Raw genomic sequence first — 57671 nt, forward strand, 5'->3', positions numbered from 1 at the left:
CGATCTCCGATACTCACTCGTTGTTCAGTTTTCAAAGATCAAGCTCGTTGTTAGTGTCGATGTTGTCGTCACCAGCAATTCTTATAATATATCACATCCAGCCGATCAATGCAAGCTCTTTTTTTAACTTCTTTTTGAGCCAGGCGTTGATGTTTCGCGGCCAGAAATAGAATATATCATGAATCGAGATTCATTGCAAGCATTTTTTCAACCATAAGTTTAGAATGATATACACCGCAAATGGACAGAATAACCGAATATCTAAACGTTTGCTTGGAAGCCTCAAGCCTACGTCATCTAACCTTCTAGGGGGATTTGTTATGGACACTCATGAATTCGTGGAGAAATTCCAGGAGAATCAGCGTAAAGCGCTAAAGAACAGAAAACGCGGTAAAGGAACTCCTGGAGCAAGACTGGCCAATAAACAGCATAGCTCTAACAAATAACAGTGACAAGCATGCCACAAGTGGAAACGGCTTTGCCGTCTTTTAAAGGACGGTACCGTTTCGGCGCGAAATAGAAGGATAATATACATTCTTCTATTTTAAAACAAAGCAGGGATGTCTGCGCGGCCAGTTACGGCTCTGCGGACATCCCTTTTGCATTCTATTCTATAGAAGCAGTAGTAATTATTTGCTTAGTTTCGTTACGCCTACAGCCACTTTCTCGATTTGTGCTTTGCTAAGAGCTTTGTCAGCGGAGCTGATGGTTACAAAACGGTCTGCGAGCTTGAAGGTCAGCATTGGCGTATCCGAAGGAGTGTACCATTTCGCTTCTGTTCCATTGGAGAGCTTCACTGTAGTGCTGTCGTAACCATCGGAATAGTCACGCGGCGAGACATTTACACGCATTTTATTAAACAGGAAGCTTACGCCGTCATCGCCGCCCGCAACCTTCTGGAAGGCATCTCCGCTGACCATCTGTGTCGGGGCATAGGCTGTCTCAAAACCTTGGAAGTTCGCAAACGCCTTAGCAATCTGCTCCTTCTGCGCTGCACTGTACTGTACCGCCGTCAGCTTCACAGATGAACCATTATCAGGCGCTGTGGCCCCTGTTCCAGTCCCAAGGATAACTTCATTCGTGGAGGCATTGAATGTCACCGGCACCTTCAGTGCATCTGCCATCGCCCGGACCGGAAGATACGTCGTATCCTTATAAGTGATTGGCGCCATCGTTTTGCCGTTGTTATCGACTGGGGTATAGGCCGCTCCGTTCACTTTGAACCCGATTCCGTGATTAAGATAAGCGCTGATCTTCTGCATATTCGTTCCTGCGTAGACCCCTGCTGAACCTGTAACGGCCATTCCGAATACCATCGTTGCTATGATCATTTTTTTGCTTTTCATTGAATATCGTCTCCCTTAGTTGTGATGTTGTTGTGTGTGTTCCTATAGACTTATTAAACCATTAACTTGTTTCTAACTTGTATCCGGATTGTAAAGAAGTAATTCAAATGCTCACCCCATACACCTCTGTGTACAAAACATCTCTGAAATGGAGGAACTCCTTCATCGTCACCGGCTCCGGGTAGGTCATAATGCGCAGCGGAAGATCGGCTTGCCCCGTACGCAACGGCGGCTGCATATAGTCATAGGGATTCAGGTAAAAGCCCAGCCGCTCATAGAATCCGATTCTTCTCTGCTCCAGCTCCCCGTCCGGCGGCTCTACCTCAAGCAGCACCGGCTTGTCCGAACGCATAAGGTAGCTGCTCATCAGCTTGCGGCCGATCCCTCCGCTCCGGCGCTGGGGATTCACGGCAATATGCTCGATGAACCGCAGTTCGGGTAACTCCCATGCCGCCAAAAAAGCCAGTATCTGCCCCTCCGTATCCTTGCTGGTATACAGATGATAATTCGGCTGATCCAGCAAAGCCTGCTGCCCGCTGCGGGTTCTAAGCTCACTTACCGGAAACGAAGCTTCCATAATAGCGAATATTTCATTGAATTCTGATTCACTAATGCTTTCTTCATTAATAGATGTCTCATTGATCACTGTATTCTCGTCCATTGCAATGGCCTGCTTTCTGCCGCTTCGCTGCATGAAGGGCTCTAATGTATGGTTCCCTTATCCGGTTAAAAATACCTTCAGGGATTCTGTACGCATCAAGATGCTTCAAAATAAAGACTGTCACAGAACATTCTCCGCTTCCCTATGAGCCGATTAGCATCTGGTACTAGGAGAACGTGCTATACTGTAGTCAACAGATACATCATCACACTTATATAGGAGAGGTTCATTTGGATAATCAACGTTGGATCGCACCTGAATTCTACAATCTCACTTCGGAAATGGAGCAGCATCCTGAAGATAAGCTTGCAATTAAATGGTTACATGAAAATGGGAGCCTGGAGCAAATCACCTATGGTGCGCTCATGGCTCAGGCTAACCATCTCGCCGGCGGACTGGCCGGTCTCGGACTTACGCAAGGCGACCGGGTCCTGGTCATGGTCCCCCGCCGCATCATCGCCTATGCGATATATCTGGCCTGCCTGAAGCTGGGACTGGCTGTTATTCCTTCGTCTGAAATGCTGCGGGCGAAGGATCTCTCGTACCGGCTGCGCCATTCCGAAGCGCGGGCTGTTATTGTCTGGTCTGAGGTTACCGGAGAAGTGAACAAAATCTCCGACGATCTGCCCGCACTGGACTATCGCTTGTCCGTCTCCAGCGGTGAGGCTGAGGCTGAAGAAGGCTGGATTGACCTGGAAGGTCTAATGGAAGGACAAGCTGATTCTTACCCTACGGTTGCCAGCCGCCGCGATGATATCGCCATTCTGGCCTATACCTCCGGAACCACCGGCAATCCCAAAGCAGTAGTTCACACGCATGGCTGGGGATATGCCCATCTGCGGATCACTTCCTCCCTCTGGTTCGATATCCGTGAATCAGATACGGTCTGGGCTACAGCCGCACCGGGCTGGCAGAAGTGGATCTGGAGTCCATTCCTGACGGTACTCGGCAACGGGGCCACTGGCTTCGTCTATAACGGAGCCTTCCATCCGGAGCGCTACCTGCAGCTGCTGCAAGACGAGAAGATTCAGGTATTATGCTGCACTCCGACTGAATACCGCCTGATGGCGAAGACTGAGGGCCTGGCAGAATACGATCTGTCCAATCTGCGCTGCGCCGTATCCGCCGGTGAACCGCTGAATCAGGAAGTCATTCATACATTCCAGCAACACTTCAATATTACAATCCGTGACGGCTATGGACAAACAGAGAGCACACTCATCATCGCAGCGCTGAAGGATGAACCGATCCGGGTCGGCTCCATGGGCAAATCGATTGCTCCGGGCATTGTCGAGGTGATCGACGAGGACGGACATCCGCTGCCGGCCGGAGTGGTCGGTGATATCGCCGTACATCTGAGCATGCCTGCTCTGTTCCAGAACTACTATAAAGATCCCGAGCGCAAAGCGAACTGCTCACATGGAGAGTATTTCGTCACCGGCGACCGGGCGCGCAAGGATGAGGACGGCTATTTCTGGTTCGAGGGGCGCGGCGATGACATCATCATCAGCTCGGGCTACACGATCGGGCCGTTCGAGGTCGAAGAGGCGCTAATGAAGCATACCCTCGTTAAGGAATGTGCCGTGGTCGCAAGCCCGGATGAGATCCGCGGGTCGGTCGTTAAGGCTTTTATCGTACTCAAGGACGGCCATGCCGGAACACCGGAGCTGACCAAAGAGCTGCAAGCCCATGTCAAGGAGCAGACCGCTCCCTACAAGTATCCGCGCAAAATCGAATACATTACGGATCTGCCGAAGACCACTTCCGGGAAGATCCGCAGAATCGAGCTGCGTGAGCAGGAGAAGAAGGCTAACCAGTAGCAGAAGCTCTTCAGTCAAGGGAGTACTGCAAGCAGGTAGCTCTCCCCACCAGCTTAGAACCTTAAAATCCCCGTTCCTACAGTGATGCAGGACGGGGATTTTTGTGTTTTTGGACGCCTAAGCGTGCAGTGCGTACCTTACTCGGACCAATATTCCGCCTCCGGGTTGAGCGCTGTGCCTACTTCGCCTTCTTTTACCAGATCGCAGTCCAGGTAGCCTTCCTCATCCAGAAAGTAGACCTCCTGCTTATAGAATTCGCACAGTGTCTCCAGGAACTTCTCCGGCGAATCGTACATTACCACCAAATCGCCGTAGTCGTGCAGCAGATCGCAGATCCGCTCCCCCCCTTCTTCAGAGCGGTAATAGCAGATATAATCACTTCCATAGTTGGTCAGCAGCGGCAACACGGTTCCACCGCCGGTATATCCCTTCTCCTGCAGAATCCCTGACAGTATCTTCACTTCATGGCCGTATTCCCCGATATGAATCAGCCGGTAGCCCGGAATGAACTCCAGCAGACTGGGATCTTCCTCGGCGCCGCCCGTTCCAAGAACCGTATCATATACTGCCCGCAGAAGCGCAGGAACTTCGGGTGTAAACTCTAATATCGCCTCACTGCCCCCTGCCGGAGCCTTCCCCAGACTGGCGGTGTACCCGGGACGCAGCTGCGTGGACAGCTTAAGGAATTCCTGAAATGTAACCGTAAGCATGTAATCATCCTTTCTCACAAAAATATAGCGGAGCGATAAGGAACGCCCCTATCTCTCCGCTTGGTGCTGTCATGCTAATTAACTATGTTATTTGAGACTGGTTACTTGGCAGCCGAAGCCCACATCTTCTCCAGCCACTGATCGAAATCCGCGCCCTTCTCGCCTTCATAGGCATCGTAGATATCAACCCGCATCTTCTTCAGCTTCTCTTTGAACTCTTCGTAAGAATGGTCCTTGGGCAGACTCTTCTTAATGCGTAGAATAATCTTGGATACCCCTTTGAACAGTTCAGCTTTGTTCTTCGATGGAACCTTGACCTCTTCGCCAAAAGCCACCAGCTTGTTATATGCAGCTTCTTGCACGGTATATACAGGATCGCTGATCATCAGGCGATTAAGGATATCGATAATTTGTTTGTGCTTGTAGCGGCCCAGCTCTTCTACCGCTTCAAGACGCGCTCTCCAGTCTGCGGAACGGCCGGCGGCTTTCTTCAGTTCGTCATAGTTCTCTGGCAGCTCTTGGATTACTTCTTCATTATTCAAGCGTTACAATCCCCTTCTTGGTTAAATCTGATATATAGAACGTTACCTAGTGCAATTCTACCGTACTGCGCTGCTTGATTTCAATCTTTTGTCCAAACATTCATGGAAAAAGACTTGGACTCACGGATTTTGACTAACGGAAGCCGTATGCGTATAGTATGTACCAAATCATCCGCCAGTAGATAGAGGAGGCTCATTATAGATGAAAGCCATTGCCTTAGAAGTGTCCGACTCGTCCGGGAGCTTAAAAGAAATAGATATTCCTCTACCTGTTCCGGGTGAACATGAGGTGCTGATTGAGATGTATGCGACCTCGGTTAATCCGGCAGACTGCAGAATACTGGATGAAGCAAGGAATGTCAGCGGGGAACGCCCTGCTGCCTGTCCATTCATTCCAGGCATTGTTGTAGCCGGAATCATTGCGGACACCGGCGCAGCGGTGAGCCGCTTCAAGCCTGGCGACGAGGTATTCGGTCTGAAGCCTGCTGCCGAGAGCGGAGGTTACGCGGAATACACGTGTGCCAAGGAGGATCAGCTTGCACTTAAGCCCCCGGGGTTATCCTTCGCAGCAGCCGGGGTGTTACCTGCTGCCGGGCTTGCCGCCTGGCAGGCGCTGGCTGCCGCCAAGGTCTCCAGCCGGGACCGTGTGCTGGTGCAGGACGGTACTGGCGGAACCGGCAGCTTCGCGGTACAGCTGGCCAAGCTCCGGGGCGCTACGGTGATTACTACCATCAGCGGCGGTGATGAGCTGGATGTTGCCTGGGGCCTCGGGGCCGATCAGGCGATTCACAGCGGCGGGCAGGATTTTGCCGCGATTCTGGGGCAGAGCATCGATGTGGTGATTGATACCGCAGGAGGCAGTGTGCTAAACAGAAGCTTCGCAGTACTGGCTCCGGGCGGAAGGCTGATCTCCACTGCTGAACAGCCTGATCCTGCCTCGGCAGCACAGCAAGGAGTTACAGCAGCTTATCTGACTCCTGCTGCCGATTCCTACCAGCTGAGCGAGCTGGCCCGGCTGACGGCAGGGCGGAGGCTGGAGCCGCTGATCGGCGGCACTTTTCCACTTAGTGAAGAAGGGCTACGCACTGCCCATGCGCTTAGCGCAAGCGGAAAGGCGCGGGGTGTTATTGCTATTACGATATTTGAAAAACAACAATAACGGGATCTTCTTTTTTCAGCGTAGAGAAGGTCTCAATTCACTTAAAAGTTATGTACCAGCACAACCAGCAGCACAGCCACCAGGATACCGGGCAGCAGGTTAGCTACCTTGATCTTGGTGATCCCGAGCAGGTTCAGCCCAATTCCGATAATCATCACCCCGCCTGTAGCGGTCATCTCTGCAATACAGTCGCTCAGCAGCACATCAGGCACAAACCGGGTAATCTGCGTAGCCAGTAAAGCGATGGCCCCTTGATACAGAACAACAGGAATGGCCGAGAACATCACTCCGATGCCCAGCGTAGAAGTCAGAATCATGGCAATGAAGCCGTCCATAATGGATTTGGCGTAGAGGATCTCATGGTTGCCTTTGATGCCGCTGTCCAGTGCGCCTAGAATAGCCATGGCCCCTACAACAAACACCAGGCTTGCCGTGACAAAGCCCAGCGAGATACTTCCCCTGCCGCCCGCACCTACTCTGCGCTCCAGCCAATTGCCCGCACGGGTGAATTTGTCTTCAATGTTGATCCACTCCCCGGCCACAGCGCCGATCACCAGACTTAGGATGACGATGAGGAAATCCCCGCTTTTCAGACCCATCTGCACCCCCAGCAGCATTAGCGCCAGTCCAATCGCTTGCATCACAGTGTTCTTCATACTCCCCGGTATCCGCTCCAGCAGCTTGCCCAGCAGAGTCCCGGCAATAATTGCTATTCCATTCACGATTGCTCCGAGCAGTACCATTCCTCAGCAACTCTCCCGTCGATTCTTTTCTCTCTTAATCTGCATTATAAGGGCAGCCGTCCCCGTGGAGTCAAGATGATTCTCTACTGGCAGGAATGATAAGTTCCGTGATGCACCTGGCGAAAAATTGACAAATTTCGGTTATCGATGGTACGCTCACTAATATCGTTCTTTTAATAGAACAAATCCGGCGCGGATCTGTTCACAACTCAGATAAGGAGCGTCCCTATGACTGACCGGAAGATTCTTGATCAGGCAAGCTTAACCAAGGAAGTACACCTTATTCTTGCACTACTGAATTCCGGAAGTCCAGATGAGACGGCGCGGAAGCATCCGCAGTTGTTCACAGAGGTGAACTGGGACTTATTCGTGGAGCTGAACCGTCAGCACAGGGTGTATCCCTACCTCTATTCCAGGCTGAGCAAGATGGAGGAGATGGTGATCCCTTCTGACGTTCTGGAGCAGCTGAAATGGCAATACCGCAGGAATACGGTACAGATGCTCCAGCTTAGCGGTGAAATGAGCAATATCGCAGGTCAGCTGGCCGAGCTGAATATCCGCTGTCTGTTCCTCAAAGGGCCGGTGCTTGGGCAGGAGCTGTACGGAGACCTGTCGCAGCGCACCTCCCGGGATCTCGACTTCCTGGTGCCGATGGAACAGCTGGAGGATGCCGAAACCTTGCTGATCCGGCTGGGCTATGAGAAGGAAGACAAGTTCGAGAGCCTGCTTGGCGACTGGAAATGGCGGGAGCATCATTCGACGTTCGTGCATCCTGTCAGTAATGTCAACCTTGAGCTGCACTGGCGGTTAGGACCAGGGCCCGCCAAAGAGCCTGCGTTCGACGAGCTCTGGCGTCATTCGCGGACCAGCAGCACCTTCGGCCAGAATGTCCGCTATCTGGGGCCGGAGGATCTGTTCATGTTCCTGGCTGTACACGGTGCCAGACATGCCTGGTCCCGGCTGAGATGGCTGCAGGACATCAAGATGCTGCTAATGGGACAGCAGCCGCCCGATTCCGCTAAGCTAGTCCGCTTACTACAACACTATGATCACAACGCCATAGGAGGACAGACGCTGATTCTGGCCAGAGAGCTGCTGGAGACGCCGGTTGACCCGGCGCTGTCCCCGCTGATGGACAACCCCAAGGCCCGCAGGCTGGCACAGGACATTCTGTTCTATCTCCCGCGCATCGTGAATTTGAATACCCCTCCGCTCGAGCCGGAGGTGGAGCAGCATTTCAACCGGTACCTTCCAAGCATTCTATCCACCCGAAGCCGGATGCTCCGCTCCGCCAGCTTCCTCTATCCCTATGCAGCGGATGCCAAGACCCTGCCGCTGCCGAAGCCGCTGCATTTCTTGTATTTCCCGCTGCGGCCTTTGCTGTGGAGCTGGCGGAAGGTGACGGGCGCGGAGAAGGGGATGTAGGCAGGGACAGCCATACCAAAAAGGCAAGTGCTGCGTTAGATTAGCAGCACTTGCCTTTTTACGGTTTCGGAGCCGGGTGGCGGTCAGCCAATGTAATCGGTTTTTCGATTACATTCGGGCCACAACCTCTGTGCTCGCCCAATGTAATCGGTTTTTCGATTACATTCGGGCCACAACCTCTGCGCTCGCCCAATGGAATCGGTTTTTCGATTACATTCGGGTCACAACCTCTGCGCTCGCCCAATGTAATCGGTTTTTCGATTACATTCAGGCCACAACCTCTGCGCTCGCCCAATGTAATCGGTTTTTCGATTACATTCGGGCTACAACCTCTGCGCTCGCCCAATGGAATCGGTTTTTCGATTACATTCGGACCACAACCTCTGCGCTCGCCCAATGTAATCGGTTTTTCGATTACATTGGGACCACACTCCCACTCAGCACCGAATGTGTTCGGTTTTTCGCCTAATTCGCGTTTAAGGTATACCCTTACCCTGCCTCTTCCTGGCCCTTCAGCAATCGGCTGAACATGCCGCCCTTCTCCGAAGCCAGGCCGCTGTAGACTCCCTGCTGGATGACCCGGCCCTGGTCGATGACCAGAATCTGATCGGCTCCACGGATCGTGGACAGGCGGTGGGCGATGACGATGACCGTCACGGAAGCCTTGATCCGCTCTAGCGCCTCTTGAATCCGCTGCTCGTTCTCAGTGTCGAGCGCACTGGTCGCCTCATCGAGTACCAGTATCGACGGCTTGCGGATAATGGCGCGCGCCAGCACCAGGCGCTGCCGCTCCCCGCCCGACAGGCGGACGCCCCGGTCGCCGAGCAGTGTATCCAGTCCGTCCGGCAGCTTGCGGACAAAGTCCGCCGAGGAAGCAAATTCCAGCGCCTCCCACAGCTCCGCTTCCTCCGCATCCGGCTTGATCATCATTAGATTATCGCGGATGGTCGCGTTATACAGGAACGGGTCCTGTGCCACATATCCGATGGACCTCCGGTAGGACAGCAGCCGCTCCCCTCTGACCGGCTGACCATCCGCCAGAATCTCCCCGTTCTCCGGCTGCATCAGTCCCATGAGCAGATCAACGAGCGTGCTTTTGCCGGCGCCTGAACGTCCGACAATCGCCGTCATCTGCCGGGCGGGAATCCGCACATTGACGTTCTGGAGCGAATATTGCGGCTCGTCCGCATGATAACGGAAATCGACATCCCGTGCCTCTAGGCCTTGCTCCAGCGTCATAGGCAGCACCCGTTCTCCGGCTTGATCCGCTTCATGCTCGACAGCGGCCAGACATTCTTCCTGCAGCGATTGCAGTTGTTTGAAGGATGGCACTACTGAGGCCAGCTGCTCCAGCAGCGACTGCAGCGTCGAGAAGGTCGGCCACAACCGGGTGAAGACGAGAATGACCAGCAGCAGATTCGGCCCTTCCACTTGCATGAACCGGAAGGATACGAAGATAAATACGGCAATCAGCAGAGTGGAAGACAGCTTATACAGGAGCTGAGAGTTAGAGCGCAGGCGCGTGTAGTCAAGCTGCTCCTGCTTCACCTCGCCGGTGAAGGCATGCAGCCATTCGAGGCGGGACTGCTCCAGATTATTGCTTTTGATATCCTTGATTCCGTTCAACTGATCGGTAATGCCGCCCAGATACGTCTTGCCCAGCTCCGTGCTGCGGCTACCCAGCCTCTTTGCCTTACGGATGAACCGCCGGGAGAAGATGGACAGCAGCGCCGCGCAGACGAGAACCGCGAGTGTCATTTTGGGGGACAGCCAGAAGGCAAAGGCAATCTGCACCAGGGTGAACAACAGCGACGTGAGAAACTGCAGGAAGCCGCTGATACCCGCCAGGACTCTGGCCAGCTCGGTGGTCATCATATTGATCAGATCAGAGGTGCGTTTTCTCAGAAAAAAAGACCACTGCGCCCGCAGCAATGCGCTATAGACCTCAACCCGCAGCTGCCTGCCATAGGTCTGCTGAATCTCGACATTGCGGATCGCCACGAACCTTGCGATCAGATTCTGGCAGAGCACAATTAGAACATAACTGCCCAGCACCAGCAGCAGCGCTGTGGACTGCGGCAGCTCACTGATGAATCCGAGCATGGGAAGATGATAGCCAGCCGCCGCGCCGCCCAGCTGAATGCCGGCCATGCCGAGCATGGGAACCAGCAGCAGAATGGCAGAGCTCTCCAGCAGACCGCTGATCACCATGCCAAACAGATTAAGATACAGCTTCATGCCCGACAACCGCTGAAGCTGCCGGACGTAGTAGATTATGGCTTGCATGGACCCACCTCGATTACTCGGCTTGTAACACCTTCGCGAACTTCTCCACCACCACGAAGCCCTGCATCGCATCATCCCCGGAGACATAATGGGATCCGCTGCGCAGCCAGGCGTGGGCAATCATTTGTCCCTGCTTATCGCGGGCGACCCCCATGTAGAGGGTGCTCTCAATGCCCCGCTTCTCCAGCATCTTCAGGGCGGCTACCGCCCGGACCATACAGGTGCTTTTCCAGGGAGTATAGCGGCTCATCACCCGGATTGCCTTGGTAATCTGCTGGATGCGGCGAAGATCGGAAGGCTTGGATACTGCGGGACTCTCCAGGGATTTCACCCCAAGCTGCGGGGCTGTCCTGGCAAAGGGGAACAACAGCTGGATTCGGACCAGCATCAGCCGCCATAAAGTCTCGGGAAGCAGCGCAAGCAACGCCTTGTCATGCACCAGCAGAAGACGGAGCCTCCGGAGGGTCATCATGGTCCGCTAACGATGGAGACCAGATCCTCATTCAGCAGATTCTGTACAAAATCAATGACATCCTGCTGCGCCACCTCTGCTGGCACCTCAAAGATCTCCTGCATCTTCCCGGCAATCTGCCGAATCGATACCGGTGAAGCCAGCGCTTCCCAGATCTCACCGCCAACTTCGCCGAGGTTGTAGTATTTGCCGTTCTTCACATTCAGCATGACCTTCTCGCCGTCCATATCACTTGCGATATTGCCTTCCCGTTGAACCAGTACCGAATCCGGCGACAGCACTTCTGTAGTATTCATATTCATAGGTTCATCTCCTTCACCTTGGGCATAATCGTCTCCATAATCTTTTCCGTCTGCTGCGGTGCACTGAAGCCCTGCTCAGGGCGGGTCAGCCGGTACATCGGCAGCCGGTTTACGAACGAGGCCAGCAGCCCGAAGTGCCATTCTCTGACACCCATTGGGTCGACCAGCGCTTTTTGATAAGTATGATTGTATAAGGTATGAAGCCGGTCCAAGCCGCTTATCGCCTCTACGGCCACCGGCCCGTCCTGCACCACAGACAGTTCAAATATGCCGGCCAGCGGCAGCGGCTCACTCTGGAACCGGTCATGCACCGGTACGGCGAACTTGGTCTCCCGCTGAAATAGCGGACGGTACGCAGACGAATTCATTCCCAAATAGTCCAGGCTCTGCTGCCACAGCTTCTGCTGCGGATAACCTGGAACAGCCAATGGATGTCCATTATGCACCAACACGGGAATAACGTCGTCACTGACCAGGAGATGCCCCTGATCCATCAAGTAGGAGGCAAGCGTGGATTTACCCGCACCTGAACGCCCCACCAGCGCATAGGCCTTATTGTCCAGCACAAGCGAGCTGCCATGCAGGGCCAGTATGCCTTTTTGCATCAATACTACACCCATACAGCTGCCCAGAATGAACAAGCGGATGCTATCCGGATCTGCGCCTGCTGCCGGAGAGACTGTAATCGTACTGCCGTTCTGTATGGAAAAAATAGCGGTGCCCTTCACCATGAACATCACTTCATGCGCCGCGATGCCCAGATTCGGCGTAATCTTCGGTATCGCTTCCCATCGCTCCGCCAGACGGCCTTCAACTACCGACAGGCTCCCTATCCTTCCAGGGTGATCTGTACGGGGAAGTTCTGGTAGCGCGAACTCACTGAGGATTTGCAGGCCAAAAGCCTTATAACCGAGGCATTGCACTGTGCCAGCCATACTGCTCACTCCATCTCAGTCAATTTCACCCGTTGTCTTGCGGATGACAAGTGGAAACATTACTTCGGATAAAGGGATAGCCCTGATCCCCCTCCAGCAAGCTAAGAGGGATTAGGGCTGAGCGGTAATGCAGGAAGACTAGGAGTGACTAACGATTTCATCTGGATCGGCTTGGAACGCATCGGCAATGGATACCCCCGGGCCAGCCATAGTCATTTTCACATCCAACACTTCCAATGCAGGCTTGCTGTATTCCTTTTTCATCTTGTCACCCCCTTTCAAGAAACGTCCTTCAGGAGAGCCGCTTCAAAAAGCGGTAAAACACCAGTCCTCTTGTAAGAAGGCGGAAATCCGTGTTAAAGATTAATAATGGTTCGGGCTCACTACCCAGCCGGTCCAAGCATCCGGCGAGCCCGGGACGATTCAGATAAGACGAAGTACGGGGGTCTTGCAGCATCTCCCTCAGCTCCTGCTGGAACCTCCGCCACTCGGGCAGCATACGTGTAATGCCATCCGCCCCCTGGATACCGCGCCGGGTCTGGTTAAGCCTGACCTTATCCGGCAGCCGCCCTTCCATCGCCCGGCGGATGAGCGAGCGGTCCATTCCGTTCTGGACGTATTGCTCCTCAGGCACCGACATACAGAAGTTGATGACACGCAGGTCATTCGTCGCATCCCGGTCCCATACCCTGTACTTCAGCGACAGCTTGGTAGCCGCCGTTCCATTCACATTCCAGACATGCGGCTGGCGAAAATGCTCTCTGCGGATATCGTACACGGTCTGGGAAGCGGGCGACTGGTCCAGCTCCTTCAGCCGCTCCTGCACCCCTGTCCGCCGGGCAAATTCAGGATGGATCAGCTCCGGCGCAGCCTCCTGCTTCCCGGCCATCAGCTGGCCCAGGGCAGGGAATACCTTGCGCCCGGCAATTTTCAGCATTCTTTTGCGGCTTACGCCCATCGAATGGCTGTACAGCTTATTCTCCCGGTAAAAGCGGAACCAGCGGAATTCACGCAGCAGCTTCGCCTGGTAATCCAGCGCCGGTCCCCAGGAGATACTCCAGTTGCCCCGCTGTCCGCTAAGCAACACACCGGCATTCTTCAGTCCGGCTTGTTCATATATGCCTTTGAGCCAATAGGAATTCTCTATGAATTTGTAGGGCATCTCCATAATATCGAGCCATTCGTCGATTTCGCCATAAGAGCTGCGGTCAGGAAAATTGTAAAAGCTTGGCTCAATGTTCCCGACATAGTCGATGGTCTCCTGAATATATGGACGTTCATCGGTCACCCGCTGGCCCAGCTTGAACCCTGTAAAGTGATCCAAAGGATACGAGCTGAAGGTGTGGAGCGGCTTGCCTGTGCGGCGAAGCTCCTGTGCCGCAAAACTCACCACCGCCCCTGAGTCCAGTCCGCCGCTTAAGTTCGCACCAGCTTCAAGGTGGGTACGCAGCCGGTCCCGGACTGCACGCCCGAACACCTCACGGAACGCTTCCTCATACTCGCCATTGCTGCGCAGCCGGAGAGGCGGCGGAGTCTGGAAGGTGTAATACCTGGAGAAGGTAATCCCCTTCGGGCTTACTGTCATTGAATGCGCCGGGGGCAGCTGCTCCACACCCTGATAGACCGTGGAGAACATATCCGCGACATCCATCCGGCCCTGGCCCGCCAGATATTCCGAGATCCAGCCTTCATGCAGTACGCGTTCTCCATCCATTAGCGTAAGCAATGGATGAATCACGGTGCAGAAGGAGAACTGTCTGCCTGAGCGGTGGAAGTACAGCGTCCGGCTCCCCGAGAAATCCCTCGCTCCAAACAGCGTCTGCCTGCCGGCATCCCAGATCATGAAGGCAAAATCTCCGACCAGATGCACCGGAGCCTGATCCCCCCATTTCTCATAGGCCAGAAGAATCAGCAGGCTGTCCGGCATCGACTCCTGATCCTCCCGGACAACCTGAAGTTGTCCAAAGAGCTCGCTGCGGTTATCGATGATGGCATCCGCTACGATCGCCAGCTTCCGCTGCGGATCATAATAGGGAAGCACCTCGCCCCGGGACTGCGGGGTAATCCACTGTGCGTGGCACCCGAGGAATAGCCCCTCCGTATTCCAGCCCCGGGCATCATCCGCCGGATAACGCTGCAGCTCCTGCATCAGGCGCAGGCCAAGCTCCGGGTCCAGCGGCCCATGCTGCATAGAATAGATCCCGGCGATTGCACTCATGGGTTACCTCCAGCTGTCTATAATTTCGCTACCGTTTCAGTACTAGGTTCATTACAACAGGTTCTTAATAGTGAACACTTCTTATTACCTAAGATAACGTTCTTGCCATTAAATGTGAATAGTACCAGAGAGTACTTTTAGGTATCCTTTAGCGTATTGACTTTAGTTAAAATCTATGGTAATGAAACCCTGAAATATGACCTATGGTATATAATGGCTTATACTAAAAGTAACTGATTCACCAAATACTCTCTATAGGAGCTAGATTTTATGAACAATTATTCAATAGACCCCATCCTGATTCCCGTACCGGAGAGCTTCGAAAGCAGCCGCCTGCAAATCCGTGCAGCACGCTGGGGGGACGGCCCTGCTGTAAACGAAGCCGTTCGGCAAAGTGCCGCTGAATTAAGCCCTTGGATGCCCTGGGCCCAGCGTATCCCTTCTGTAGATGAATCGGAGGTGTCCATCCGGAAATCACGGCTGCAGTTCCTGGAACGCAGCGATATCCGGCTGCTGCTCTTCCATAAGAAGACAGGGCAGCTTATCGGGAGCAGCGGCCTGCACCGGATCGACTGGCAGGTGCGTAAATTTGAAATCGGATATTGGGTACACACCTCGTTCGCCGGTCAAGGTTACATCACGGAAGCGGTGAATGCCATTGCAGATTTCGCCATACAGGAGCTACAAGCTAACCGGCTGGAGATCCGCTGCGATTCCCGCAATACGCAGAGCGCACGCGTAGCCGAACGTACAGGCTTTACGTTGGAAGGTATTCTGCGCAATGACAAGACCGATGTACAGGGGAGCTTGAGAGACACAATGGTCTACTCAAAGGTTCGCGGGGTTGAATATTAAGGGGGATTTAGTATAGTTGGGGTTAAACTTTTACCAATACACCTAAGGAGAAACTACCTATGAATACTCTTCAATTTGTCTACAATTATAAAGATCATGAGCCGCTGCGGAACAGCTTTTTCGAGCTGGCAAAAGATACGTTCGAGCTAGAGCTGGAACGCTGGTATGAGGAGGGCTTCTGGACGGATAAGTATGTTCCTTATTCTTACGCGGAGGGAGACCGGATTGTGGCGAATGTCTCGGTGAATCTAATAGAGCTAACCATTAACGGGGTGAAGTCCCCTGCTGTGCAGATCGGGACGGTGATGACTCATCCTGACTATAGAGGACGTGGCCTGTCAGCACGGTTGATGGACAAGGTGCTGGAGGAGTATGGGCAAGCGTGTGAATTCATGTATCTTTTTGCCAATGAGTCAGTCTTGGAGTTCTATCCTAAGTTCGGCTTTCACCCGGTGGAAGAGCAGATCTTCTCCATGGCCTGCCCCGGGGGCACTGCCGGATCTGCGGCAATCCGTAAGCTGGATCTAGCCGACCCGCGTGATCTGAGCCTGGTCTCTTCTCTAGGAGCGCAACGGGTACAGGTATCTGAACGCCTTGGCGTCAGCGGCGCCCATGGACTGCTAATGTTCTACTGCCTGAACGTGTTCAGCGATCAGCTCTACTACCTGGAGGACGAGAATCTCATCGCCATCTGCCAGCAGGAGAATGGGCAGCTTGAGCTCTTCGATCTGATCAGCACACAGCCCGTCTCCTGCCGCGACATCGCCCTGAAGCTTGCGGACAGCGATACGGAGACGATCGTCTTCCACTTCACCCCGGATGACCCTGGCCTGGAATTGTCAGGCAGCAGCCATTCAGAGGGCCTATTCGTCCGGACTCAGGGCGGGCAGCAATATCCTGCTAACGTTAAGCATCCGGCTACTTCCATCGCCTAGTGAAGCATCAGATTGCAATATGATGAGAACAGCTTAACTAAGTCGCTTGTTGAAGGTTTGCCATGCCCCGATGAAGGTACAAGTGGTATGCTTAATTGCAATTCGTACAACTAAATCGTCTAATGTGCCGCCATATCTCCGTTTAGCTGTATTTCGTACAACTAAAATGCCCTCTGCACCGGGTTCTAACCCATTCAGGCGGATTTAGTTGTACAGACTACAGTTAAGAGAGGAATTCTTTCTTTTCCACTGTTTTTAAGTGTACAGAATACAACTATCACCGAATGTTCGCTTCGGCGAAAGAACGATAGTCCATACATTACCGCATCTATGGAATAAATTCATTTCTTTTATAGGTCACATAGGTCACAGCGTCATGAACTGCCCCTGCCGGGCCAGGTACGCTTCCTTCTCCTTATAGTCCGGCATGATACTGCCCAGGCGCCGCCAGAAGGAACGGTCATGATTCATATGCAGCAGATGACACAGCTCATGAATGATGACATAGTCAATCACTTCAGGCGGCGCCATGGCCAGGCGGTAATTGAACGTCAGCTTGCCGTCAAAGCTGCAACTCCCCCACTTGGTCCGCGACTCCACAATCTCCATACTCTTCGGCTTCACTCTGAGCTGCGTCTGGTAGGGCTTGATGCGCTCTGCGATGATTTTCTTCAGACTGGCTGTATAGAATTTCTTCAGCGCAAGCTTCAGCTCCTCCGCATCCGCCTGCCGGTCCCCAATCAGCTCATGCAGCGCATATTCCTTCCCCAAGTACAAGAAGGCTTCTTCGTCGCCCTCATAAGCCTTAACCCTCGGCACCTGCCGGGCTGCCGCATTGCTGCGCAGCTTCTCCAGAATCTTCGGGCCTAGACTTGCTACCGCACCGAGGATCGCCTCTTCACTCGTTCCCTTGGGCGCCTTAACGGTAATGAGATCCGAGCCGTCCACCGTTACGGATAGCTTCTTGCGCTTGGCATACTGGACATGTAACGTCACCATCTGATCTTCTAGTTGAATCTGCATAGCCACCATCGTTTCTGTAATTTCTAGTACACACTAATATACCGGATATCCGGATACAAACACTGCCAGATACAGCAGACCCCCCGCAATAAATAGCGTAGTGAGCAGGATATCCTTCCATTTCTTATCCTCCGTTAACAACACAGCCGCGAACGCCAGCGGAAACGCAACAGCGAAATAACGCGGAGCGGACAGCAGCCAAGTCGGGGCCACTACATAGACAAAATAGGCGATCACGTACGCCATGTAGGCGGGATTAAGCTTCTTCGTACTGCGGAGCATCATGAAGAGAACCAGGAAGATCGCACACAAATTCGGCAGCCACAGCCCTAAGAACGACCGGTAATCGGCATCCTTGAAGGTATTCACCGCATATTCCATCTGATATCTCACGGTATCGAAAAAGAAGTAGAACCGCTGCGACCAGTGCTCCCGCTGATAAATACTGAACTGGAACGCGTTGCCCGTCACATTGTAATTGATGTAGAGATAAGCCAGCAGACCGAACGAGACGCTCACCAGGGAGAGAACAGCCAAGATCAGCTTATTCGTAAAAGCCTTCCGGTCCATTGACCTGTAGCCAGCGGCCAGCTCCCGGGCAAATTCCACGGCAATCGGCACGGCCAGCAGAATCCCCGGGGAACGGGTGAATCCGGCCAGCGCTGCACAGAGGCAGCCCAGCAGCCATCGCTTTTTGCGCACAAAATACAGTGCCATCAGGGAGAGCAGCAGGAACAGCGCCTCCGTCATGGGAAGGAAGAAAAAGAAGGCCGACGGGAAGATGAAGATGTACTTCACTACCCGCAGGGCATTCCTGCGCCCCATATCCAGCCGGGCCAGTTCATAAGCGAACAACGCCGCTGCAAGCGTGCAGAGATTGGCTACGGCAAATCCTGCAGCCATATAATTGCCTGTGAAGAACTGCGCCAGCTTGATCATAACGGGGAAAAACGGCAGAAATACAATATGAAATCTGGGGTCCCCTTCCGTCACATACCACCGCTCGGCAATGCCCAGATAGGACATCGCATCAATTCCGCGGATATGCCACATCTCAATGAAGCGGGAGAACAGGCTGCCGGAGCCTCCCTCCCGAAGCACCCAGAATACATAAGCCGCAAGGATTAGCAGCACCCGGCTGAATATCACCCACAGCACAATCTTCCACCAGGTCCGCTGCCGTTCCTCCGGGGAGTCGTCCGTATTCACCGTCCGCAGTTCGCCGGGGCTCATGATGTACCCGGTTATAGCGGGAATGGCCCGCAGGCCCGTCCAGATAAACAGGGCCAGACAGAGCAGGGAAGCCAAGGCCCCCGCCAGGGTCCAGGTATGTACCGACACTGCCCATACCCAGACAGCTAGTATCATAACAAGGATAAAGAGTGCTGAAATTGCTGTATTGACCTTTTTCACCATAGCCTCCGGTTCCGCAAGCTTTGCGGTATTGATTAGTCTTTTTCTCATTTTCTTATAGAAATGCCTGTAGCACAATGATTAGTTTGAAGCGGCCTTACAAAATAACCCCACAAAGTGGGGCTTTAGCGTAGGTGATGACTCAGGCACTTTGCGGGGCGCCCCAAAATCAAAAAAAGGAACACTGCGTAAGATTCAGCAGTGTCCCTCTTCGGTACAGCACAGGTTAATCCTTGGTCAGGATTTCGGAAGCAACGGGAAATGACAGGCTACCGGACGGCCCGGCAGGACCTCTTCCAGCAGCGGCTCCACTAAGCGGCATTTGTCCTGGACGAACGGGCAGCGGGTATGGAACCGGCAGCCGGAGGGCGGATTGGCCGGGGAGGGCACATCTCCCTCCAGCATAATGCGCTCCTGCTTACGCCTTGGCGTAGGCTTGGGAATGGCCGAGAGCAGGGCGGCAGTATACGGATGCAGCGGGGCCGCGAACAGTTCCTCCGTCTCTCCCACCTCCACCAGCTTGCCCAGGTACATGACCCCAACGCGGTCAGAGATATGACGGACTACGTTCAAACCATGCGCAATGAACAGGAAGGTTAGGCCCAGCTCCTTCTGCAGCTTCATCAGCAGGTTAATGACCTGGGATTGCACCGACACATCAAGTGCGGACACGGCCTCATCGGCCACAATAAACTGCGGATTCAGTGCAATCGCCCGGGCGATGCCAATGCGCTGGCGTTGTCCGCCGGAGAATTCATGCGGATAGCGGTTCCGGCGGCTGGCATCCAGACCCACCAGCTCCATCAGCTCAACCACCCGGGCATCGATCTCCTTGCCGGACATGTTCCAGTGAATACGCAGCGGCTCGCCGATAATATCCTTGACGAGGAAGCGCGGATTCAGCGACCCGAACGGGTCCTGGAAAATAATCTGCATCTCTTCCCGCAGCTTCCGCATGTCACGCGAACCCAGCGAATGGATATCCTGGCCCTTGAATAGTACCTGCCCCCCGGTCGCACTTTGCAGCCGGAGCAGTACCCGTCCGAAGGTGGATTTGCCGCAGCCGGATTCCCCGACCAGCCCGAACGTCTCGCCTTGGCGGATCGCCAGATTGACCCCATCCACCGCCTTCACCTGCCCGACGGTCCGGTTAAGCAGACCCTTGGTGATCGGAAAATACTTCTTAATATCCTTAACCTCCACCAGTACTTCTGAGGAGGCAGCTACCTTACGATCTGGCTTGGCCAATGTCTTGTTCATCATGCGCGCTTCGCCTCCCCGCTGGTATACGCTGAAACCGGCTTATCCTTGAACAGCCAGCAGGCGGCCCGGTGATCATCAGAGATCAGGAAATCCGGCGGCTCCTGGCTCCGGCAGATGTCCATTGCATGCGGACAACGCGGGTGGAAGCGGCAGCCCGCAGGCAGCTGTCCTATCGGCGGAATCGTTCCGCTGATCGTATAGAGCTCGCCTCCCCGTCCGCCTTCGAACCCCGGAATCGACTGGAGCAGACCTATCGTATAAGGATGACTGGGATGGTCGAAGATCTCTTCCACACCGCCTTCTTCCACGATAGCGCCCGCATACATGACAGCAATGCGGTCCGCCATTTCAGCGGCAACTCCCATGTCGTGGGTAATCAGCAGGATGGACATTCCAAGCTCTGACTGAAGCTTGCGCAACAGGTCCAGAATCTGCGCTTGGACCGTAACATCAAGTGCGGTGGTCGGCTCATCGGCAATCAGCAGCTCGGGGTTACAGGCCAGCGCAATCGCAATGACTACGCGCTGGCACATCCCGCCAGACAGCTCATGCGGATACTGCTTCGCACGGATCTCCGGTGCCGGTATGCCCACCAATCTAATCAGATCGACCGCCAGCTTCAGCGCTTCTGCATCCTTCTTATTCTGATGCAGCCGCAGACTCTCAGCAATCTGTTCCCCTATGGTGAAGACCGGATTCAGCGAAGACATCGGGTCCTGGAAAATCATAGCGATCTGGTTGCCGCGGATCTCCCGCATCTCCTCCTGGCTTTTCGCCCCCAGATCCTGTCCATGGAAGTCAATCTGTCCATCCAGGATCATACCGCCCGCATAATCGATCAGGCGCATGATCGCCAGCGAGGTGACACTTTTGCCGCTGCCGGATTCGCCTACAATACAGACTGTCTGACCTTTATTCACCGTAAGGGAGATGCCGTCGGTTGCTTTGAGCAGTCCCTTCTCTGTCGCAAAGCCGGCGGTTAGTTTCCGGATTTCGAGTAGTTTTTGCGCCATTGTTCCAGCCTCCTCCGGGATTTGGTCACTTGCTGTCTGGGATCAAGGGCATCCCGGATGCCGTCGCCGATAAAGTTAACCGCCAGCACCACCATCAGGATGCAAAAGCCCGGATACACCGCCTGCATCGGATCAATCAGCATGAACTCCTGCGCGTTGCTGAGCATCAGCCCCCAGCTCGTAGCCGGAGCCTGAATGCCAAGACCCAGATAGGATAATGCGGATTCACTGAGAATCGCGCCCCCGACCATCAACGTGGCATTAACAATGATCGGGAAGCTTGCATTGCGGAGCAGATGCCGGAAGATGATGCCCCAGCTCGATACCCCAATTGCTCTAGCCGCCTCCACATACTGCATTTCCCGCAGCTGCAGGAAGGTTCCCCGGACCAGCCGGGCAATACTCATCCAGCTCGTGAACGCCAGAATCAGGATCATGAATTTAATCTGTGTTCCGAAAAGCGCCATCACCAGGATATTCAGGAACAGGGATGGTACGGAGTTCATGACGTCAACAATCCGCATGAATACCGTATCCACGAATCCGCCGAAGTAACCCGAGATTGCACCGACCACCGATCCGACCAGCACGGATACAAAAGCAACGGAAAAACCGATAAGCAGCGAGATTCGCGCACTGTAGAGCAATCTGCTGAGAATATCGCGGCCCAGCTCGTCGGTGCCGAGGGGATGCCCCTCCGCTCCCGGCTTCAGGTTGGCGAACATCAGATCAATCTTCTCCGGCCCATAGGAAGTCAGAAACGGTGCGAAGATCGCCAGCAGGACAAAGATAAGCAGGACGGCCAACCCGCCCATGGCAAAAGGATTGCGTGAAAACTTCTTCCACAGCACTCTCCACGGGCCGGGAGGTCTGTCCATATCCACCACCGGAATTTCCGGGTCGGTCCCGCCCGGCATCGGACTCATATCCGGCGTTCCCAGCGGCTTGGAGACCTTCCCTTTGATAAGCTCTGTATTATCTGTACTCATGCTGCCTTCCCCCCTTGCTTGCCGAGCTTCACCCGGGGATCAACTACGACATACAGTATATCTGCCAGCAGATTGCCAATGACGACCATCACAGCCGTGACGATAGTCACAGCCATCAGTGCCGAATATTCGCGTGCAGTGGCCATCTCTACGAACCAACGGCCCATTCCCGGCCAGTTGAATACATTCTCTGTTAGTGCGGCCCCTCCCACCAGGATCGGAAGATCAAGGCCTAGTATTGTAATAATTGGAATTAGTGCATTGCGCAGGGCATGGCGGAAGACGACCTTCCGTTCCTTGACGCCTTTGGCCCGTGCCGTCCGGATATAATCCTGATCCAGCACCTCCAGCATACTGGCCCGCGCATACTTCATATAAGAAGCCAGGAACCCAAGTGCCAGTACGGTTACCGGCAGCACCAGATGCATGAATAAATCAGCGATACTGTCTTCCTTGCCTCTTGTATGCATATCCGACAATGGGAACCAGTCCAGCTTGAGCGACAGCCACTGCTGCAATAGAATCCCGAACCAGAAGGTCGGCATGGCGAAGCCCAGATAAGAAATGAACGAAGCCGTCTGATCCGATAAACCATAGACTTTGGTACTATTGTAGATTCCCCAGGGGATTGCGATCAGCAGGGATACCAGCCAAGCCGCACCCATCAGGATTATGGTATTGCCGATACGCGGCCAGAGCAGGTCCGAGATCGCAATATGGTTCTTGAAGGTATACCCCAGATCCCCTTGCAGCAGGTCGCCGATCCAGTGGATGTACTGGATATGAATCGGCTGATCCAGACCCAGGTTCTTGGCTTGCTGCTCGAAGATTTCCGGTGTCAGGCCCGGCGCGAGCATCACTTGTGTAGGGCCGCCCGGAGCTGCATGGATCAGAAGAAAGGTCAGTATGGTAATCAGAAAGATGACCAGTACCGATTGAAGCACTCTACGTATCAGGTATTCTGTCATTGGCTATCCTCCTAGAGATGGTAAGGCGAAAGCTTGCGGCGGCCCCTCCCATTGATACAAAAGGGGGAGGTGAAAGAGCACGCTCCTTCACCTCCCGCAAGTCTATTCAGTTAGTCGGTACGTTACTCGGTTACCCACCATTTGATAGCGTGGAAGAATTGTCCGTAGCCCAGTGACGGCTCAGGAGCATCCTCCTCTGCCCAGTGCACTCTAGGTCCTGTTCCGATCGCCTGACCATACTGATACAGGAATACATAAGGAAGGTCGGTCGAGATTTCCTTACCTACTTCTTTGTAGATTTCTTTGCGCTTAGCCTGATCTACCGTAGAATATCCGTCTACCCACAGCTTATCCAGCTTCTCATTCTTATACCAGCCGCTGTTCTGTCCGGCAGGCGGGAAGTACTTGGAGGAGAAGATGCTCTCTGCATCCGGGTCTGGTGTATTCAGGGACCATGCCAGCAGCAGGGCCTGATATTTACCCGGCGTTACGTTCTGGTCAATCCATGCAGCGAAGTCGATCGCCTTAGGCTTCACCTCAATGCCGACATCCTTCAGGTTCTGCTGGATAACAGCGGCTACCTGTTCACGACGGCTGTTGCCGGCATTATACTGCAGCTCGAAGGAGAAGCGGTGGCCGTCTTTGACCAGAATGCCGTCCTTGGCATCCGCAACCCAGCCGTCTTCAGCCAGGAGCTTCTTGGCCGTTTCAGCATTGTAATCATAGTTCACAGCAGCATCACCCGGGTCAGCCCACGTATCCGGCAGGAACGGCGCATTCATCAGCGCGCCTACGCCCTTCAGGATATTATCCACCATTCCTTGACGGTTCAAGGCATGGGCAATCGCCTGTCTGGTCTTCTGTCCCTGGAACAGGCCGTAGCCATCCGGGAAGTTCTTGCCGTCAAAGTTGAAGTTAACATATTCGTACTGCGCGCCCGGCTTCTGGATGATATCGATTTTCCCGTCAGCCTTAACCGCTTCAACCTGAGTTACCGGAATCGCACTGATATGGTCAGTGTCACCCTTCATAATCGCCTGTACCTCAGTGTTCTGGTCGGCGTAGATCTTGTAGATAACCTGAGCGATATGAGGCTTCACGGTTCCCCAGTAGTTCGGATCAGCATCCAGGGTATGGCTCTCGCCCTGCTTCCAGGCTGTCCACTTCCACGGTCCGTTTGTAACCGTCTTGGCCGGATCAGTACCATAGGCATTCTTCTGCATTTCCGCAGGCTTCACATCCTTCAGGACATGGGCTGGAACAATCTCCTGGACCAGCGCATACAGGAACGGCGCATAGACTTGGGACATTGTGATCTTGACGGTGTGGTCATCCACCTTCTCAACGCTCTTCACCTTGTCAAAGGCACTGGTCAACGGTGAACCTGTCTCAGGATTCTTGGCCGTTTCGATGGTGTACACTACATCATCTGCAATAACCGGCTGGCCGTCACTCCATTTGGCGGTATCCTTCAGCTTCACGGTATAGGTTAAGCCATCTTCAGAGATCTCCGGCAACGCGGCAGCCAGCGACCAATCCTCTGCCTGTACATTACCTTCACGATCGAGATTGTACAGCTTGGCGAAGACGAACTGGGCAACATCGCCCGACGAGGTGTCATTAATCATAAGAGGGTTAATATTAACAATATCGGAGAATGTACTTGTAACGAGCGTTCCGCCGTCGACCGGTGCGTCAGCCGCAGGTGCTTCCGTAGCATCAGGCGTCGCACTCTCTGCCGGTGCTGTAGTGGCTGCAGGCGCATTTGTTGAAGAACCCGCAGTGTTATTCGTACTGCAACCTGTAAATAGAACCCCTACCAACGATAAGACTAGTAAACCTGACCACCATTTTCTCTTTTTCGCCATTCCTTTACTCCTCCTTAGTTAAGTGCTTGTACCTGCTCTTCAAAGCTTCTCGGGAGACTGGGATGCTCCGGATCGTTATGCGCCTAAGACTGCTAATGACCGCCTTCGCACTACATGTGACATAACATCACACCTAATATATATTGAAGGAATGCGATGAATAGACCGCAGGTCAATTAGAATCAGGGATAACTTTTCCGGCGGAAAGCCTTACAACTTCCCTCATAAATTATGGTTTATATTACATGTGAATATATCTTACGTCAATATATTTATTTAGCGCTGCATAATCTTACTTTTTTGCTCCCGAAACATTTACTTCCAATGTATCTTGAAATAACTGTAAAATTACCTTTTTCCTATCATTATAATGGGTTTAATCGGGTTAGTTTTAATGACACTTTCTTATCATTTTCGCGATTTTCCGACACTGTTCGTCATATTTTCGAATGTTTCAGCGCTAATTCCCCAGCCATCGGTTCCTTTTCAGGCACAAAAAAGAAGGATAACGGCTCCGGGCTCCCTCTGCCCTCGGCTCATTATCCTTCCTTGTATGCTGATGCTTTTTTTATTTTTTTGACAAAATCGTGACTGAACTACTCTACCGACTTCAGCGCTTCAATCATATGAATCCGCTTGAGCTTGATGTGCATGAAAGCCATTACGATGCCTGAGAATAGTATGGTCAGCAAGGCTGCATAGATGTAGCTCTGCCACTTGATGAGCGGAGCGAACATGGTGGCATCCAGCTCGGCAGTCGACAGGACGAACCGGTGCAGGATCACCCCCAGGGCACTGCCGGACAAGATACCGAGCAAGGTCAGCAGAATATTTTCCCGGTAAATATACAGAGTGACTTCCTTATCATAGAATCCGAGCACCTTAATCGTAGACAATTCGCGGACCCGCTCAGACACATTGATATTAGTCAGGTTGTACAGGACCACGAAGGCCAGCGCGGCAGCAGAGACAATCAGCACCACAATGACGATATCCATACTGTCCATAGTTTCCTCGAAGGCCTCTCCCACACCGCTGGAAAAGCTGACCAAGGCCACCTGCCCATTCGCAGTCAGCTTCTCCCCGAAGGCGCTCTCCCACCCTTTATCCTTGCCGCTGTAGTTCAATAATTGAGTATTATAGACCGGCTCCTTGCCGAACACCTCCGTGTAGTAAGCCGGGGTCATGTATACATAATGCAGCACATAGTTCTCGGTGACCGCCGCTACCTTGATCTGGAATGGCTCATTGTTGCTGTCCAGAAGCGTCAGCGTACCCCCGGGGTCCACATCATACAGCTTAGCCAGCTTCTCTGTAATGACCGCGCCCTCGTCACTCAGTACACGCGGCTTACCGGTGCTGCGGTCCTTAAGATTAACGAAAGACGCCAGTGCGGTTGTATCCGAGGGAACAAAGATCCGCACTTCCTGGTCGTTCACGCCTTTGGCCCGGGCGGTCACAGCCTCCTGCAGCACATTCAGCGTGCCTGTCACCGCAGTCTCCTGTTCAATCAGCTTCTTATAGGAAGCCTGATCTGCGGCGGCTGCATTATCATGCAGGGCTACCAGGGCACTGTATTTCATAATTCCGCCGAACTGCCGCTCGGCGATGCTGCCGATGGAATCCTTCAGTCCAAAGCCGGTCAGGATCAGCGCGGTACAGCCTGCCACCCCGATAACAGTCATGAACATCCGCTGCTTGTAGCGGAACAGATTGCGGGCTGTCACCTTTTGCACGAAGCTGAGCCGGGTCCACAGGAACTTGAAGCGCTCCAGCAGAATCCGCTGCCCGCTCTTGGGTGCCTTGGGCCGCATCAGCACAGACGCGTTGCTCCGCAGCTCCACCCGTGAAGCGACCATGGCCGTCATCGTTGTACAGATTAGCGCCACGACTATAGAAATAACGGCGTAAGAAGGGTAGAAGCTCTTGATCACATCCGGCAGGTTATAGAGAGAACTGTAAGCATTATAGATCAGGTCCGGGAAGAACGTGAAGCCGACCACCAGACCCGCGATGGATGCCGCTAGGCTGGCAAGTGTTCCGTACACCAGAAACTTGGTCATAATGTCCATAGCACCGTATCCGAGTGCCTTCAACGTCCCAATCTGGAGCCGCTGCTCCTCCACCATGCGGGTCATCGTGGTTAAGCTGACAAGTGCTGCAATCAGGAAAAAGAATACCGGGAAAGCCGACGCAATCGCGGACAGACGGTCCGCATTATCCTTGTATTCGGCGTATCCCGGGTTCATTGTGCGATCGGCCACATATACTTTAGGCAGCTCCGGCTGGCTCTGCGCCGCTGTCTGCTGTTGTTGCTGCGAGGCATCCGCTGCCTGCTGGCCCGCAGCCAGCTTGGCGGCCGCTTCCGCCTTCAGCTCCTCGAGACGCTGCGCCGGGTAATCCTTGAGCGCTTGCTCTGTCTCTGTGAGGTGGCGCTCAACCAACGTGTCATAGGCCGGAGTATAGGCCCTCTCCGCAGCCGTATCCTTGAAGCTGAGATAGGCCTCCGTATACACCGGAAGTGTGAAATCCTCTTCCGGGATGACGGCGAACGCATCGGCAGTCCCTTTGCCGATCCGGCTCGTTCCACGGTTCGCGGTCTCAATATATTGTGGGCTCTGCGCGAAGCCTACTACAGTATAGGTCTTGGTCCGGAAGCTCTGTTCAGGCGTCTCCCCGGCCTCGCCGCCGAAGATAATAGAATCGCCAAGCTTGAATTTCTCCTGTTCGCGCAGGTGTTCATCCAGTACAATCTCTCCAGAGGCTGCCGGGAGATGCCCGGTGGTGAGCTTGTAGCCGTTCAGTTCATTATTGTCCGCATACGAATAGACCTTGGCAATCAGCCCGCTGTCGCCAAGAAAGACATCGGAGCTGTATACAGGCTGAACTGTCTGCACCCCGGGTATCCCCCGAAGCTGCTCGATCCCTTGCTCTGACAGGCCGTAAGTGGACTGGACCCGCAGATCCATCAGCCGCAGATCCTTATAATACGTCGCTGCGGTGTCCAGCATATCCGGCCCGGCCGACTTGATCCCGGAGAAGAAGCTGACCCCCAGCATAATAATCGCAAAGATCGAGAGGAACCTCGCCTTGGTGCGGCCGATCTCCCGAAAAACATCCTTCCATAGTGCCCGTTTCTTCATCATTCCCGGCCCCTTACCATTCGATATCTTCCACGGATACCGGCGCTGGATTCTTCACCATTTTCCGTACCTTGGCGTTGTTGATCTCAATGACCCGGTCGGCCATCGGAGCAATCGCCAGGTTATGCGTGATCACAATCACCGTTGTGCCGGTGTCGCGGCAGGTATCCTGCAGCAGCTTAAGCACCTGCTTGCCGGTATTGTAATCGAGCGCACCGGTCGGCTCATCACAGAGCAGCAGCTTCGGCTGCTTCGCCAGCGCTCTGGCGATAGCCACGCGCTGCTGCTCCCCGCCCGAGAGCTGGGCCGGGAAGTTATTCAGCCGCGCGCCAAGGCCCACATCCTCCAGCACCTTCCGGGCATCGAGGGCCCGGGGCGAGATCTGCGAAGCCAGCTCGACATTCTCCAGAGTGGTCAGATTAGGGACCAGATTATAGAACTGAAACACGAAACCCACGTCATTACGGCGGTAGCCGGTCAATTCCTTGGCGCTATAACGTGCGATGTCAGTACCGTCCACAATGACCTGGCCTTCGTCGGCGGAATCCATCCCGCCCAGTATGTTAAGCACCGTTGATTTTCCCGCCCCGCTGGGCCCTACAATTACAGCAAATTCACCCTTCTCGATCTCGAACTCAATGCCGTCGTTGGCAACAATCAGGGTCTCCCCCATCTTATAGCGTTTATATTCGCCCTTCACCGTTACGAATGCCATGCCGTCTCCTCCTGTCTTCTCCACAAACCGCTAATGCACCAGAACTGGCAGATACGATTTCAATTCAATGACTCAAGTGTAGCACATGAACCCCCTATGATGGCAAAAGTGGGGTCACAGCAAAAAACCTCCTGACGGAGGTTCCTGCTCAAGCGTGTTGTTACTCATTCTTATTTATGGGGTCGGCATTCCGCCGTTGGCATTCAGGGTCTCACCGCTGACATAGCTTGATTCCTGGCTGGCCAGGAACACATAGGCCGGAGCCATCTCAGCCGGTTGGCCGGGGCGTCCCAGCGGGGTCTTAGCTCCGAAGTCCTTCAGGACTTCCTCCGGCTGTCCCCCGCTGATCTGAAGCGGAGTCCATACCGGTCCAGGGGCAACCACGTTCACCCGGATTCCCTTAGGGGCCACCTGCTGGGCAAAAGCTTTGCTGAAGGTATTAATGGCACTCTTCGTGGTGGCATAATCCAGCAGAATCTCTGAAGGCTCATAGGCCTGAATCGATGAGGTATTAATAATTGTACTCCCAGGCTTCATATGCTTCACCGCTGCCTTGCAGAGCCAGAACAGCGAGTAGACATTCGTCTTGAAGGTAGCATCGAACTGTTCTGTAGTCAGGTCGGCGATGTCTTTCACGAACTGCTGCTTGCCTGCAATGTTAGCCAGGATATCAATTCCGCCCAGCTCCTCTACGGCCTTGGCAATCAGCTGCTCGCAGTACTTCTCGTCCTTCAGATCGCCCGGCAGGGCCACCGCCTTGCGTCCGGCTTCCTCGATGAGCTTAACGACTTCCTTCGCATCAGCTTCTTCCTCCGGCAGATAGGCCAGCACCACATCGGCGCCTTCACGGGCATAAGCAATCGCTACCGCCCGTCCGATTCCGCTGTCCGCTCCCGTAATGACGGCCTTCCGTCCGGTGAGCTTCCCGCTGCCCTTGTAGGTGCCCGCTCCGTCATCGGGACGCGGGTGCATTTTCGTCTCTAAGCCCGGACTGGGCTGCTGCTGCTCGAATTCAGGCGTAGCCTTTTCATATTGCTGCACAGGATCTTGAATCTTATATTGATTACTCATGATAATATTCCTCCTCTGTTCGCTTCTGATTGTGTAGGCTTCTGACTCTTTCTATGTAACCAGCTTCCCTTTTTCTTAAACGAATTATGTATGCGCGCTATAACAAAACAATAGCCCCCTGCCAAAGAGCAAGGGGCCATAACTATAACATCAACGAATCAGAACTCTTCGTACACGGCCGGGTCCTGGTCCCACAGCGGTCCGGTGGACGGGAGTTCCGCAATCACCTTCATCTCCGCCTCCGACAGCTCGAAGCCGAAAATCTCCAGATTCTCCCGCTGATGCTCCTCCGACGCCGATCTTGGAATCGGAACCGCCCCCAGCTGCACATGCCAGCGCAGAACAATCTGTGAGACCGATTTGTCATGGGCTGCGGCGATCGCAATCAGCTGTTCATTCTTCAGCAGCTCCGTGCCGCGTCCCAGCGGGCTCCAGGATTCTGTGACGATTCCGTGCTGCTCATGATATGCGCGCTGCTCCGCCTGTTGATAGAAGGGATGCAGTTCAATCTGGTTCATAGCCGGTACCACCCCCGTTTCCTTGATCAGGCGGTCCAGATGCTCCGGCAAAAAGTTGCTGACGCCGATCGAACGGATCAGCCCTTTTGCCCGCGCATCGATCAGTGCCTGCCACGCCTCCACATACAGGTTCACCTTGGGATTCGGCCAGTGGATCAGATACAGGTCATAATAATCGAGTCCGGCCCGGTACAGCGATTCTTGAACAGTCTCGACCGCTTCATCATACTTGTGATGGCGTCCGGGCAGCTTGGATGTAATAAACAGCTGTTCTCTGGGTACCCCGCTCTGCCGTACCGCTTCCCCGACAACGCCTTCATTCTCATAGTTGAATGCCGAATCAATCAGACGATACCCCAAATCCAGGGCAGTCCTCAGATTCTGCACGCCCTTTGTACCTTTGATCCAGGCCGTTCCGTAGCCAATCGCAGGCACCTTCATTCCATCGTTCAGCAGTACTTCCGGAATATGATTCGTCATGTTCATGCGCCTCCTGTATTTAGATAGTAACAGCCCCAGCCGGAATCTTAACCAGCACCTGATACTGCTTACCCGGTTTCAGTTCCTTCAGAACACCATCTTTCACAAGCTGTCCGTCCAGATACACTTCGATTGCCGCTACGCTGGACTCACGCTTCATCTCAATCTGCAGCTCAGCGCCTCTGAAGCTGCGCTTCACGGTGGCCTCCTGCCAGCCGGAAGGAAGCTGCGGCTTCACCTGCAGCCCTTCCCGGTTCCCTTGCAGCCCGAACAATCCGTCGATCAGACAGCGGTATACCCAGGGAACGGTTCCGGTATTGAACAGATGGCTGGAGCGTCCGGCAGTCTGCGGGAATTGCTTATACGCGCCCCGGTAATAATTAGGAATGAACACCGGGAGCTGGCCCCGCCGGATGATATCCTCGATATCGGGCCCGGGGAGCATTTTACGCAGCAGACGGTACGCGTGGTCCTGCTCACCCACCGCATACAAGCCATAGATATAGAAGGCTGCGGCATGGTTATAGACTGCGCCGTTCTCGGCTGTCCCCGGATGCTTCTGGGTGACCCGGCCCACATCCTCGCGCATGGCGGTATAGGACGGGGCGAGCTTTTCCACTCCATACGGGGTCTCCAGCTGTTCATGGACCGACTTCATCAGCTTCGCCCGCTTCTCCTCATCGGCCGCACCGCTGAGCAGCGCCCAGCCCTGGGGATTAATGAAGATCCGGCCTTCCTTGTCGCTGCTGATTCCGAACACTACATTGTCATCAGTAATTCCCCGCGCATACCACTCGCCATCCCAGAAGTATTGATTGACGAGCGCATTGGTCTCCTCCGCCGCATGACGGAAGGTCTTGGCGATATCCGTACGGCCGCTCCGCTCACAAATATCCGCCCAGACCATACACGCATACGCGGTAGCGATGGTCAGCCAGCCGGACACGCCTTGCCCCCGGTACCCTACCATATTCATCGGGTCGCACCAGTCCCCCTGATTGATATAGTTCAGGCCGCGCTCATCCCGCTCATGCAGCAGCCACTGCACCGCCCGGTCGATATGCTCATGTACAGGTCCTGTCTCCAGGCCGCCCGCATACGATACTTCCTCATCCAGAATGCTGTAATCATCGGTCTCATCCAGATAGGTACTGAGGCAAATCGGCAGCCAGACACAATGGTCTGTATGCGGAACCTGATTGATATATTTCAGTTCAGCCGCTTCATGCAAAATAATGCCGTCCGGCATCGCTCCGCTGGCCTCCTGCTGGCTTAAGGCCGTCAGGAACGCTTCTCTTGCCGTCTGCGGCTTAAGATAGCTCATCCCCATATTATCCTGCAGATAATTCCGGGTCTGCGGGTCGGTCGTCAGGCGGTTGGTCTGCCCGTGATAGTACATCTGCCGGGGCAGCCAGTGGTTGACCAGATTGTCGAGGTCCGCATCCGGGGTGGAGATCTCAATGCTCCCTCTGCCTTCCGCAATGTACTGCGCATATTCCCGCTCGGCGCGCACGAATCCGTCCTCGCCTGCCGCATCGGTATCCAGGAACAGCTTCCGGCGGATCTCCGCAATCTCCTGCTCACTCCGGGCCGGGCCGAAGACGAAGCGGTATTCACGTTCTTCCCCCGCAGCCAGATCCAGACTGTATTGCAAAGCGGCGACCGGGGTCTCATAACGGGCTTCGCCTTGCGCCAGCCGTTCGCTCTTAAGCGCGGACGGCGAGCCGATTCCGCCTTCGCCCTCGAAGGCTTCCTGATTCACTTCCCAGGAGGCCGGGGCATGGTCGGCCAGCAGGAAGGTTTTGTCCTTCAGATGCCTGATTTTGTCGTAATCCTGATATTTCTGATAAGGTGTGACCGCTGTAGCCACGATTCCCTGCAAAGCTTCCTTATACTCGCCGGATTGATTCATCCATGACATGTAGCCGATGGTGAAGTAGGGATAGATGCTGATCCTCCGCCGCGCCGCAGACAGATTGGTCACCTTCACCCGCCACAGCTCCATCGGGTCATCCTTTGGCAGGCTTAGCGTCATCTCTATCGCGATTCCGTTCTTCTCGATGGTCCATACAATATTATGTTTACCCACCGCAAAAGTGTAATGATCCGGAGGGGTGCGGACAGGCTCATAAGGGGCAGAGAACAGCTCTCCGTTCTCCTCATCCTTGACATAGACGAAGCGGCCGGGGTGATGGGCATAATAAGGCTGCTCCGGCTGCATGAACGTCTTGGCCTCCAGATTCGGCGCATAGGAGTACTTGGCCGGCTCCGGCTGCATGAACTGGGCTACCGCATAGCCCCGGCAGTTCATATGAATCATCATCTGTTCATTCCACAGAAACCCCGAAGCCTTGGGGAGAATGGTGGGACTGGACAGCTCATAGTATTCGTTATCTTCAGATGCTCTTATCATACTAGTGCCTCTCTTTCCGGAATAAATATCCATCATTCTAGTAATCTTTATTCAAGAATACGCTCTCATAGGTTTGGGGGCAAGTCTGCGGGAAGAGATTCAATTTCATCGTTTTGGTTTTTATAGTAGAATAAACCCAAATAACTACCACTAGATGAGAGGTGCATCCTATGAAGCAATCATACATAGCCAGGCTTGAATTATTCGTAACTAACGCCCAGCAGATCAAACAGGAATTCCCTTGGCAAAATGCCTCCGTGAACCGGCTGGCCGCCTTGCTCTACGCCGTGGAAGACAAGATGGCCAATGTGGAAGCGATCCGCCTGTACCATGAGATGGTCAAGGATAACACCCGGGGCTTCTCGTCCTTCCGGGGAACCTCAGCCATCTGTATTGCTGCGCTGCTCTCCCTGTCTCCCCAGCCGCAGCAGCAGCTTGCAAATACGCTGGCTGTATATGACTTGCTCAAGGAACGCAAATTCCGGGCCTCCGACTACCTGGTCATTGCCGCCTATCAGATCGCTGCCCATACTCCGTACGATCAATATGCCGCAGCCATAGACCGCACCCAAGCGTTCTACGAGGGGATGCGGTCGAAGCACCGTTTCCTGACCGGACGGGACGACTATATCTTCGCTGCCATGCTCGGCCTCTCCGACATCCCTGTAGAGCAAGGGCTGGAGCAGTTGGAACAGCTCTATGTTACGCTGAAGCCCGAGTTCTTCTCCGGCAACAGTGTTCAGGCGCTGACACAGGTGCTGGTGCTGGGCGGCGGGGATCTTGCAAGCCGGGTGCTTAGCCTGCGTGAGGCGTTCCGGGCACGGGATATCCGGCTGGATAAGGAGTATACACTCTCGTCCCTTGGCATCCTGTCCCTGATCCCCTACGAACAGCAGCAGCTGGTAAGCGATGTCTCGGATACCTATGAGTTCCTGCGCCCGCAGAAGGGCTTCGGCGGCTGGTCGATCAACAAGCAGGAGCTGCTCCTGCTGTCTGCCGCACTCGTCTCCTATCAATATGTCGATGATGTCAGAAACGGCATCATTGAATCCACGCTGTCTACCAGCCTGACCAACATCATCATTGCCCAGCAGACAGCGATTGCTGTAGCTGCGGCCTCTGCTGCGGCGGCGGCAGCTTCGTCTTAGGAATTGACATACAAAAGGCTTCCGGAGCGTAGTTTGCTTCGGAAGCCTTTTTGATTGTAACTCTAAGCAGGGTCGTCACTGCGGTGAACATTTGGACTTACGGCCGCTGTTGTCTCCAAATTTCTTGATTTAGACCGCTGTTTGCGGTAGAAATCCGGAGACAAAGGCGGACGCTACCGCTCCTACAGTTCCAAATTTCCCCTCCGCTTCTTTTTGCTTTTTGTTAATTTGATTAGTTCAGAATTCCCAGCCCTACACTTCCTCCCCATCCCCGGGCATTCGGCGTCTGCCGATCCCAAACGCATAATACCCCGCCACAACAATAGCCAGGAACGACGCGCCGACGATCAGCGACAGATGGGTATCCGGGTTGAACCACATGCCGATGATCACCAGCGACAGGAAGATAATAATAATGTAGTTGCTGACCGGGAAAAAGCGGGACTTGAACGGATGGGTGGCCATCTCGCCTGCCCACCGCTCCCTGAATCTGAACTGGCTGAAGGCCAGGGCGAACCACGGAATCATTCCCGGAAGCACGCTGGCACTGTAAATATAGAGAAACAGCTTGGAGTCCGGTATCAGATAGTTGAACAGCACGCCGACCAGCAGCAGGGAGATCGTTGTAATAATACTGTTGCGGGGCACTCCGCTGGCCGAGACTCTGCCGAAGAACTTCGGAGCCTGTCCGTTCTGGGCAAGGGTGTAGAGCATTCTTCCCGCACTGTAGATCCCGCTGTTGCAGCCCGACATGGCCGCTGTCAGCACCACGAAGTTGATAATGCCTGCCGCAGCGACAATCCCTACCTTGGCGAAGGTCAACACGAACGGACTGCCGATTTCCCCGATCTCATTCCACGGATAGATGGTCACAATGATGAAGATGGCCCCCACGTAGAAGATCAGAATGCGCCAGATGATATTCTTGATCGCTTTTCGCAGCGTTTGCTTCGGATTCTCCGCTTCCCCTGCCGTAATCCCCACCAGCTCAATCCCCTGATAGGCCGCCGTGACAATGCAGAGCGCGAACAGGAAGCCCTTCAGTCCTCCGGCAAAAAAACCGCCATGACTATAGAGATTGGACAGTCCGAGCGGCTGCCCGCCATTCCCGAGACCGAAGAAAATCACCCCGGTACCGATCACCAGCATGACCACAATGGCAACCACCTTGATCATCGCAAACCAGAATTCAAACTCCCCGTATAGCTTCACCGCCGCCAGATTGGCTGCTGCAATGATGCCCACACCAATTAGCGCCGGAATCCACTGCGGGATATCCGGGAACCAGTACCCGACATAGATTCCAATTGCCGTAACCTCGGCCATGCCGACCGTCACCCATAGGAACCAATAGCTCCAAGCGGTCAGGAAGCCGGCCAGCGGGCTGATATATTTGTGGGCAAAAGTGGCGAACGAACCAGTCACCGGCTCCACCACCAGCATCTCCCCCATAATCCGCATCACAAAAAACATAATGATTCCTGCCAAAAGATACGCTAGCAGCACGGAAGGCCCCGCCCACTTAATCGTGCTTGCCGAGCCCATGAATAATCCCACGCCAATCGTGCCGCCCAGTGCGATCAGCTCGATATGCCGCGGCTTAAGTCCTCTGGTTAACTGTTTGGATTCCAAGCGTAATGCTCCCCCTCATATGTACATCTGTACACCTCACATGCACTCAACGCAAACTATCATAATATGCATCCATCATTGTAAGCTGTGATATACATTAACGCAATGCAGAATTACTCCATTACAAAGTTCAAGCTTTTGTAAAAAGAAATTAATCGTATCCCTATACATTTTGGTTCATAGTGTTATAATCACTTTGTTTATCACAAGACAACAGGAAACAGGTGATCAGATGTTTGAAATCAAATGGCTGTGGCAGAACCTGGAGGGCAACCGGGCGCGGTATATCGTGGCGCTCTGCCTCTCGGTCGTGGGCTCAAGTCTTACGATTGTGAACCCCTACATCAGCCAGCGCATTGTCGATACGTTCATTGCCGGTGACCACGCAGGAGCGAATCTTGCTACAGGACGCGGGCTGCTCATTGCGCTCTGCCTGGGCATGATCGGCTTCTCCCTGCTACGTACAGGGCTGGCATACTTCACGACCATGCAGTACGAAATTTCTTCACAGAATATGATGTACAATATCCGGATTTATCTGTACAACAAGATTCAGGGCCAGGACCGGGAATATTATGACCGCAACCGCACCGGGGACCTGATGACCAAAATGACGGGGGATCTGGATATGGTCCGCCACTCGATGGCGTGGATTTTCAAGACGATTATTGAATCGCTTACGATTTTTCTGGCAGCCGTCATTTATTTCCTCACGATTGATGTGAAGCTGACGCTGTGGATGCTGATCCTGTCACCGCCGATTTTTGTGGTGGCCTTTATCTTCGCCAAGAAAGTGCGCCCGATGTACATCGACCTGCGCGAGCGGCTGTCCCAGCTCAATACGACGACACAGGAGAATATCTCGGGGAACCGTGTGGTGAAGGCTTTTGCCCGTGAGGAGTTCGAGATTGCCAAGTTCACGGAGAAGAATGTCAACTACGCGGTGGCGAATAAAAAAGCAGCCCTCGTCTGGCTCGACTACTTCCCTTATCTGGAGACCTTCGCTCAAGGCTTCAACGTTGTGCTGATGCTGGCCGGCGGTTACTACGTCATGGAGGGGCGGATTACCTTCGGTGAGTTCACGGCGTTCTCCTCGCTGATCTGGGCCGTCTCGAATCCCATGCGCAATATCGGAATAATTATTAATGATATTCAGCGTTTCTTTGCCAGCTTATCCAAAATCGTCGATATCTATTACGCCCGTCCGGCAATTGCCAATGACCATAACCCGGTGGAGCGCCGCCGCTATGAGGGACGGATTGAATTCGACCATGTCCGGTTTAAATATGATAACGCTACCGTGCTTGATGATGTGAGCTTCACGATAGCCCCCGGGGAGACCATTGCGATCATGGGAGCCACCGGCTCCGGCAAAACCTCCCTGATCAATCTCATTCCACGCTTCTATGATGTGGCTGGCGGGCGAGTGCTGGTAGACGGCAGAGATGTCCGGGAGCTGGAGCTGGATGAGCTGCGGGGGAATATCGGGATGGCTACGCAGGATGTGCTGCTGTTCTCCGATACCATTGACGGCAACATCGCTTACGGCGATCCCGATCTGCCTGAGGAGGATGCGAAGGCTTACGCGGCTCTGGCCGCTGCCCATGATTTCATTGTCAAAATGCCTGAAGGCTACGATACCGTAGTGGGGGAACGCGGTGTCGGATTGTCCGGGGGTCAAAAGCAACGTATTGCGCTGGCCCGCGCCTTGGCGGTCCAACGTCCGATTCTGATTCTGGATGATACGACCTCTGCGGTCGATCTGGAGACGGAGGAGCATATTCAGCGCAGCCTGCGTGAGCTGGAGTATCCCTGCACGAAAATCATCATTGCGCAGAGGGTATCCACTACCGCCCAGGCTGACCGCATTCTGATTCTGGAGGGCGGGCGTTTGATTGAGGAAGGGACCCATGCCGAGCTGCTGGCGAAGCGGGGGTATTACTATGATGTATTCATGCTTCAGAACGAGGGTATTGGAAGGCAGGTGACCGAAAGTGGCCAGAAATAAATTCGATGTCGATGAGAATCTGGAATCGCCGTTCAATATCAAGCATTTCCGGCGGGCCATGGTCTATATCAGACGCAAGAAGAAGCCTATGCTTATCGCGTTCGCGCTTAGCGCATTGTCGGCGGCGATTGCCCTGTCGGCTCCGCTGATCATGCAGCATGTCGTGGATGTGACGATTCCGGCCAAAGACATGGGCGCACTGGCGGGCTGGTCCCTGCTGATGCTGGCAACCATCGTGGTCAGCGTCATTCTGGCTACGATCCGCTCGCGAATTATGACGAGCGTCGGACAGGATATTATCTTCGATATCCGCACCGACCTGTTCAAGCATCTACAGGAGCTGCCCTTCAAATATTATGACGACCGGCCGCAGGGTAAAATCCTGATCCGGGTCGTGAACTACGTCAACGGGGTCTCCGATGTGTTGTCGAACGGAATTATCAACTTCATCCTGGAAATCGTGAACCTGATCTTCATCGCGGTGTTCATGTTCGCCGTGGATGTGCGGCTCTCGTTCATCATTCTGGCCGGACTGCCGGTATTCCTCGGCGTCATGCTGCTGATCAAGACCCGGCAGCGCCGGGCCTGGCAGGCGGTATCGAACAAAAGCTCCAACCTGAATGCCTATCTGCAGGAGAGCATCAGCGGCATCGGCGTCACCCAGATGTTCTCGCGGGAGACGCGCAATGAAGGCATCTTCACCCGTCTGGCCGGCAACTTCCGCACGGCCTGGATGAAGGCGCTGCGTTACAACATTCTGATTCCGTTCAGTGTCGATAACCTGTCTACCATTGTTACGGCTATGATCTTCCTGGTCGGCCTGCTGACTCTGGACCCGCAGAACATGACGCTGGGCGTCATTCTCGCCATGAGCAGCTATGCGGCCCGCTTCTGGCAGCCGATCCTGAATCTATCGAACCTGTACAATAACTTCATTAATGCGGTGGCTTATCTGGAGCGGATCTTCGAGACGCTGGATGAGCCGGTAACGGTCAGCGATATCCCCGGTGCGAAGGCGCTCCCTCCGGTTCAGGGCCGGGTAACATTCGATGATGTCACCTTCGCCTACGATCCGGGCCTGAATATCCTGGAGAACATCTCCTTCGATGTCGCAGCGGGAGAGAGCGTGGCTCTGGTCGGTCCGACCGGTGCGGGCAAGACCACCGTCGTCAACCTGATCTCGCGCTTCTATAACCTGACTGGCGGACGCATTCTGATCGACGGGCAGGATATCTCGCAGATCACGCTGAAATCGCTGCGTAGCCAGATGGGGATCATGCTGCAGGACAGCTTCATTTTCTCGGGAACCATTCTGGATAATATCCGCTACGGCAGACCGGATGCGACAGAGGAAGAGGTTATCGCTGCCGCGAAGGCAGTCTGCGCGGACGACTTCATCCGCGAATTCGATCAGGGCTACCAGACCGAGGTGAACGAACGCGGCTCCAAGCTCTCCCAAGGGCAGCGGCAGCTGATCTCGTTCGCCAGAACGCTGCTGGCCAACCCGCGGATTCTCATCCTGGATGAGGCTACCTCCTCCATCGATGCACAGACCGAGCGTCTGCTCCAGAAGGGGCTGAACGAGCTATTGAAGGGACGCACCTCGTTCATCATCGCGCACCGCCTGTCTACGGTGAAGAACTGCGACCGGATCATGTATGTCTCGAACAAGGGCATTGCCGAGAGCGGCTCGCATGACGAGCTGATCGCCCGCCGCGGCCTGTACCACCGGCTGTATACGGCGCAGAAGATGGAAGCCTGATGTGCAGTGCAGGATAAGGCTTCGGCTAAAATAAGAAATCGCCAAAAACCGCAGCAAGGGTTCGCCCCTGTCTGCGGTTTTTGGCGTGCTTGGATGAACCATACAGCACATATTCAGTGAAGAACATGTCCGCATGCACGATCCGTTACCACCTAAGTCTGCTGGTTGCTGGCTTCATCAATTTGAGCAATTAAGCAGCACTCCTACTGCGATCCATGCGGACTGGAGAGCCGCTATTCCTGTAAATTGCACTATTTTGCGGGCCAGGCGGACTCACATGCACTTAACCAGTCGCTCTTGCCTCATTCTAATCACCAACTGGCCTTATAACGGCTTCTCAGTCCGCGGGCGAGTGGTAAAGCTGTCTTTTTCAAAAGATAAGAATTTATATGCTTCGCGCTATCATTATCCTTATCTTTCTCGCTGAAACGGTACCGTCCTTATAAAGGACGGCAATGCCGTTTCCACTTGCAAATTAAGGGCTTCATGGTCCGGTTGTAGAACCTTCATATACTCTTCCCTAAGCATGCTGTAGATCTCCAGATCGACCACTCCCTTGCCGGACCAGAGGGCTGCTTGCCGAAGCATCCCTTCCTTGACATATCCGTTCTTCAGCAGCACCTTCTTGGAAGGCTCATTATTCAGCATCACTTCCGCCTGAATTCTATTCACCTGAGCCTGCTGGAACAGGAATGCTGTCAGCAGCTCAACGGCTTTGGAGGCGAGGCCCTTCCCCCACTGGGCTTCCGCGAGGAAGTAGCCAATGGTGACCATATTGACCCTCTGATTGAAGTCACAGGCTTCAATAATCCCGAGCAGGTGCGTATCGTCTGCTGGGGCGAAGATGCCCCACTTGATCCGCGATCTTTTGCCATAATCCCGTTCATAATGACCGATCATGCTCTTGACTGTAGTCTTATTGTGCTTGGGGATAATCCCGCAATATTCGAACACATGGTCATTGCTGTAAATCTCGAACAGCCCGTCCAGATGCTCCTCCTCAATCTTGCCCAGTACCAGCTCCTCTGACCTTAAGACAGGGAACTGGTCAAACACTATCTCCATCTTCACCCGGGGCACTCCCTTCTCTGATCCTTAAGCGCTTGGCCTAATGGGGACGTACAAATCAACCATGCACTTGCCCTGCGGGTCCTGCGCAGGATCATTCAGACAGAATTCCAGACATGGCCGATCATCGGCTTCATAGCCGCTGCGAGGTAACCATACGCTGAACATAGTATCGTACGCAAGGACAAATCTATCTACCGTATCATAGTAGGAATACACCGCATACAGCCCGCCGGATAGAGTCTTGTATTCTACCTCCTTCCGGGGGGCTTCCCGTTCGAATCCCTCCGGGAGTGTAACACAAGCATCATAGCGGCAGGCAGACTCTTCCGTAAGTTCCCCGTCGTCCAGTGAGATTCCGATGAACTGCTGATTCACCGGATGGAACCCTTGCTGAGCTGCCCAGCGGCTTAGCTTGTCCCATGCGTGATATGTGTCCAGATACCTTCCAATATGCCGGACATAAGCGACCTCAACCTCTGCAATTTCTCGAATTTCTACCATACTGTCCCATGCCCTCCTTAACAGCGGATTACCTTCTGCTACATTGTAATCTGCCAGCGCGGCCGGCTCTGCCTGCTTATTGCTGAGGACTGACGGGAAATTGCTATGTTTCTGCCCGCTATTCCTGACACTGCTGGGCGTACAGCCGAAATGCCGTTTGAAATGAACGCCCAGCGCAGATACGGATTCGAACCCGCAATTCCCCGAGATTTCCAGAATGGTCAGGTTCGTCTCAGTCAGCAGCGCCCACGCCCGCTCAATGCGCTTCCTGGTTACGAAGGCCATGGGCGTTATGCCCGTGAAGGCTGTAAATATTCTGGTGAAATGATATTTGGAGAAATGGGAGACCTCCGCCAGCTGATCCAGCCGCAGCGGCTGGCTGCTGTGCTCTTCTATGTAGGCAATAACCTGCTTGATCCTCTCCCCATACTGCTCCTTCATCGCTGAATCCTCCGTCTCCTTCGTGTTACAATACTGTACAAATATTGTAAACTGGACAGACTGTTGTCACAACCCTGTGGTATAACCAGAGGAAAGGAGTGATTGTTATGGCAAGCTATGAATACTCGTCCCGTCAGGAGCTGATAGACACGATCCATAATCTGTACCTGCTCTTGGATGCCGAGTATGATGGAATTAACAATACATATAAGGATACGCGAATTCCCGAGGTGGACAAAACCCCGGGCGAGATCATCGCTTATCAGCTGGGTTGGCTGGAGTTGGTGCGGAGCTGGGAGAAGGATGAGCTGGCGGAACGAACAGTCCAGATGCCCGCTGCGGATTACAAGTGGAATCAGCTCGGCGGGTTGTATCAGTCCTTCTACAGCAAATATGCAGAGTATTCTTTGTCTGAGCTGCGTGAGCTCTTCCGGCAAGCCGAGCAGCAGTGGCTGGACTGGATTGGAACATTAACAGAGGAGGAGCTGTTCATCCAAGGCGCGCGTAAGTGGACCGGGACCAAGGAGAACTGGCCGATGGCCCGGTGGATTCACATTAACTCTGCTGCTCCGTTCAAGACCTTTCGGGGAAAGATTCGGAAGTGGAAAAAGCATTGTCCTGAAGGACTCACAGAATGAAATAGTGGCCGTATGACATAGTGACATAGCAGCTTAGCGTCCACTGCTTCGCAATCATTGCGTGCTGTCTGCCCTCCCGTCTGGCCCCTGCATCCCCCTCCTGCCGGGGCCTTCCCGGTTCATTCCCCTGCTGCCCTCCTTGAAGTTGGTGCCGCCGCCGTTCATGCCGGGGAACCCGCCGGGCCGGGAATTGAAGTCTGCACTGGTAATATTCTGAGCCGTGACTGCTTCGCAGGAAGTGAGCAGCAGCGAACAGCTAAGCATACTAATCATTAAGGTGATGTAATATTTCTTAGTCCGCATGATTAGACCTCCTTGTCCCGGTCAGTAATACATATAAGTCTTGAACACCCAAGTAGGATAAGACAAGCAGCAGCGGATACACAGGGTACAGATACCGGGACTTAATCTCCCAGAGCAGGTAGAACCCGATGAAGCCAAGAATCACCAGAAGGAGCGGGGTCTCCGCGAAGCGCTTAGCCCGCAGTACCCGGATTAACCGGATCAGAATGAAGACGTACATCAGGAAATTCTGGACATATAAGGCCCACAGCAAGCCGCTCCGATAGGCGGAATCGCCTTGAAATAACCTGCTTGCAGCTGTGGAATAGCTGTAATGGCCCATCACCATGCCGCCCCTCCCGCCAGTTGAGGAGGCTGCTTCATTTCCAATCCCGTAGCGTTCCATCTGATACGTCCCTTCCGTCCAGGTCCAGACCAGCTTTTTATAATACATTTCTGCAAGCCCGGTTAAGGTCGCACCGGAGAGCTTGCTGCGGAGGGACGCCTTGAACAATTCTACACTCTCCGCCTTATTATAGCCGGCCTCCTGTTGGTAGATATTATAGCTCTCCCGGTCATCCCAGAACCCTAGTGTCTCCAGATTAATCCCCATATTCAGCCACATGTACACTGGAGCAGAATTACTGGACGGCGATTCATCCACAATACCTGTTGCTTGAAGCGCCGTATTCTGAATCCAGGCAGGAAGAACCCACAGCAGCAAGGTTATGCCACAGGCAGCAATGACCTTCTTCACGCCAATCGCCCGCAGGTTGAGAAGCAGACTGAGAACAATGGCAATCAGGAAGATCATACCTATACTGCGGAAGTAGTTGCCGAGTGTCAGCAGTACTGCCGCGAACAGCATATCCTTCATGGATCTTCTGCGGATGAACCTGACTCCGAAGTAAAGCGCGCTGGTGAGCAGAGCCGTGGCAATTCCATCATTATAGATGAAGTTGCTCATGAACAAAGCCGGAACATAGGTCGCAGCCACAATCAGAAGGCCATAGTTTTTTTTGCGGGCTTGAGGGCTAAGCTCTTGGCAGAGCAGATAGATAACCAGCGTGGTGACGAGCGAGAAGAGAATATTGAAGCTTTTGATCACCAGATAATTGTCCGGGAACAGAAGCAGCAGCGTCTTCAGATACAGCACGAAGGAGAAATTGAACGGGAACATGTACAGGTATCCGCCTGACTGAAAGGAGGAATAGTCCTTGTCATAGAGCATGGCCCAGGCCAGGGACAGCACCGTCTGTGAATCATCTGTAGGCATACGGCTGAAAAGGAAAATAATCACGAGCTGCAGGATACCCGACAACAGCAGAACGGCAGGAATAACCTTCGCCCGGCTATAACCTTCAAGCTTCCGGGAGAGTCTGTACAGCACAAAGCCCAGTACCAGAACAACTACAATCCATAGCAGGAACACAAGCGGCTGCTGCCCTTCCAGCACCGCCCGGTCTCCATACACGGAATAATTATATTTTGCCCGGAACAAGAAGGATGAAGCGATGAACAGCCCAATGAAGAAGGCGAGGATGAGTGTTACGATTTGCTGGATTCTTTTTACCATGATACCCTCCTGACCGGCAGCGTCCGGCGAGTCTTTCGCATGTGCCTTAATCCATATACGGAGTATACATAGTGAATCTGAATGTAAGTTGAAAGGATGCTGCCTGAGCATAAAAAAACCTCCGTGTCCTCTCCAGCCGCCGCATCCATAGATGCGCTCATGCCGGAAAAGCTTCCCGAAGGCTTGCTGCTTAAACTATTCTGTTCCTGTTGTTGAATACGTACGGCTGAATCACTTGCCAGCTACAGCCCGAACCACACGAAAACCCTGGTCATTTCCCCGGCTGCTCGGCTCGTATTGCCCCCGGAAGGATACCTCTGTGTTGTTCACTCCGCCGATCCAGCCGCCGCCCTTCACCAGCCGGACCGAGCCGGTCTTGCTATTCGAATCCCCTTCTCCGTACCAGTTCCAGCACCATTCCCTTACATTCCCTGACATATCGTACAGTCCCAGCTCATTGGGCTGCTTGAGGCCGGTATTTCTCGGCTGGCTATGATTGTTCTCAATCGCAGGCCAGTTCCAGTCCCCGGTCAGGAATTGGTCGCCGGAATTCCGCCAGTACCAGGCTACCTCCTCCGGGTTATCGCTTCCGCTATACGGGTTGCTTGTGCTCATCCGGCCTCCGCCTGCTGCATATTCCCACTCGGCTTCTGTCGGCAGACGGTAACCGTCCGCCCCTTCATTCACCGTTACAGTCCATTTCATGAAATCCCGGTCACTTGTATTATTCGGATCGACCGTGTTCTTGTCTATATTATAATAGGGAGCCAAGCCTTCCTTCACACTCCGCTCATTGCAGTACTCCACGGCATCATACCAGGTTACACTCTCTACCGGCAGCTTATCTCCTTTGAACTGCGAGGGGTTATTCTTCATCACTTCCAGCCATTCTTGCTGGGTGACCTCATATTTACCGATGTAGAAGTCCGGGAGGACCATCTCTGTCCCGTAATAATTGGATTTCGTATCCTTAAAAGCACCGCCTTCCACCCGCACTAAACGCTCATCCGTGGCAGGCTTCTCCTGCGAGCAGGCACTGGCTATAACCGCGATTGCCATGCACAGAATCAGAATCATTAATGGTTTTCTCATGAATACCTCTCCTTTGAGCAGATGGGCAAGGTACAGGACCTAAGCACAGTTCAGTGTGTGAAAATGATAAGGCCGGCAGCTTGTACACCCGGCCGGCCTTAGCCTGTTAATGGTTAGCTGAGCTTACGCCACTGCCGGAACGGCAAGGTGCCGGTCAGCTTGTCCATTACCACACGGTTACGTTGGAGCTGCCGCTGCTCTGATATCCTTCGGTAGCCAGTACCTGATATGACCAGCTGCTTCCCAGATACATCGATTTGCTCTGCCAGGCGTTCACGTGGTTGCTGAACGTAATCTGGACATTGCTGCCGATAGGCCGTTTGGATTGTCTTACACTCCAGTACTGCGGGAACGTAGCATTTCCGTCAATGGAAGGAGCGTTGTAACGCATCGTACGATAGATATCATAAGTACCGCCATCACTGTTCACCGTGCCTTTGTAATCGCCGGTAGGTCTGTAAGTTCCCCAGTTGTCTACCACGTAATATTCAATAAGGGCATTCCGGGTCCATCCGTATAAGGTCAGGTAGCCGTTGCCGGAAGGCGAGAAGACTCCCGCGTTATAATTCACCACCCGGTTCGGGGAACCATAGGTCCAGCCTTTACCTACTACAAAGTTCCCGGTATTGTACCAGTTCACACTGTAATTCCCGCCACTTCCGTTCACCGCATTCACGGTTCCTCCGCCATCGGTCCAGTTCTGCCAATAATCTGTTGCGCCTGCAGTCGCTGCGAACGCACTGAAGCTCAGTGCCGCTGTCATTAATACCGTCAGAAGTTTCTTTTTCATTGTAAATTAATACCTCCCGATTATAATGGTGTTTGCTTGCAGCTTGCTTCTCTCCGTAGAATATAACTTATCCTGATGGTTATCCCATATATTTACTTGTCCTCCTTTCGAGATGATTATATCTAGTAAGCGTTTACATTTCTCTCTACAAACTAAAGATTAACCCCCAATTTTTATTGATATTATGAAATTATTGGGTCTAATCGACGGGATCTTTGCTCTCGCGGGAAGCAAGTGGCGGAAATTCGGGAAATTTCGGCAGCGGCGGACTAACATTGGCTCCTTCAGCCCACCAAAGAGATGGGTCCCTTTCTTCCACCTCGTCCCGCCTTCAATATCCGCCCAACGCCAAAAAGCCGCCCCCGGAACGGGACAGCTCAACACTCAGCTATAGCTCACTTGTCACTACTGTCACTATTCATCCATCGCTACATTCTCACCGTTCGCCTGCAGCCGCTTAGCCCATCCGAATAACGGCCTTGACCACATCCTCCTTATTGTTGATCACGTAATCAAACGCTTGCTGCGTCTCCTCGAAGCCAAATTCGTGGGTGACGATGCCCTTGACGTCAATCTTGCCGTCCGCGATGGCTCCGATGGCCGCCGGATACAGGTTGCGGTACCGGAAGACCGACTTGATGTCGGCTTCCTTGAACATAATCTGCATGAAGTCGAAGTCGATGATATCCTTGGCGGCCAGGCCGACCAGGACGATGGTTCCGCCTCTTTTGACCAGATAAGGGGTCTGCTTCACCGTATGCTCGCTGCCTGCCGTCTCGATGACCTTATCCACGCCCGCGCCGTCGGTCCATGCCGCAACCGCCTCCAGCACGTCCTCCTGTCTGGCGTTAATCACCCGCGTAGCCCCTAGCCTCATCGCCGCCTCCAACCGCTTCTCAATGATGTCCACCACTACAATCTCCGTAGCCCCGTATGCCTTGCAGGCCAGCAAAGTGACCAGCCCGATGCAGCCCGCTCCCAGAATCACCACACGGTCCCCCAGCTTAACGCTGCCCTGTGCCGCGGCATGGAGTCCCACCGCCAGCGGTTCCACCAGCGCCCCCTCCTTCGAAGACACATTATCCGGCAGCTTGAAGGCCATGTTCTCGGGGTAAGCGATATAATCCATCAGACAGCCATGATACGGCGGCGTAGCCAGGAACTGTACATCCGGACACAAATTATACTTGCCGCTCTTGCAGAACTCACATTGTCCGCAGGTCACACCAGGCTCCAGGGCCACCCGGTCCCCCACCTTCAGATGCTTCACGCCAGGGCCAAGCTCCACCACTTCTCCGGCGCATTCATGCCCCAGAATGAAATCTCCGTTCACCACGAAATCGCCGATCCGGCCATGCTCCAGGTAATGCACATCCGAGCCGCAGATGCCGACAACCTCCAGCTTCACAATGACCTCGCCCGCTTGGGCTACAGGCATGCCGATTTCCTTCATTGCCATTTGCTTCAGATCTGTCATATAACAAGCTCTGTTCTTCATCCATTTCTCCTCCTCAGGGACATTAGGTACTCTCAGTATAATAATACACTTTTATAAAACTATTTAAATAAGATTATAATCAGATTTAAAGTGAAGTCAACAAAAACTCCCCCAGAGAAGGACAGTGCCGCGATTGCAGCAACGTCCCTCTTCTGGAGGAGCGGGGAAAGCAGATATTGTATTAGGGTAAGATCAACCCGGATCTAGATGCTGTCGATAAACTCCGTCACCAGCTCCAGAGCAGCGCCCACAGCGGTGGCTTCAAGCTTATATTTACAGACCCGCAGGTAGGAACCATCCTGTTCGAAGGTGTTTTTACGCGCTGCTAACGCCTGAAGATCATCGATGTATTCCTCCATGTAAGCCCCGGCATAGCCGCCGAGAATCACATCGCAATCGTACAACATCCGCAGGTTATTCACTGTAATGACCAGATAGCCCACATACTCCTGCCAGATGGCCTGCTGCTCCTTCTTGCCCTCTCCCAAGAGCCTGAAGAATTCCACAATACTGCCCCCGGTGCTGTCCGAGAGGAGTCTCGCGGAGCAGTAGGCATCGACGCAGCCCTTCTGCCCGCAGTAGCAGGTCCGGCCTCCAGGCAGAATTGTCATATGCCCGAACTCCCCGCTGCGGTAATTCTGGCCTGCATAGATCTGATTACCTACTATAATGGCACCGCCCACGCTATTGTTAAGGGACAGATAGACCACATTGTGTATGTCCTGCTCTCCCCACAGTTCAGTGAGTCCCGCCGCATTCGCATCATTGCTCAGGACGCAGGGATAAGGGATGTATTCGGCGAACCGCCGGACACTGCCTCCCTTGAAATCTATGACTGTAGCATAGCTCACTGTCTGCCGGTCCCCGGATAGAATCGCGGGCAGCGCAATGCCTACACCGAGAATCTGGCTGCGGTCCAGCTGACAAGCCTCTATGAAATCCTCCACCAGCTTGCCTACTCCACGGAAGTAAGTCTCCTCATTCGCAAATGGATAATGATTCCTGACATTCTTAATGATCCTGCCGCTCAAGTCAATGACGACAATTCCCACATGATTCAGGGTAACATCCAATCCGACAGCATAACCCGCCACCCTGTTGCAGGCCAACGACTTGGCCTTACGGCCTCCGGTGGATTCATACAGCCCGGTCTCCTCAATCAGCCCGCGTTCCTGCAGCTCCTTGAGATTCTGTGTCACGGTGGGAAGACTTAGACCTAGCGCCTGCGCAATCTCCTGAATGGAAGTGGACTCACGGTGATACAGGTACCGGTAAATGGCGTTCCGGTTCATCTTTTTAACTTCCATACTGTTCAAGCGATGTGTCGCCATTCGAATCCCCCTCACTTTTACAAATGTACTTTATAATTTTATACATATAATATGCAATCACACCCGTTATAGCAATCATTAGCCGTTTTAATTGTGAATAATTTCACGTATGTGGTTTTATTGTATCAAGAATTGGAAGTCCCGTCATTAATCTTTTGGGACGATGGCCTTAATTCGCCCCTCTTTTCGCAAGTATTCGCATGTTAACGCCGAGGGCTGCCGTGATTGTTGCCAGGCCGGAACAAATAAACGCCATTCCGCCATTCCGGATCAGCCGCTGACGGGTCATCATATCGCTTCATCTCGATTCTTATTTATTCTTAATGCTATAATCCAAGTGGAAGCGGCTTTGCCGTCCTTTTAAAGGACGGTACCGTTTCAGCGAGAAATAGAAGGATAAGTTATCGTGTGCAACATATAAGTTCTATATTTTAAAAAAATGGATTAAGGAGAACGCTAACGCTATGAACCCGAACCAGATACAGAACCTTACAGACCAAAATCGAAACCAGACACTCTCCCAAGAACTGCTAGTCATCTGGGAGAACTCTGTGCGGGCTACGCACCTGTTCCTCACCCTGCAGGATATTGAAGACCTGCGTCCCTTGGTTCTGCAAGGGATTGCAGAGATCCAGCATCTGATTACGCATACCCAACCGGAGGGGCATCCCCTCGGCTTCATCGGGATTCAGGATCAGAAGATTGAAATGCTGTTCGTAGATCCGGCAGTCCGGGGAATGGGTATCGGCAAAAGCCTGGTGGACTATGCCATACACCACTTGAACGTGCATTCCGTCGATGTGAATGAAGACAATCCCCAGGCTACCGGATTCTATGAACATTTAGGCTTCCGGGTCTACGGCCGCTCCAAACAGGATGAGCAAGGCAAGCCTTGGCCCATCCTGCATATGCGGTTATAGCATGAACAGCCGGGATTCCCCCGCGGTCCAAATATTCAGCGCCTGTGTGCGGACTGCCGCATGGCTGCAATTCCTGTACCACCGCAGCCGTTCAGCGGCTTCCGGGCTCCAGTGCAGCGCATGGCCCGCTGCTGCAAGCAGCGGGAGTCCGAGGTACATGGATTCGTAGTGCGGCTCACCCCGCAGCACATCTACCAGTTCCAGCAGCGCCTCCGGCGTCCAATATCCGGCGCTTTGCTCCAGAGTGCCGGTCACTCCGCTGTACACCTCGCTTAATAACAATGGCTGAGCAGATATGCTCTGAGCCATCCGTTTCAGGTACCCGGCCGCTTCCTCTGTGTTATTCCAATCAATCACGGCAATATATAATTTCAGAATCAGGCCCAGCAGAGTCTCATCGGCAGCCAGAATATCGATCATCTCCAGATACAAGGGGCTAAGCTGCACCCTTGTACTCTTGGGCTGACCTGTAAGCTGGTTGATGAGCACCTGCAAGCGTTGCCGGTGGGGCAGATCTCTGTCTGCCGCTGCATTCCATTCCTGTGTCATGGGCGTTGACGCCAGCTGCCGGCAGATCCCGGCCACAACCGCATTCACTTTGCCGTCCCGGGCGGCTTCAATCAGTGTCATCATCGCGAACTCCCAGCTGGAGCTGTCCTTCAGACCCGCAACCGCCTGAGCCGCAGCCGCCGCAACGGTACCTTCATATCCGCTTGTCCACCACTTCATGGAACTATAAGCCTGGCTGCTGACAGATACATCCGGGTGATCGGCAATGGCTATGATTAAGTCCAGATAGCGCGGTCTGTAGGCAAGCGGAAGTGCATCAGGCTGTCGGGACAACAAGCTCACTGCGATATCACGCTCTGGAGAAGCCGCGATGGCGCGCAGCACCTCCCAGCTGCGTTCATCGTCCAGCAGCCCTCTGGCAGCATGCCCTACAGCAATCACCACATCCTTATGCACAGCAGGCTTCGCGAATTCATTCAACAGCAGCGAAAGACTGTCCTCACTTCTATACGCACCAAGCAGGCGGATGGCTTCCTTGCGGACGGTGATCTTCAGCTTCTCCCGGCTCAACAGCGCCTTCAGAGCCTGAGACAGCTGCTGCGGACTGACCCGGCGGATGCACCTTGGGATGGAGTACATCGCTACACGGGCCCGATCACCATCCAGATGCTCCAGCAGCACAGGCAGGGATTTCTCCGGCTCCTCCAGCAGGGACAAGGCATGAAGCGCTGCCTCCGCTACCGCCACCTCTTTGTCCTGTACCAGCTTATACAGCAGCTTCGGGTTCCTATCCGGCATACTCGCCATGACTCTAATCGCTCGCGAACGCTCAAATAGGCTGTACTTGGGACCTAAAGCGATTGTGCTTAACAGGGCACCATACGCCTCCTGCTGGCGCGGCAGCCAGCGGTAGAATCCGTCCGAAGCCGGTACAGGATAGACCGTTTTGCCCGAGAGGAACTTGCCCTTGATCGCAGCCCCCGACAGATAAGGGTCCAGCCATTCCTGACGCTTCAGGTGCAGATGCAAGAATACCTCGTGGATGGTAATATACGATGGATCTGCATCCAGCAGCTCCTTCACCCGTTCATCCCGCGTCTGCAGTGGCTTCAGCCAGAGCCTGGTTGCCTGTATCGCAGTTGCCTCTGTTTTGGCTCGGGCAGCTTCCCGTAAGAGCTGCTGTAGCTTGACGATGCCATAGCCTCTTTTACCAAATGAAGTTGCCAGGCTCAGCACCAGGTTGTAATTCTCACGCTTCCCCGCCTGTGCGGCGTAGGAATAGATACTGTCAAAGATGATCTCTTCCACGCCCCGCGGCATATTCTTCGCAAGGGGCGGCAAAGGGAGCTGCCCGTCCTGCTTCGCCAGCTTCTGGAGCGTGTTCAGCGCGAACTTGAACAGCTCCCCGCCCGGCTCTGCCGCCTGATGGCGCAGAATCGAGAAGGCCAATTGCTGCACAGAGTACCTAGTACCGTAGGAGGTGTCTCTGGCATCAATCACACTGTCCACCAGCACAGTAAGCGCAGGGACATGAGCAGCCTCGTACACAGACGCCGGACTCTCCGACAGCTCCTTGAACACCGCGCTCCGCACAGGGTCCTGATCATTATGGATGCGGCCTAAGGTCAGCAGTGTGGCATCCATTCCCTGCCTTGCAAGAACCGTGCTGCGGATTAGCTGCATCAGCGCCGTTGCGCGCTCATCTGCATTCGATACCCGGGTTGCCTGCTCCAGCTGCTCTCTGACCTGAAGAATCGGGCGGGCGGCGGTGATGCGCAGGGTGCTCTCCCGGTTCTCCCTGATCTCACGTAGGCCCAGCATCCGGGCGGCTTCCCGATCACGCAGTCCATGCGGCAATACATACAGCAGCCTCTCCGGAAAAACCCGCTCCCGGCGCTTCTCCTCCTCATACGCAGCATCAAAAATCTCCTGGCGCTTAGCAGGCGCAAGATGCTCCAGCAGCCGCGTTACATGGTAGGGCTCGTCCGCCAGCAGCTTGGCAAGCTGCGACAATTGGTCCCTGGAGAGGAGCTTCGCCCGCTTGAGCACAGCTTCAGGCACACCATAAGCCATAAGCTCACCACGCGTCTGCGTCCGCATCAGCAGCTCATACACCGCGCCTGGTCTCAGGCGCATCAGTGTGCCGAGATTCGCCTTAAGCGCAGGCGGCAGCATGTCTGCCGGTCCATGGTTCATCGCATAAGCCAGCACCAGGTCAGGCTTGTGATTGCATAGATGCTCCAGCGCGGAGGAGAACCTTGACCAGACCGTCCCCTTGGCCCTAAGCGGAGCTGCTTCCAGCTCTCTGGTGAAATACTCCGCGACCACCTCCAGGTGGCGGCTGGCCAGCTTTTTCCAATCCTTAATGGCGTACCCCAGCTCAGGAAGCCGCGCGCGGACGGTTGCCGCAGAGCAGGCCTGCAGCACAATCGCTGCCTCCACCAGGCCCCACCGGGCCTGTACCACTGGCAATAGCCGTTCCGCCAGCTCCTGGCGGTTGATCAGGGCTACCGTACGCAGCAGCTTGCGGCGGCAATCCTGTGACAGCTGCGGAAGCTCGCGTTCAATCTCTTCGGCTGAAGCGGCTTTGGGCAGCAGGCCCGCAGCCATATTACGGATACTGGCCATGGGGTGCTTCAGCCCCGCCAGAATCACTGGCGCATCCATTGTCGCGATCGCCCCCATCAGAGCCAGACGCGCCTCGTAAGCCCCGCCCTCAAGTAGGGCGGTAAGTAACTGTGAGTATTCCGGGGACCCCAGGTGATCGCGCCCTAGTCTTGTGATTGCTTTGATTCTATCGGAATACCCCTGAGCATCCAGCTCCCCCAGTAAGCGCTCTTTATTCAAAGGGTCTCGTCTCTTAGTCATAAGTCCTCCTCTTGAATCTGTTCTAACCTCTTCCTTATTTTACAAAAAGCGAGCTTCCGCCCGCAACAAGTGGAAACGGCTTTGCCGTCCTTTTGAAGGACGGTAACGTTTCAGCGAGAAATATAAGGATAAGTTATTGAGTGAAACGTATAAATTATATTTCAAAACAAAAGGGTAACCCCGAATCCGGTGCTTCCACCATCTTCAAGATTACCCTCTATACTGCTCACTCTATCAGTCTACTCTTTGTCTTGCTTCGCCTGAACGAACACATACGTGTTCTCGTCCGACAAGGCCGCTTCATACCGGAAGTCAAACCCGTTGAAGCTCTGAATCTCCTCGACGCTGGTAATCTGCTGCTCCGCCATGAACCGGACCATCTCGCCCCTGGCCATCTTGACCAGCGTCGCCCGCTCCACCACCTTGCCGCCGATCTCCTGACCGAATACAACGCTAACCATCCGGACATGGCTGCCCAAGTACGGAGAGATGCATTTGCTGTATTCCTTGGAGGCCAGATTCACAATCGTGTCAGTCTCTGCGAACAACTGGTCCGCTAATCTTCTGTTCCAGAACTCATAGAGAGTACTGAAGCCCGGCCCGCCCAGCTTGGCCTGCATCTCCAGCCTGTAAGGGACCACCCCGTCGAACGGCCGGACGATGCCATAGAACCCGGACAGTATCCGCAAATGCTGCTGCAGATAGTCCAGCTCCTCCGTCTGAAAAATCCCCGGCGCCATGTACTGGTACTGGATGCCCTCATAGGCGAAGATCGCCGGGGTCAGATTCCGGGTTAGATCCATCTCTTCAATCCGCTGCATATTCAGCGCAGCAATAGCGTCATTGCATTTCCACAGCGCCTTGCCTTCTGCATAACTGAGCTTACGAAGCAGGGCCAGGAGCGTCTGTGACTCGTTTAAGAACTGCGGAGCCTGGCGGGATTCCAGGAAATCCGTGTCCGTCTTCATCTTTTTGGCAGGTGAAATGATGATTCTCATGATACGCTCTTTTCTACCCATACGGGAAAATAAATGTACCTCTATACTATCATATTATCTCCCCTGTCGGACCCCGGCCAAGTTATTCAGCAGCAAGCGGTACGAAGACAGAGGCACAGTTCGCCTGGCGGAACCGGGCAATCACATGCCTGCTCCAGTCGCGCGTATACTCAGGGTGGGCGCTCAGGTACAGCTCCTCCAGATGATTGAATGCGGCATCGTACGGGATGCCCGGATTATCGCCGTTCACCTCAAGCTGGGTAATATGCAGATAGATGCCCCCAGGCACAGTCACCTTCTCTACACTGTTAGGAAGGCCATCGAAGCTGCTGACTCTTGTGCCGAAGCAGGAATTCACCTTCCCCTCCTCCCCGCTGTTCACCGGAAACCCGTAATAGTCATGCAGATAATACCGGGCTGCCCCGGTGGCGAATACCTGATCCTGTACGCTAAAATATTTAGTAATCACAAACTCTTCATCCTCCGGCAGCGTCATGCTGCAGGCAATCTTCATCTCCGGCAGCGTCACCGGCTTGAAGCGCAGGGAGCTGAACTGTTCGGCCGTATTCCCCGGCAGGATCACCGGCTCGTATTTGGTAAGAATATCACCGGACTGGTCATATGTATTGAAGCTAAGGCCAGCGGGATTATAGACATAACCCGTATCCTTGCGGAATTCACCCACAAAATATTCATCGGCGTGCATCCGTTCCTCGTAGCCGGTCCGCCCGGCGCTTTTCGATTCATTGATCAGAACCTTGGCATACCGGCAAGCGGGTACGGTCAGCGTCTCCGTATACTCCGGCAAATGCGCAGGCAGCCCCTCGAAGCTGCTCACCTCCATGCCCACAATCACTTTGTAGTTGCCATCCCCCTGAACCTCGGTGCGTACTGTGACGATCTCCCGGCCCTTAATTTGGTGCTCTATCAGACTGGAGAGCAGTGCAATCTCTCCTTCTGCCGCCAGCTTTTTCGTATAAAAGTAATCATTAATCGTACCGCCCGCCTGCCCGGAATCATAATACCCGCCATAGCCCCGGCTCTCATACGATATCGGCAGCGCAATTCCCACGACCTTCATTTCCGGCCTGTCCACAATGCTGCACAGCTCCGTAACCTGCTCTACATGAACCTCACTTAACATCTCCATCTGCTTCAGCTCCTCCACCATTCTCAGGATTACCGGCTTCACACGGGGACTATAGCCTTCAGCTGCTTGCTGCGGCAGTGCTTGCTTGCTCAGATTCATAGGTCAGCTCCTCTCCTGGTTAAGCTCAAGTATAGTCGCTCGCGGTTCGTAAATATTATCACTTCTTAACATCTTTCAGCTTCATCCACACGCTCATGGTTATGGCATCCCGCCGGCCCGGGGCTACTGTCTCATAGATCGTAAACGCAAGCGCCCCCTCCCTGCTCCACCCGTTCTCCCGTACCCAGCGCTCCAAAAGCGCGATAAACATTTCCCGGTCCCCATAGCTGCTGCTCTCAAGCACCGCATACCTGCCAGCGGGAGCCTGCAGAATCTGAAGGCCGCTATCTTCGGCCAGCGCTATCGCTCTCCCCCGTTCCAGCCGGACTCCGCAGGTATAGCGGCCGCCGTGCTGGATGACGCAGAACATGCTTGCCGTTCTTAGTACCTCAGGATGATACCTTGAGCAATAATTCATCACGGCTGCTGCTGCCGCCTCTTCCGCCTGCTCCCCTTCCCTGGACGCAGCCAGAAATTCAAGACCTTCACTCCAGCTCATACTGATCTTGTCATAATCCGTCCGCTTCCTGACCGGCACATACAGAATCAGCTTCTTCACCTCGCAGCCCTTGCGGATATACTCTTCCCCATAGCACTCCTCATCCTGCTCGAACATGCTGGTCCTCAGCCAATTCAGAACCAGATAGTCCCAGGCCAGTCCGATCTCAGCCTCATCGCTTCGGACCGCCAACTTGGCACAGGTTAAGCTGCGTTCCGGGACAACCTCCAGCTCCCGGAAGATACTTCTGGTTAAGCTGTGCATCAAGGCTGGGTCATGCTCCACCGCAAGCTCATAACAGAACAAGCCGCCCTGCGGCTGCCCGTCTCTCCCGAAGAGTCTGCCCTGGTAGGCAGGGAGAAGAGCGTATAACGATTCCAGCGCTTGCTGTTCAATGCCGCCGTGCCTGGTTGAATAGAATTTCATATGTATGGTTGCAGGAAGGATCTCTGTGCTGACGGTTACCTGCCGGACGGCTTCACTGTCGAATCTGGGGAAGAAATAGCAGGCGGTACTTTTTTGATAGGCTAGCGGGGTTAATCTTGTGGCGGATTTCACATACTTGCATAAGGCTTGCTGGGAGCTGTAGCCGCAGGCGTATGCAATCTCAGCAAGCGGACGCTGCGAGCTCCTGATCATCCCGAGTGCCACCGAGAGCCTGCGCTTGCGGATGTACTCTTTGACCGAGTGGCCGGTATAGGTATAGAAGTCACGATACAGCTGCATCAGCGAGGTGTATCCAGCCTGCGCAGCTTGTTCAAGCGGAATCTCCTCATGTAGATGCTCCTCAATGAAGGCGATGGATTGTCTGAAGCGGGTAGTCCCTGGCATAGGCATTCCTCCGGCAGAATGTATATTACATCAGATCTTCATACTTGCGCTTCCCGTGAAGCACCCGTCTAATCTCAACAATATCATCTAATACAACATAGAACACGATGTAATTCTCCACAACCAAAGAACGGTATTCATCCTTTAAGCCAATCATGTTACGAGCAACAGGACTGGAGAATGGAAATAACTCTAACCTGGCAATGGCTTCATCAAACTTATCCAACAGATCATTAGCTGCATCCGGTGCAGCAAGCTCATCGCTCACATAATCCATAATATCCTGCAAATCGGACAGTGCCAATTTCAGATAACGCAGTTTATACTTTTTGTCCATGTGGGTCCTCCCCTAATTCGCCCAAATAACACCTGATCGCAGTTGGCTATAGACTATATGAATGGAATAACTTAAGGACCCTAAATAAAAAAAACGCCTTGGCAGGGCGTTATTGATCTGATTTATTCCGAATCTGCATTCGTAAATTATCGATTACCTCGGAGTGACTATAGCGTTCCTTTGAGGTATCCGCTTCATGTTCAGCTTCTTTAAGTTTCATTATAATCTCTTGGTTCTGTTGGATATTCTCATATTGTTCGATACTCATCACTACCATATCCCCATAACCATTTTTGGTTAAGAAAACAGGCTCATTATTCTCATGAACAATCCGGGATATTTCAGCAAAATGGTTGCGCAAGTCGGATACGGGCCGAATCTGTGGCATTAAACTCCCCTCCTT

Annotated in this window: 49 protein-coding genes; 11 read left to right on the forward strand and 38 right to left on the reverse strand. The window is 53.8% G+C overall.

Annotation, left to right across the window (positions count from 1 at the left end; all coding sequences use genetic code 11):
* The first annotated feature begins 320 nt into the window (after window positions 1-320).
* Window positions 321-446, forward strand: a complete 126-nt coding sequence (locus C173_RS33890) for a DUF4023 family protein (protein WP_076081926.1) — start codon at window positions 321-323, stop codon at window positions 444-446.
* Window positions 447-629: 183 nt separating this feature from the next.
* Here the strand turns inward: C173_RS33890 and C173_RS26115 are convergent, their stop codons facing one another.
* Window positions 630-1346 (reverse strand): hypothetical protein, encoded by a 717-nt coding sequence (locus C173_RS26115; protein ID WP_036730598.1) that lies wholly within the window; start codon window positions 1344-1346, stop codon window positions 630-632.
* Window positions 1347-1449: 103 nt separating this feature from the next.
* Window positions 1450-2007, reverse strand: a complete 558-nt coding sequence (locus tag C173_RS26120; RefSeq protein ID WP_200869591.1) for a GNAT family N-acetyltransferase — start codon at window positions 2005-2007, stop codon at window positions 1450-1452.
* Window positions 2008-2288: 281 nt separating this feature from the next.
* Here C173_RS26120 and C173_RS26125 point away from each other — a divergent pair, with 281 nt between their 5' ends.
* Window positions 2289-3827: an acyl-CoA synthetase gene (locus tag C173_RS26125; RefSeq protein ID WP_051478447.1), complete on the forward strand. Its 1539-nt coding sequence runs from the start codon at window positions 2289-2291 to the stop codon at window positions 3825-3827.
* A gap of 137 nt (window positions 3828-3964) precedes the next feature.
* Here C173_RS26125 and C173_RS26130 read toward each other — a convergent pair whose 3' ends face one another.
* The gene (locus C173_RS26130) at window positions 3965-4537 is read right to left on the reverse strand and encodes a hypothetical protein (protein ID WP_036730610.1); all 573 of its coding nucleotides are present in this window, start codon (window positions 4535-4537) and stop codon (window positions 3965-3967) included.
* A 101-nt stretch (window positions 4538-4638) separates the two neighbouring features.
* Window positions 4639-5079 carry a HEAT repeat domain-containing protein gene (locus tag C173_RS26135; RefSeq protein WP_036730612.1) on the reverse strand — a complete coding sequence of 147 codons (441 nt, stop codon included), beginning with the start codon at window positions 5077-5079 and terminating at the stop codon, window positions 4639-4641.
* Between the two features lie 202 nt (window positions 5080-5281).
* Between C173_RS26135 and C173_RS26140 the strand changes: the two genes are divergently transcribed.
* Window positions 5282-6238 carry an NADP-dependent oxidoreductase gene (locus C173_RS26140; protein ID WP_036730614.1) on the forward strand — a complete coding sequence of 319 codons (957 nt, stop codon included), beginning with the start codon at window positions 5282-5284 and terminating at the stop codon, window positions 6236-6238.
* Between the two features lie 41 nt (window positions 6239-6279).
* Here C173_RS26140 and C173_RS26145 read toward each other — a convergent pair whose 3' ends face one another.
* A complete protein-coding gene (locus tag C173_RS26145; protein WP_036730615.1) occupies window positions 6280-6981 on the reverse strand; it encodes a DUF554 domain-containing protein in 702 nt (233 codons plus the stop codon).
* Between the two features lie 228 nt (window positions 6982-7209).
* On the opposite strand from C173_RS26145, the gene C173_RS26150 reads away from it, so the two are divergent.
* Window positions 7210-8406 carry a nucleotidyltransferase domain-containing protein gene (locus C173_RS26150; RefSeq protein ID WP_036730618.1) on the forward strand — a complete coding sequence of 399 codons (1197 nt, stop codon included), beginning with the start codon at window positions 7210-7212 and terminating at the stop codon, window positions 8404-8406.
* Window positions 8407-8895: 489 nt separating this feature from the next.
* Here C173_RS26150 and C173_RS26155 read toward each other — a convergent pair whose 3' ends face one another.
* From C173_RS26155 to C173_RS26180, 6 genes are all read right to left on the reverse strand, one after another.
* Window positions 8896-10692, reverse strand: coding sequence for an ABC transporter ATP-binding protein (locus tag C173_RS26155; RefSeq protein ID WP_036730621.1), 1797 nt, complete (start codon window positions 10690-10692; stop codon window positions 8896-8898).
* Window positions 10693-10705: 13 nt separating this feature from the next.
* Complete coding sequence (locus tag C173_RS26160; protein ID WP_036730624.1) at window positions 10706-11164, reverse strand: lasso peptide biosynthesis B2 protein; 459 nt, start codon at window positions 11162-11164, stop codon at window positions 10706-10708.
* Entirely contained in the window at window positions 11161-11466 is a 306-nt protein-coding gene (locus tag C173_RS26165; RefSeq protein ID WP_036730627.1) for a lasso peptide biosynthesis PqqD family chaperone, read from the reverse strand. Before C173_RS26165 ends, C173_RS26160 begins: the two co-directional genes overlap by 4 nt.
* The gene (locus C173_RS26170) at window positions 11463-12401 is read right to left on the reverse strand and encodes a hypothetical protein (RefSeq protein ID WP_036730629.1); all 939 of its coding nucleotides are present in this window, start codon (window positions 12399-12401) and stop codon (window positions 11463-11465) included. Before C173_RS26170 ends, C173_RS26165 begins: the two co-directional genes overlap by 4 nt.
* A gap of 138 nt (window positions 12402-12539) precedes the next feature.
* Window positions 12540-12665: a paeninodin family lasso peptide gene (locus tag C173_RS34335; RefSeq protein ID WP_036694602.1), complete on the reverse strand. Its 126-nt coding sequence runs from the start codon at window positions 12663-12665 to the stop codon at window positions 12540-12542.
* Window positions 12666-12693: 28 nt separating this feature from the next.
* A complete protein-coding gene (locus tag C173_RS26180; protein ID WP_036730631.1) occupies window positions 12694-14619 on the reverse strand; it encodes an asparagine synthase-related protein in 1926 nt (641 codons plus the stop codon).
* A 270-nt stretch (window positions 14620-14889) separates the two neighbouring features.
* On the opposite strand from C173_RS26180, the gene C173_RS26185 reads away from it, so the two are divergent.
* Window positions 14890-15474: a GNAT family N-acetyltransferase gene (locus C173_RS26185; RefSeq protein ID WP_036730637.1), complete on the forward strand. Its 585-nt coding sequence runs from the start codon at window positions 14890-14892 to the stop codon at window positions 15472-15474.
* Window positions 15475-15533: 59 nt separating this feature from the next.
* Window positions 15534-16409: a GNAT family N-acetyltransferase gene (locus tag C173_RS26190; RefSeq protein ID WP_036730639.1), complete on the forward strand. Its 876-nt coding sequence runs from the start codon at window positions 15534-15536 to the stop codon at window positions 16407-16409.
* 366 nt (window positions 16410-16775) lie between these two features.
* Here C173_RS26190 and C173_RS26195 read toward each other — a convergent pair whose 3' ends face one another.
* The 12 genes from C173_RS26195 to C173_RS26250 all read right to left on the reverse strand — a co-directional run bounded on the left by C173_RS26195 (window position 16776) and on the right by C173_RS26250 (window position 33286).
* On the reverse strand, window positions 16776-17432 hold the full coding sequence (locus C173_RS26195; protein WP_036730739.1) for a M48 family metallopeptidase: 657 nt from the start codon (window positions 17430-17432) through the stop codon (window positions 16776-16778).
* 33 nt (window positions 17433-17465) lie between these two features.
* Entirely contained in the window at window positions 17466-18800 is a 1335-nt protein-coding gene (locus C173_RS26200) for a hypothetical protein (protein WP_235192031.1), read from the reverse strand.
* A 282-nt stretch (window positions 18801-19082) separates the two neighbouring features.
* Window positions 19083-20108, reverse strand: coding sequence for an ABC transporter ATP-binding protein (locus C173_RS26205; RefSeq protein ID WP_036730643.1), 1026 nt, complete (start codon window positions 20106-20108; stop codon window positions 19083-19085).
* The gene (locus C173_RS26210) at window positions 20105-21121 is read right to left on the reverse strand and encodes an ABC transporter ATP-binding protein (RefSeq protein WP_036730645.1); all 1017 of its coding nucleotides are present in this window, start codon (window positions 21119-21121) and stop codon (window positions 20105-20107) included. Before C173_RS26210 ends, C173_RS26205 begins: the two co-directional genes overlap by 4 nt.
* On the reverse strand, window positions 21088-22047 hold the full coding sequence (locus tag C173_RS26215) for an ABC transporter permease (protein ID WP_036730741.1): 960 nt from the start codon (window positions 22045-22047) through the stop codon (window positions 21088-21090). Before C173_RS26215 ends, C173_RS26210 begins: the two co-directional genes overlap by 34 nt.
* 59 nt (window positions 22048-22106) lie before the next feature.
* A complete protein-coding gene (locus C173_RS26220; protein ID WP_036730648.1) occupies window positions 22107-23078 on the reverse strand; it encodes an ABC transporter permease in 972 nt (323 codons plus the stop codon).
* A 122-nt stretch (window positions 23079-23200) separates the two neighbouring features.
* A complete protein-coding gene (locus C173_RS26225; RefSeq protein ID WP_036730651.1) occupies window positions 23201-24946 on the reverse strand; it encodes a peptide-binding protein in 1746 nt (581 codons plus the stop codon).
* Between the two features lie 596 nt (window positions 24947-25542).
* Complete coding sequence (locus tag C173_RS26230; protein ID WP_200869592.1) at window positions 25543-28089, reverse strand: ABC transporter permease; 2547 nt, start codon at window positions 28087-28089, stop codon at window positions 25543-25545.
* Between the two features lie 13 nt (window positions 28090-28102).
* Window positions 28103-28804, reverse strand: a complete 702-nt coding sequence (locus tag C173_RS26235) for an ABC transporter ATP-binding protein (protein WP_036730659.1) — start codon at window positions 28802-28804, stop codon at window positions 28103-28105.
* Window positions 28805-28978: 174 nt separating this feature from the next.
* Window positions 28979-29875: an SDR family oxidoreductase gene (locus C173_RS26240; protein WP_036730661.1), complete on the reverse strand. Its 897-nt coding sequence runs from the start codon at window positions 29873-29875 to the stop codon at window positions 28979-28981.
* Window positions 29876-30033: 158 nt separating this feature from the next.
* The gene (locus C173_RS26245; protein WP_036730663.1) at window positions 30034-30873 is read right to left on the reverse strand and encodes an aldo/keto reductase; all 840 of its coding nucleotides are present in this window, start codon (window positions 30871-30873) and stop codon (window positions 30034-30036) included.
* A gap of 19 nt (window positions 30874-30892) precedes the next feature.
* Window positions 30893-33286 (reverse strand): GH36-type glycosyl hydrolase domain-containing protein, encoded by a 2394-nt coding sequence (locus C173_RS26250; RefSeq protein WP_036730665.1) that lies wholly within the window; start codon window positions 33284-33286, stop codon window positions 30893-30895.
* Window positions 33287-33456: 170 nt separating this feature from the next.
* Here C173_RS26250 and C173_RS26255 point away from each other — a divergent pair, with 170 nt between their 5' ends.
* Window positions 33457-34434 (forward strand): DUF4003 family protein, encoded by a 978-nt coding sequence (locus tag C173_RS26255; protein ID WP_036730667.1) that lies wholly within the window; start codon window positions 33457-33459, stop codon window positions 34432-34434.
* A gap of 252 nt (window positions 34435-34686) precedes the next feature.
* Here C173_RS26255 and C173_RS26260 read toward each other — a convergent pair whose 3' ends face one another.
* On the reverse strand, window positions 34687-36066 hold the full coding sequence (locus C173_RS26260; RefSeq protein WP_036730669.1) for an amino acid permease: 1380 nt from the start codon (window positions 36064-36066) through the stop codon (window positions 34687-34689).
* A gap of 232 nt (window positions 36067-36298) precedes the next feature.
* Between C173_RS26260 and C173_RS26265 the strand changes: the two genes are divergently transcribed.
* Window positions 36299-38074 carry an ABC transporter ATP-binding protein gene (locus tag C173_RS26265; RefSeq protein WP_036730671.1) on the forward strand — a complete coding sequence of 592 codons (1776 nt, stop codon included), beginning with the start codon at window positions 36299-36301 and terminating at the stop codon, window positions 38072-38074.
* On the forward strand, window positions 38061-39836 hold the full coding sequence (locus tag C173_RS26270; RefSeq protein ID WP_036730682.1) for an ABC transporter ATP-binding protein: 1776 nt from the start codon (window positions 38061-38063) through the stop codon (window positions 39834-39836). The genes C173_RS26265 and C173_RS26270 overlap by 14 nt, the downstream gene beginning before the upstream one ends.
* A gap of 411 nt (window positions 39837-40247) precedes the next feature.
* Here C173_RS26270 and C173_RS26275 read toward each other — a convergent pair whose 3' ends face one another.
* Both C173_RS26275 and C173_RS26280 read right to left on the reverse strand, forming a co-directional pair.
* A complete protein-coding gene (locus C173_RS26275; protein ID WP_442792676.1) occupies window positions 40248-40901 on the reverse strand; it encodes a GNAT family N-acetyltransferase in 654 nt (217 codons plus the stop codon).
* A gap of 30 nt (window positions 40902-40931) precedes the next feature.
* Window positions 40932-41849 (reverse strand): AraC family transcriptional regulator, encoded by a 918-nt coding sequence (locus C173_RS26280; RefSeq protein WP_036730686.1) that lies wholly within the window; start codon window positions 41847-41849, stop codon window positions 40932-40934.
* Between the two features lie 107 nt (window positions 41850-41956).
* Between C173_RS26280 and C173_RS26285 the strand changes: the two genes are divergently transcribed.
* Complete coding sequence (locus C173_RS26285) at window positions 41957-42487, forward strand: ClbS/DfsB family four-helix bundle protein (protein ID WP_036730689.1); 531 nt, start codon at window positions 41957-41959, stop codon at window positions 42485-42487.
* 54 nt (window positions 42488-42541) lie between these two features.
* Here C173_RS26285 and C173_RS26290 read toward each other — a convergent pair whose 3' ends face one another.
* From C173_RS26290 to C173_RS26315, 6 genes are all read right to left on the reverse strand, one after another.
* On the reverse strand, window positions 42542-42790 hold the full coding sequence (locus tag C173_RS26290; RefSeq protein WP_036730691.1) for a hypothetical protein: 249 nt from the start codon (window positions 42788-42790) through the stop codon (window positions 42542-42544).
* Entirely contained in the window at window positions 42780-44345 is a 1566-nt protein-coding gene (locus C173_RS26295; protein ID WP_036730694.1) for a glycosyltransferase family 39 protein, read from the reverse strand. The genes C173_RS26290 and C173_RS26295 overlap by 11 nt, the downstream gene beginning before the upstream one ends.
* A gap of 231 nt (window positions 44346-44576) precedes the next feature.
* Window positions 44577-45437 carry a formylglycine-generating enzyme family protein gene (locus C173_RS26300; RefSeq protein WP_036730697.1) on the reverse strand — a complete coding sequence of 287 codons (861 nt, stop codon included), beginning with the start codon at window positions 45435-45437 and terminating at the stop codon, window positions 44577-44579.
* 166 nt (window positions 45438-45603) lie between these two features.
* Window positions 45604-46227 (reverse strand): glycoside hydrolase family 11 protein, encoded by a 624-nt coding sequence (locus C173_RS26305; protein ID WP_036730699.1) that lies wholly within the window; start codon window positions 46225-46227, stop codon window positions 45604-45606.
* Window positions 46228-46684: 457 nt separating this feature from the next.
* On the reverse strand, window positions 46685-47725 hold the full coding sequence (locus C173_RS26310; RefSeq protein WP_036730702.1) for an NAD(P)-dependent alcohol dehydrogenase: 1041 nt from the start codon (window positions 47723-47725) through the stop codon (window positions 46685-46687).
* A gap of 203 nt (window positions 47726-47928) precedes the next feature.
* Complete coding sequence (locus C173_RS26315; RefSeq protein WP_036730706.1) at window positions 47929-49056, reverse strand: ROK family transcriptional regulator; 1128 nt, start codon at window positions 49054-49056, stop codon at window positions 47929-47931.
* Between the two features lie 464 nt (window positions 49057-49520).
* Between C173_RS26315 and C173_RS26320 the strand changes: the two genes are divergently transcribed.
* Window positions 49521-49976, forward strand: a complete 456-nt coding sequence (locus C173_RS26320) for a GNAT family N-acetyltransferase (protein ID WP_036730709.1) — start codon at window positions 49521-49523, stop codon at window positions 49974-49976.
* On the opposite strand, the gene C173_RS26325 is transcribed toward C173_RS26320, so the two are convergent.
* The 6 genes from C173_RS26325 to C173_RS26350 all read right to left on the reverse strand — a co-directional run bounded on the left by C173_RS26325 (window position 49971) and on the right by C173_RS26350 (window position 57656).
* Entirely contained in the window at window positions 49971-53354 is a 3384-nt protein-coding gene (locus tag C173_RS26325) for a HEAT repeat domain-containing protein (RefSeq protein ID WP_036730711.1), read from the reverse strand. The genes C173_RS26320 and C173_RS26325 overlap by 6 nt on opposite strands.
* Before the next feature lie 239 nt (window positions 53355-53593).
* Window positions 53594-54352 (reverse strand): peroxide stress protein YaaA, encoded by a 759-nt coding sequence (gene yaaA, locus C173_RS26330; RefSeq protein WP_036730713.1) that lies wholly within the window; start codon window positions 54350-54352, stop codon window positions 53594-53596.
* Between the two features lie 82 nt (window positions 54353-54434).
* Window positions 54435-55601, reverse strand: a complete 1167-nt coding sequence (locus tag C173_RS26335; protein WP_036730715.1) for a GyrI-like domain-containing protein — start codon at window positions 55599-55601, stop codon at window positions 54435-54437.
* 58 nt (window positions 55602-55659) lie between these two features.
* Complete coding sequence (locus tag C173_RS33080) at window positions 55660-56931, reverse strand: helix-turn-helix domain-containing protein (protein ID WP_051478444.1); 1272 nt, start codon at window positions 56929-56931, stop codon at window positions 55660-55662.
* A gap of 25 nt (window positions 56932-56956) precedes the next feature.
* Window positions 56957-57268, reverse strand: a complete 312-nt coding sequence (locus tag C173_RS26345; RefSeq protein WP_036730717.1) for a type II toxin-antitoxin system RelE/ParE family toxin — start codon at window positions 57266-57268, stop codon at window positions 56957-56959.
* Window positions 57269-57377: 109 nt separating this feature from the next.
* Window positions 57378-57656 (reverse strand): type II toxin-antitoxin system Phd/YefM family antitoxin, encoded by a 279-nt coding sequence (locus tag C173_RS26350; protein ID WP_036730719.1) that lies wholly within the window; start codon window positions 57654-57656, stop codon window positions 57378-57380.
* Between the last annotated feature and the right edge of the window lie 15 nt (window positions 57657-57671).

Origin of the sequence: Paenibacillus sp. FSL R7-277 (genome assembly GCF_000517965.1) — a bacterium.
GTDB classification, from domain to species: domain Bacteria; phylum Bacillota; class Bacilli; order Paenibacillales; family Paenibacillaceae; genus Paenibacillus_AQ; species Paenibacillus_AQ silagei.

What these genes read in the sequence shown, in the direction of transcription:
- C173_RS26130 (WP_036730610.1), bottom strand. Translation starts at nt 4,537, where the DNA reads ATGCTTACGGTTACATTTCAGGAATTCCTTAAGCTGTCCACGCAGCTG.
- C173_RS26190 (WP_036730639.1), top strand. Translation starts at nt 15,534, where the DNA reads ATGAATACTCTTCAATTTGTCTACAATTATAAAGATCATGAGCCGCTG.
- C173_RS26140 (WP_036730614.1), top strand. Translation starts at nt 5,282, where the DNA reads ATGAAAGCCATTGCCTTAGAAGTGTCCGACTCGTCCGGGAGCTTAAAA.
- C173_RS26240 (WP_036730661.1), bottom strand. Translation starts at nt 29,875, where the DNA reads ATGAGTAATCAATATAAGATTCAAGATCCTGTGCAGCAATATGAAAAG.
- C173_RS26215 (WP_036730741.1), bottom strand. Translation starts at nt 22,047, where the DNA reads ATGAGTCCGATGCCGGGCGGGACCGACCCGGAAATTCCGGTGGTGGAT.
- C173_RS26220 (WP_036730648.1), bottom strand. Translation starts at nt 23,078, where the DNA reads ATGACAGAATACCTGATACGTAGAGTGCTTCAATCGGTACTGGTCATC.
- C173_RS26315 (WP_036730706.1), bottom strand. Translation starts at nt 49,056, where the DNA reads ATGGCGACACATCGCTTGAACAGTATGGAAGTTAAAAAGATGAACCGG.
- C173_RS26150 (WP_036730618.1), top strand. Translation starts at nt 7,210, where the DNA reads ATGACTGACCGGAAGATTCTTGATCAGGCAAGCTTAACCAAGGAAGTA.
- C173_RS26205 (WP_036730643.1), bottom strand. Translation starts at nt 20,108, where the DNA reads ATGATGAACAAGACATTGGCCAAGCCAGATCGTAAGGTAGCTGCCTCC.
- yaaA (WP_036730713.1), bottom strand. Translation starts at nt 54,352, where the DNA reads ATGAGAATCATCATTTCACCTGCCAAAAAGATGAAGACGGACACGGAT.
- C173_RS26195 (WP_036730739.1), bottom strand. Translation starts at nt 17,432, where the DNA reads ATGCAGATTCAACTAGAAGATCAGATGGTGACGTTACATGTCCAGTAT.
- C173_RS26350 (WP_036730719.1), bottom strand. Translation starts at nt 57,656, where the DNA reads ATGCCACAGATTCGGCCCGTATCCGACTTGCGCAACCATTTTGCTGAA.
- C173_RS26125 (WP_051478447.1), top strand. Translation starts at nt 2,289, where the DNA reads ATGGAGCAGCATCCTGAAGATAAGCTTGCAATTAAATGGTTACATGAA.
- C173_RS26225 (WP_036730651.1), bottom strand. Translation starts at nt 24,946, where the DNA reads ATGGCGAAAAAGAGAAAATGGTGGTCAGGTTTACTAGTCTTATCGTTG.
- C173_RS26170 (WP_036730629.1), bottom strand. Translation starts at nt 12,401, where the DNA reads ATGGCTGGCACAGTGCAATGCCTCGGTTATAAGGCTTTTGGCCTGCAA.
- C173_RS34335 (WP_036694602.1), bottom strand. Translation starts at nt 12,665, where the DNA reads ATGAAAAAGGAATACAGCAAGCCTGCATTGGAAGTGTTGGATGTGAAA.
- C173_RS26290 (WP_036730691.1), bottom strand. Translation starts at nt 42,790, where the DNA reads ATGCGGACTAAGAAATATTACATCACCTTAATGATTAGTATGCTTAGC.
- C173_RS26295 (WP_036730694.1), bottom strand. Translation starts at nt 44,345, where the DNA reads ATGGTAAAAAGAATCCAGCAAATCGTAACACTCATCCTCGCCTTCTTC.
- C173_RS26345 (WP_036730717.1), bottom strand. Translation starts at nt 57,268, where the DNA reads ATGGACAAAAAGTATAAACTGCGTTATCTGAAATTGGCACTGTCCGAT.
- C173_RS26120 (WP_200869591.1), bottom strand. Translation starts at nt 2,007, where the DNA reads ATGGACGAGAATACAGTGATCAATGAGACATCTATTAATGAAGAAAGC.
- C173_RS26160 (WP_036730624.1), bottom strand. Translation starts at nt 11,164, where the DNA reads ATGATGACCCTCCGGAGGCTCCGTCTTCTGCTGGTGCATGACAAGGCG.
- C173_RS26235 (WP_036730659.1), bottom strand. Translation starts at nt 28,804, where the DNA reads ATGGCATTCGTAACGGTGAAGGGCGAATATAAACGCTATAAGATGGGG.
- C173_RS26230 (WP_200869592.1), bottom strand. Translation starts at nt 28,089, where the DNA reads ATGAAGAAACGGGCACTATGGAAGGATGTTTTTCGGGAGATCGGCCGC.
- C173_RS26305 (WP_036730699.1), bottom strand. Translation starts at nt 46,227, where the DNA reads ATGAAAAAGAAACTTCTGACGGTATTAATGACAGCGGCACTGAGCTTC.
- C173_RS26320 (WP_036730709.1), top strand. Translation starts at nt 49,521, where the DNA reads ATGAACCCGAACCAGATACAGAACCTTACAGACCAAAATCGAAACCAG.
- C173_RS26280 (WP_036730686.1), bottom strand. Translation starts at nt 41,849, where the DNA reads ATGAAGGAGCAGTATGGGGAGAGGATCAAGCAGGTTATTGCCTACATA.
- C173_RS26245 (WP_036730663.1), bottom strand. Translation starts at nt 30,873, where the DNA reads ATGACGAATCATATTCCGGAAGTACTGCTGAACGATGGAATGAAGGTG.
- C173_RS26250 (WP_036730665.1), bottom strand. Translation starts at nt 33,286, where the DNA reads ATGATAAGAGCATCTGAAGATAACGAATACTATGAGCTGTCCAGTCCC.
- C173_RS26180 (WP_036730631.1), bottom strand. Translation starts at nt 14,619, where the DNA reads ATGAGTGCAATCGCCGGGATCTATTCTATGCAGCATGGGCCGCTGGAC.
- C173_RS26275 (WP_442792676.1), bottom strand. Translation starts at nt 40,901, where the DNA reads ATGGAGATAGTGTTTGACCAGTTCCCTGTCTTAAGGTCAGAGGAGCTG.
- C173_RS26200 (WP_235192031.1), bottom strand. Translation starts at nt 18,800, where the DNA reads ATGATACTAGCTGTCTGGGTATGGGCAGTGTCGGTACATACCTGGACC.
- C173_RS26265 (WP_036730671.1), top strand. Translation starts at nt 36,299, where the DNA reads ATGTTTGAAATCAAATGGCTGTGGCAGAACCTGGAGGGCAACCGGGCG.
- C173_RS26300 (WP_036730697.1), bottom strand. Translation starts at nt 45,437, where the DNA reads ATGAGAAAACCATTAATGATTCTGATTCTGTGCATGGCAATCGCGGTT.
- C173_RS33080 (WP_051478444.1), bottom strand. Translation starts at nt 56,931, where the DNA reads ATGCCAGGGACTACCCGCTTCAGACAATCCATCGCCTTCATTGAGGAG.
- C173_RS26335 (WP_036730715.1), bottom strand. Translation starts at nt 55,601, where the DNA reads ATGAATCTGAGCAAGCAAGCACTGCCGCAGCAAGCAGCTGAAGGCTAT.
- C173_RS26210 (WP_036730645.1), bottom strand. Translation starts at nt 21,121, where the DNA reads ATGGCGCAAAAACTACTCGAAATCCGGAAACTAACCGCCGGCTTTGCG.
- C173_RS26115 (WP_036730598.1), bottom strand. Translation starts at nt 1,346, where the DNA reads ATGAAAAGCAAAAAAATGATCATAGCAACGATGGTATTCGGAATGGCC.
- C173_RS26155 (WP_036730621.1), bottom strand. Translation starts at nt 10,692, where the DNA reads ATGCAAGCCATAATCTACTACGTCCGGCAGCTTCAGCGGTTGTCGGGC.
- C173_RS26285 (WP_036730689.1), top strand. Translation starts at nt 41,957, where the DNA reads ATGGCAAGCTATGAATACTCGTCCCGTCAGGAGCTGATAGACACGATC.
- C173_RS26145 (WP_036730615.1), bottom strand. Translation starts at nt 6,981, where the DNA reads ATGGTACTGCTCGGAGCAATCGTGAATGGAATAGCAATTATTGCCGGG.
- C173_RS26255 (WP_036730667.1), top strand. Translation starts at nt 33,457, where the DNA reads ATGAAGCAATCATACATAGCCAGGCTTGAATTATTCGTAACTAACGCC.
- C173_RS26310 (WP_036730702.1), bottom strand. Translation starts at nt 47,725, where the DNA reads ATGAAGAACAGAGCTTGTTATATGACAGATCTGAAGCAAATGGCAATG.
- C173_RS26165 (WP_036730627.1), bottom strand. Translation starts at nt 11,466, where the DNA reads ATGAATATGAATACTACAGAAGTGCTGTCGCCGGATTCGGTACTGGTT.
- C173_RS33890 (WP_076081926.1), top strand. Translation starts at nt 321, where the DNA reads ATGGACACTCATGAATTCGTGGAGAAATTCCAGGAGAATCAGCGTAAA.
- C173_RS26185 (WP_036730637.1), top strand. Translation starts at nt 14,890, where the DNA reads ATGAACAATTATTCAATAGACCCCATCCTGATTCCCGTACCGGAGAGC.
- C173_RS26325 (WP_036730711.1), bottom strand. Translation starts at nt 53,354, where the DNA reads ATGACTAAGAGACGAGACCCTTTGAATAAAGAGCGCTTACTGGGGGAG.